The following is a 55,996-nucleotide window of genomic DNA, read 5'->3' as shown; positions in this document are numbered from 1 at the left end:
GCAGAACTCCCTCGTGGAGGAGGTCATCGTCGTCGGCTATCTGCTGCGCCGGCTGGGGCAGCTGGGATGGACGCCGATGGCCGCCCTGGTGGCGAGTTCCGTGCTGCGCGGCTCCTACCACCTGTACCAGGGGATCGGCGGTTTCGTCGGGAACATGGTCATGGGCGTCGTCTTCGTGCTGCTGTACAGGCGATGGGGGCGGGTCGGGCCGCTGGTCGTCGCGCACGCCCTGCTCGACATCGGGGCGTTCGTGGGTTACGCGCTGCTCGCGGGGAAGGTGGGCTGGCTGCCCACTCCCTGAGTGGCCTCGTGAGCCGATCCCGCCCCGTGAGCGGCCGGCCCGGCCCCCCCCAGCGCTCAGAGTCCGGCGAGCAGCTCCCCGTCGATCACCGTGACGGCGCCGCCGGTCAGCAGCGTGCGCTCACCGCGCAGCGAGGTGCGGACCAGGCCCGGGCGGGCTGAGGCCTGGAGGCCGACGAGGTCGTCGCGGCCGAACCTGGCCGACCAGAACGGCGCCAGGGCGGTGTGGGCGCTGCCGGTCACCGGGTCCTCGTCGATGCCGACCGCGGGGAAGAAGCCGCGCGAGACGAAGTCGTATCCGCCCGCGGGGTCCTCGGCCGCCGCCGTGGCGATGACACCCCGCCGGGAGCGGGAGGCGAGTGCCGGGAAGTCCGGCCTCAGAGCCCGTACGGCCGCTTCGTCGGCCAGCTCCACAAGGAGGTCGCCGACGTGCTCCCCCGTGTCATGAACGGAGACAGGTGACGCGCCGAGCGCGTCACCGAGCCCGGGCGGAGCCGTCGCGGGCGTCAGCGGTGCTGTCGGGAAGTCCAGCGTCAGGGAGCCGTCCTCGTGGGCGGTGGTGCGCAGGATGCCGGAGCGGGTGGTGTGGCGCACCGTGCCGCTCGCGACCCCCGTCGTGTGCAGCACATGGGCGGTGGCCAGTGTCGCGTGCCCGCAGAGATCGACCTCGGTGACGGGGGTGAACCAGCGCAGCGCCCAGTCGGCCTCACCGCCCGGCGGCAGGGGGTGCGCGAAGGCCGTCTCCGAGAGGTTGACCTCGGAGGCGATGCGCTGGAGGTGGTCCGCTGCGGGGAAGGCCCCGGAGTCCAGGATCACGACTCCGGCGGGGTTGCCGGCGAAGGGGCGGTCGGTGAACGCGTCGACGATGCGGATCTTCATGCAGCCGACGGTAGGCGGGGCCGTTCCGTGGGGTCCAAGGCCAATCGCGGATGCGCGGCCCGCTGGCAGTTCATCAGGGGCTTGTCATCCGATAGCTTCCGATATATCGTTGAGGCATCGCGACCGTTCAAAGAAGAGTCGCGTGACCACAATGATGAGAGGAGCGCAGTCATGCGTTCACATGGAGACGACCACGGATACGGCCCCGGGCGCCGAGGCGCCGGCAGGGGAGACTTCGGAGGCGGCCGCGCCGCGTTCGGTCCGTTCGGACCGCCCTTCGGCGGCGGACCCTTCGGCGGCGGACGCGGTGGCCGGGGAGGCGGCCGGGGGAGGGCCAGGCGCGGCGACGTACGCGCGTCCATCCTCGCGCTGCTCAAGGACCGCTCGATGCACGGTTACGAGATGATCCAGGAGATCGGCGAGCGCAGTGGAGGGGCCTGGAAGCCCAGCCCCGGCTCGGTGTACCCCACCCTCCAGCTGCTGGAGGACGAGGGGCTGATCAGCAGCGCCAGTGAGGGTGGCAAGAAGCTCTTCACCCTCACCGACCTGGGGCGCAGCGAGGCCGAATCCGGCCCCGAGGCTCCCTGGGAAGAGGCGGGGCGCGGTGTCGACTGGGAGGGCGTGAACGAGATCCGGCAGGCCGGTTTCGGTCTGATGGAGGCGTTCGGCCAGGTCTGGAAGACCGGTTCGGCCGACCAGCGGGAGAAGGCCCTCACGGTGATCAACGACGCCCGTAAGAAGCTGTACCTGATCCTCGCCGACGAGCACTGAGCCGTGCTGCACACGCAGGCGGAGAAGGGCCCCCTCGTGGGGCCCTTCTTCTTTTCGCCGTGCACTCCGCCGGCGATCGGCGCGGTGCCGTCCTGGCGCGATCTCATCCCCAAGGATGAGGAAGCTCCCGCCGGCCCCCGACTTTCGCGGGATGGCGGATGGGTCGTGCCGGGGATGTCCTCGCCTCCCGGGACTGATGGGGTGGAGAGGTGCACATCCGTACGTCAGGGATCCCCGGACAGGCCGCACCGAACCACCCGTGGGCCGGTGCCGGGCTGAGCCCCGCGATGACCGGAGTGGTGACGGGCGCGCGCAGGCGGGCGGTGCGCGACGGCGACCGTCATGTCGACACGGCCCACCTCCTGCACTCCCTCGTCGAGTCCGACCCGGAGGTCCGGGACGCCTTCGACGGCGGGCCGCAGCTGGCCAGGGTGCTCGGATACCTCGTACAGCGGAGCATCGGATACGGCCTCCGCTGGCAGGGGACGCAGGAGGACTCGGGAGCGTTCCCCGCCGTACGGGAGCCCGCGGGCGAAGGGTGGTCGCCCTCGGCGGCAGCGGCCATGGACCGCGCCGCCCACCGTGCGCTCCTGCGCGGGGAGCTCCACGCCGACGGCCTCGACCTGCTGGTGGCGCTGGTCGCGGATCCCCGGTGCCGTGCCGTCGAGGTGCTGGAGCGGGCCGGGGTCGCCGTCGAGGCGCTTCACGGCCGCGCCGCGGACCGGGCGGCCATGGAGGACCCCCAGGGGTGATCATGAACACGCGGCGGACAGGTGTGACGGGGGTGACGCTGCTGACGCCTGCTGCCATGATGTGCCGATGCACGCGACTCAGGGGAGAAGTGCCGGTCTGGGCCTGGCCCTTGCCTCGGCCTTCGCATTCGGCGGTTCAGGGGTGGCGGCCAAGCCGCTGATCGAGGCGGGGCTCGACCCGCTGCACGTGGTGTGGCTGCGGGTGACCGGCGCCGCGCTCGTCATGCTGCCGGTCGCCTGGCGGCACCGGAACCTGGTACGGGAACGGCCCGTCCTGCTGGCCGGGTTCGGGCTCTTCGCCGTGGCCGGGGTGCAGGCCTTCTACTTCGCCTCGCTCTCGCGCATCCCGGTCGGGGTCGCGCTCCTCATCGAGTACTTCGCGCCCGCACTCGTCCTCGGCTGGGTGCGGTTTGTGCAGCGCAGGCCCGTCACCCGCGCCGCCGCGGCCGGTGTCGTGCTGGCGGTCGGCGGACTCGCCTGCGTCGTCGAGGTGTGGGCCGGACTGAGCTTCGACGTGATCGGGCTGCTCCTCGCCCTCGGCGCGGCGTGCTGCCAGGTCGGCTACTTCGTCCTGTCGGACCAGGGCTCCGGCCACGGGCACACGGCGGACGCCGAACCTCCGCACCCCGTGGGCGTGATCGCGTACGGACTGCTGGCGGGAGCGGCCGTACTCACCGTGGTGGCCGGCCCCTGGGCCATGGACTGGGCGGTCCTCGGCGGGAGCGCGGAGATGGACGGGCACGACGTCCCCGCCTGGCTGCTGCTCGGCTGGATCGTGCTGATCGCGACCGTGCTCGCCTACGCCACCGGTGTGGTGTCGGTACGGCTGCTCTCGCCCGCGGTCGCGGGCGTCGTCGCCTGTCTCGAGGCGGTCATCGCGACCGTGCTCGCCTGGGTGCTGCTGGGCGAGCACCTCTCGCCGCCGCAGCTCGTGGGTGGCGGGGTGGTGCTGCTCGGCGCCCTGATCGCGCAGTCGTCCGCGCCCAAGCCGCCGTCGGGTCCGGTGGCTTCTGGCCCGGGTGCGCCGGCCGCGGAGGCACACGATGCGACCGCCACCGGAGGCGAGTTGTTCCGGCCTCCGGCCTCACCGTAAGGTGTCGATCATGCCGCAGACCGTACTTCCGCCTCCCGCCGCCTAGCGCGAGGCGGCCACTCCGGACGAAGACCGGGCTCGGGTACGCCCCGAGCGGTTCGTCGCTGCCCGCGCGCGGAGCCGAGCGACCACCACCCCCTTCTTCTGGAGAGTCACGTGTCCCACCCTGTTTCCGGCCTGCCCGTCGGGCGGAGCCTCGTCTACCTCGTCGTCGCGGGCCTTGCCTGGGGTACGGCGGGCGCCGCCGCCTCCCTGCTCTTCCGGATCAGCGATCTCGGGCCTCTCGCCCTGTCGTTCTGGCGCTGTGCCGGTGGCCTCGTCCTGCTGGCCGGGGCGCTCGCGCTGCGCCCCCGGCGCCCCCGCACCCCCACCGAGCCGCGCCGTCGCCGGCTGCTGCGCATCCTGGGGACCGGCATCGGTCTCACCGTGTTCCAGAGCGCGTACTTCGCGGCGGTCGAGGCGACCGGACTCGCCGTCGGCACCGTGGTCACCCTGGGCGCGGGGCCCGTCCTCATCGCGGTCGGCGCGCGGCTGACCATGGGCGAGCGGCTGGGCAGGGGCGGGCTCGCCGCCGTAACCGGCGCGCTCGTCGGCCTCGCCGTGCTGGTGCTCGGCGGTGAACCGGCCGAAGTGCGGCCCACCGGACTGCTGCTGGCCCTGCTGTCCGCCGCGGGGTACGCGGCGATCACGCTGCTGACCCGGTGGCTCGGCCGGGACGGCGCGGCCGGCGACTCCCTCTCCACCAGCGCGTGGGCCTTCGGCATCGGCGCCCTCGGGCTGCTGCCCATGGCGGCGGCCGAGGGCCTCGTACCGCACACCGTCGAGACGGGCCACGTGCTGTGGCTGCTCGTCTATGTGGCGGCGGTGCCGACCGCGCTCGCCTACGCGCTGTACTTCGCGGGCGCCGCGGTGGTCCGCTCGGCGACCGTGTCCGTGATCATGCTCCTCGAACCGGTGAGCGCCGCGGTCATCGCGGTGACCGTCCTGCGGGAGCGGCTCACCGCGGCCACGGTCATCGGCACGCTGCTCCTGCTGACCGCCGTGGCGGGCCTGGCGCTGGCCGAGACGCGCGGCGCGGCGGTCGCCCGCCGCCGGGCAGCCGTGGCGGCCTGACCCACCGAGGCTGCGTCAGAGCGCGGTGAGGTAGTCCGGCACCTGGATCGAGGGGTCCAGGTCGTCGGACGGCACCGGCGCCGCGTATCCGCGCGTCACCGGGACCACGCCCGCCCAGTACGGCAGCGAGAGGTCGTCGGGGTCGTCGTTCGGGCCGCCGGTACGGATCTTGGCGGAGACCTCGTCGAGGTCCAGGCGGATCACCGCGGTCGCGGCGAGCTCCTTCGCGTCGGCGGGCCGGGAGTCCTTCGACCTGCCCGGTACGACCTGGTCGACGATCGCGTCGAGCGCGATGCGGCGCTCCTCCGGATCGGTCACCGTCCGGGCGGTGCCGTGGACCACCACGGAGCGGTAGTTCATCGAGTGGTGGAAGGCGGAACGGGCCAGCACCAGGCCGTCCACATGCGTCACCGTCAGGCAGACGGAGAGTCCCGGATCCGCCGCGCGCGTGGCGCGCAGCGGGCGCGATCCGGTCGAGCCGTGCACGTACAGCCGCCGGCCGACGCGGCCGAAGAGCGTCGGGAGGACGACCGGCGCGCCGTCACGGACGAAGCCCAGATGACAGAGGTAGGCCGCGTCGAGTATCGAGTGGACCGTGGCTTCGTCGTACGAGGCACGTTCCTTCGCACGCGTCGGGACCGTGCGCTCCGTCGGCTCGTAGGCGGCGGCCTCGGGGAGGCCGGTGCTGTCGGTCGTGACGGTGTCCGGCATTGCGTACTCCATTGCACTAGTGCATAATCATGTTTGTGCTAGGAGAGTATCGGATCGGTGGGCGGCGTGCATCCGAGATCGCCGCGAGTGTGGAGCGAGGTGTCGCATCGGGCGATCTCGCGCCGGGTCATGTGCTGCCGCCCATGCGGGAGTTGGCGACTGCGCTGGGCGTCAATCCGAATACGGTGGCCGCGGCCTACCGGACCCTCCGTGAGCGCGGAGTGATCGAGACGGCGGGACGGCGGGGGAGCCGGGTCCGGCCGCGGCCCGCGAGCACCGCGCGTGGCTCGCTCCGGGTGGACGCGCCTCCGGGCGTGCGTGACCTGGGCGACGGCAACCCTGATCGCGCCCTGCTGCCGGCCCTCGGGGAGGCGCTGGTGGCGGCCGCCGAGGCGTACGCCACGGAACCCCGCCTCTACGGGGACGCGGCCGTGGCCCCCCGGCTCGCGGAGCTCGCACGCTCCGGGCTGGACGCCGACGGCGTGCCCGCGGGTCCGGTCGCGGTCACCTCCGGATCCCTCGACGCGATCGAGCGTGTGCTCACCGCGCACCTCAAGCCCGGTGACGCCGTGGCCGTCGAGGACCCCGGGTGGGGCGCCCTGCTCGACCTCGTCCCGGCGCTCGGGATGCACGTCGTCCCGGTGGCCCTGGACGAGGAGGGACCGCTGCCGGATGAGGTGGAGCGAGCCCTCCGGGCGGGCGCGAGAGCCCTGGTGGTCACCGACCGGGCGCAGAACCCGACCGGCGCGACGGTGGGCAGCCGGAGGGCCGCGGAGCTGCGGTCCGTGCTCGCCGGCCACCCCGAGGTGCTCCTGATCGAGGACGACCACGGCCATGCCATCGTCGACCTGCCCGTGCACCCCCTCGCGGGCGTGACGGAGCGCTGGGCCTTCGTGCGGTCCGTCTCCAAGGCGTACGGACCCGATCTGCGGCTCGCCGTGCTCACCGGCGACGGCCTCACCGTGGACCGGGTGACCGGGCGCCAACGGCTGGGCCCCGGATGGGTCAGCGGTCTGCTGCAGTGGACCGTGGCGCACCTGTGGGAGACGGGCGCCGTCGACACCGTGGTGGTTTCCCGCTCCTACGGGGAGCGCCGGGACGCGCTCGTGCGGGCGCTGGGGGAACGGGGGATCACGGCGTACGGGCGGACCGGGATGAACGTGTGGGTGCCCGTGAGCGACGAGACCGGGGCGGTGGCCAGGCTGCTGCACTCGGGGTGGGCCGTGGCCCCGGGGGCGCGGTTCCGGATGACCTCGCCGCAGGGGGTCCGGGTGACCGTCTCGACGCTGTCCGCCGCCGACATCGGGCCACTGGCCGACGCGGTGGCGGCAGCGGTGCCGCCCGCCCGGCCGGTCAGCTACGGCTGAGGCGCCTCGCGCGTCCGGCACGGCGGGGGAGGGCGCCCGCGGAACTCCGGGCCCGGCTCTGTGTGAGGGCGGCGCCCGCGAGGACCACCAGGGCGCCCACCGGGGTGTTCCAGCTCAACTCCTCGCCGAGCAGGGTCACTCCGGCGGCCGTGGCGATCACCGGGATGAAGTAGGTGACCATCTGGGCCGTCGTGGGGCCGACCTCCTCGACGAGGCCGTACTGGAGGAGGACGGCGAGTCCCGTGCCGAGCGCCCCCAGGGCGATCACGGCGAGCGTGGGCAGCAGGGGGAAGTGCGCTGGGGCCGAGGTGAACACCGGTACGACCAGGCCGAGTTGCACGGTGCCCAGGGAAGAGCTGGCTGCCGGTCAGCGCGAGCGTGGAGGAGCCGGTGCCCGCCAGGGTGCGACGGACGTAGATCCAGCCGACCGGATAGCTGAGCGAGGCGAGCAGGGCCATCGCCGTGCCGGTCACGTCCAGCCCCGAGAATCCCTGCCAGGCCCCCAGCACCGTCAGTACGCCGATGAATCCCAGGCCGAGCCCGGCGACGCGGCGGCGGGTGGGGCGGTCCTCGGAGAGTGCGACCAGGGAGAGCGCCATGCCCCACAGGGGTGAGGTCGCGTTGCAGATCCCCGCGAGTGTGGACGGGATGGTCAGCTCGGCGTACGCGAACAGCGAGAACGGCAGCGCGTTGAGGAGGAACGCGGCGACGAAGAGGTGACCCCAGGTCCGGCCGGAGCAGGGGAGCCGCTCGCGGCGTACGGCCATCGCGACGGCGAGGACCGCCGTGCCCGACAGCAGCCTCCCGAAGGTCACCTGGAACGGGGCGTAACCGTCGGTGCCGACCTTGATCAGCAGGAAGCTGAACCCCCAGATGAGCGACAGCGCCGCGAAGCGGACGCGCCAGTCCAGGGTCCGTCGCCCCGCCGGGGACGCGGGCGCGGACGTGGTGGAGGGAGGCCGGGTTCTCGGTGCGGCGGGTGCGCTCATGCGTCAACCATGCCGAGTAGAACCGCGTAGGACAAGTGAGACTTCATTGACCGCTTGGCGTAGCATTGCTTACATGTTGAATCTGGAGCGCTTGCGGACGCTGGACGCCCTGGCACGGCACGGCTCGGTGAGTGGCGCGGCCGACGGCCTGCACGTCACCACCTCCGCCGTCTCCCAGCAGATGTCCAAACTGGAACGCGAGGTGGGCCAGCAGCTCCTGGCCAAGAACGGACGCGGGATCCGTCTCACCGACGCGGGGCGGCTGCTCGCGGACCACGCCGCGAAGATCCTTTCGCAGGTGGAGGTCGCCCAGTCCGACATCGAGGCCCAGCGGGGACAGGTGGTGGGCGAGGTCCGGCTCGCCGCCTTCCCGACGGCCGCCAGGGGGCTGTTCCCCGCCGCCCTCACCGCACTTCGCGCGGACCACCCCGAACTCAGGCTGCGTACGACGGAGCTGGAGCCGGAGAGCGGAATCCGTGCGGTGCTCCGGGGCGATGCCGATCTCGCCGTGGTGCTCGACTGGAGCAACAAGCGCCTGCCGGTTCCCGGGGGTCTGGCCAAGGCGGAGCTCCTCGACGACGCGCCGGACATCGCGATGCCCGCCGGCCATCCGCTCGCAGCCCGTACGGAGGTGGACATCGAGGACTTCGCCGACGACGACTGGGTGTCCTGGCCGGAGGGCGAATTCTGTTACGACTGGCTGATGTTCACGCTGCGGTCCAAGGGCATCGAGCCCCGGATCGCACACCTCGCGGGTGAGCACCACACCCAACTCGCGCTGATCGCCGCGGGTTTCGGCGTCTGTGTGGCGCCCAGGCTGGGAAGGGGGCCGGTGCCGAACGGGGTGAGTCTGGTGCCCGTACGGCAGCCCATGCGACGTCATGTCCACGCGGTATGGCGCGCGGACGCGGACCGGAGGCCGTCGATCAGGGCCGCCGTGGAGGCCTTGCGCTCCGCCGGCCGGGCACTGCACGCGCCGGTACCCTGAGCCGGCCCCTCCCCGGTCGTCCCTCAGGCCAGAGTGATGGAGCCGTCCTCCACCCGGATCTGCTTCTCCGGCAGCGGCCTGGTCGCCGGGCCGCCCGTCACCTCGCCGGTCGCCGCGTCGAACGTGCTGTTGTGGCACGGGCAGGTGATGACGCCGTCGGCGATCCCCTTCACCGCGCAGCCCTGATGGGTGCACTCCGACGAGAACGCCTTGAACTCACCGGCCTGCGGCTGGGTCACCACCACCCCCTGATCGGCGAACACCACGCCGCCGCCCTCCGGGATGTCGACCGTGGCGGCCAGGGGCGCGCCACCGTTCGCACCGCCCCCCTCCCCGGCCGGTTCGACGGTGTCCGAACCGCCGGAGTCCTTCGATCCGCCCCCGCACGCGGTGAGGGCGACGACCAGCCCCGTCGCGCCGGCCGCGACGACGGCGCGACGCCCCAAGTGGACCTGGCTCTCGTGCGATGCGCTCATGCCCGCTGTCCCTTCATCGGAGTACGAGACGCCGGGTGAGGCCGACGTCAGGTGGGGATACGGATCAGCGCCGTCGGGCGTTCAGGAGCGGGACGGGTCCTGAAGTCCGGCCTCCGGGGCTTCGCCTCAGCCGTACAGGCGCACCGGCAGCTCTCGCACGCTGTTGCCCACGAAGGACGCGTGACGCGGCAGTTCCGCTTCCGGCGCGGCGAGATCGAGACCGGGGAAGCGTGCGAAGAGCTGCGCGAGCGCGACCGTGCTCTCCATCCGGGCCAGCGGGGCGCCCATGCAGTAGTGCGCGCCGTGGCCGAGGGAGAGGTGGCGGGTCCCGCTGTCACGGGTGATGTCGAAGCGGTCGGCGTCCGGGCCGTGGGCACCCTTGTCGCGGCCCGCCGCCGAGTAGCCGGCGAGCACCGGCGTCCCCTCGGGGATCACGGTGCCGTCGAGCGTCAGATCGCGGGTGGGATAGCGGAACGGGAAGTAGCTGACGGGGCTGTCCCAGCGCAGGGTCTCCTCCACGACGTCCGCCCAGCTCGCCTCGCCGGACCGGACCAGGTCGAGCTGGTCGCGGTGGGTGCACAGGGCGCGGACGGCGTTCGTGATCAGATTCAGCGTCGTCTCGTGGCCCGCGATGATCGTGAGCATCAGGGTGCCGATCAGCTCGTGCGGGCCGAGCCGGTCACCGTCCTCCTCCCGGGCCGCGATCAGGGCGCTGGTGAGGTCGTCCCCCGGAGCCTCCGTCCGGGCGGCCGCGACGGCGCCGAGCACCTCCACCATCTCGCGGTTGGCCGCCATGGACTCGGCGGGAGTGATGTCGGTGGCCACGATGCGGTTGGACAGATGGTGCAGCCGGTCGTGGTGTTCGGCGTCCACGCCCAGGAGTTCACAGATGACACCCATGGGCAACGGCAACGCGAAGTGCGTACGCAGGTCGGTGACACCGTCCCCGGCAGTGGCGGCACGGTCGAGCCCGTCCAGGAGCGACTCCGTCAACGCCTCGACACGGGGCCGCAGTTCTTCTACGCGGCGCGCGGTGAACGCCTTGCTCACCAGGGACCGCAGCCGCCGGTGGTCCGCGCCGTCGGCGGTGGTCATCCCCTGCACCGTCGCGAACGTCCTCAGCGGCCAGCCGTCGGCGATCTCGCCCGCCCGGAGCGCCGCGAAGTGCTGTGCGTCCTTGGCGACATCGGGGTGCGCCAGGAACTCCTTCAGGGCGTCGTGCCCCAGTACCGCCATGCCCTCCACCTCTCCGGGCAGGATCACCGCGGTGACGGCACCCTGGGCCAGTAGACGGGCGTTGGACGCGTGCGGGCAGCCGCCGGACGGGTCCATGCGGTGCGGGCCGCCGGGTGCGGAGTCGACCGGTGACGTGTCCAACAGGGCTCCAGACCGAAGGGCGAACGGGTGACGGAACACACCGCGGCTCCGCGGCGTCACGAGATCCGGACCCATCGAGAACGCATCCAACTGGCCTGCGGAGCAGCGGACATGGGAAGCCTAGGCCAATGGGCCCGGGACGGGGAGAGGGGCCGTGCCGGGCGTGCGGAACGACGGAGGACGCGTACGGGCGAGTGGGCCCCGTACGCGTCCCTGGCCGTCAGGTGGTTACGGGACGAGCTTGAGGAGCTTGTTGGGGGAGCCGGTGCCGACGCCCGTGAGGACGTTGGAGGTCGCGCCGTTCACGAGTGCCGAAGCCACGGCCGCCGGGGACGCGCCGGGGTGGTTCGTCAGGTAGACCGCGGCGGCGCCGGAGACGTGCGGAGCCGCGAAGGAGGTGCCGTTACCGGTGTAGGTGGCGCTGTCCGAGGTGTTCCAGCCCGCCGTGATGGCGGAACCCGGAGCGAAGATGTCCACCCTGGGGCCGTAGTTGGAGTAGCTGGCCCGGGCGTCCGTACTGGTGGTGGCGCCGACCGTGATGGCCGTGGCCACGCGGGCGGGCGAGTAGGAGGACGCGAGTGCTCCCGAATTGCCGGCCGCGATGGAGTAGGTCACCCCGGATGCGATCGACCGGCTCACCGCGTTGTCCAGCGTGGTGCTGGCTCCGCCACCGAGCGACACGTTGGCGACGGAGGAGGCGACATGGTTGGCCGTGATCCAGTCGACCCCGGCGATGACGCCTGCCGTGGTGCCGGAACCGTCGTTGCCGAGCACGCGCACGGCGACGATCTTCGCCTTCTTCGCCACGCCGTACGTGGTTCCGGCGACGGTGGTGGCGACGTGCGTACCGTGGCCGGCACCGTCCTGAGCCGTGGCGTCGTTGTCGACGAAGTCGTAGCCGTACGAGGCCCGGCCGCTGATCTCCTGGTGGGTGATGCGTACGCCCGTGTCGAGGACGTACACCGTCGTGCCGCTGCCACCCGAGTCCGGATAGGTGTACGTGCCGCTCAGCGGCAGGTTCGCCTGGTCGATCCGGTCGAGGCCCCAGGGCGCGTTGGTCTGGGTGGCGGTCGAGTGGACCTTCTGGTCCTGCTCGACCGAGGCGACCGCCGGGTCGGCGGCGAGCCTCTTGGCCTCGGTGCTGCTGAGCGTGGCCGCGTAGCCGTTCAGCGCCGCCGTGTACGTACGGCTGATCCGGCCGCCGTGGTCGGCTATCAGCTGCTTGCCGTCGGCCGCGGACGCCTTGAACCCCGCGGTCGGCTTCAGCGTGACGATGTAACTGCCGGGCACCGCCTCGGCCGATCCCGCGTGCAGGACTCTGCCTTCCGGCTGGGCCGCCTGGGCGGGTAAGGCCGCACCCGCGCCGATGGCCAGCGCCACAGTCGTCGCGGTCGCGATCGCTGCGGCGATCCGCCGCTTGGTGTTACGCACTGCTGTCATGCGGAGTTCTCCTCGAACGGCGGCGCGCCAGGTCCCGGCACGCCGGTGGATGTGGCGTACGGGGTTCGTGCGCCGCATTCGACGATGGCGCGGTGCGCTCCGGCGGAGCAAGGATCACCGGGATGATGTCATGACCGCGCCACGCAGTTCACCGTGCGTCAACATGCCGCCACAGAAGGCAATGTGGAATTCGCACAACGGGCTCGACCTCGCAGCCCCGTCAACGGCCGCGGTCACCTCCCGGGGCGTGCGCGCACAGGAGGGCCGCCCGGGCCGCCCTCCTGATCCGGCCAGAGATGAGCGGGTGACGGCTGGATACCTATCTGATGAGCCACAGAACGGAGTTGATGCGATCCGCGTGTTTCCTGGACCCGCCGGCACGGGGATACAGTCCGGCCAGTGGCGGATCGGGGACCAGGGGAGGGGCCGACATGCTGGAGATCGTGGCGCTCAGCGCACTGACCGCATTCCTCACGGCGGTGGGCAACGGCGCGGCCGGTGAGATGGGAAAGCAGCTGCTGCTGTCGACCGGCGCGCTGGCGAGAAGGACCACCGGACGGGAGACGCCGCTGCCGGCCGGCCGTGAGGGGTGGGAAGCGCTTGCCGGACATGTGCACGCCCGCCTGGGTGATGACCGGCGGCAGGCGGGCGAATGGTCGATGCTCGTCCGGAGCCTTCCGGTGAGCGCGGAGGGCGTTCCTTCCGGGAGCGGACTTCCCCCCGCCTCGCGCCACTTCACCGACCGTAAGGACGTCGTCAGGCGGTTGAGGCGGGAGGCGACCCGTCCTGCCGCAGGGCGGCCGTGCGTCGCGCTGCTGTACGGCCCCCCGGGGATCGGCACCACGGCGGTGGCGCTGCATCTGGGTGCCGCCTGCCACGAAAGGTTCCCCGACGGGCAGTTCTACGTCGACCTCCGCGACGATTCCGGGGAACTCGGGCCGGCTCCTGCGGCCGTGTTGCTGCGCCTGCTCCTGCGGATGGGAGTCGAGCCCGACCGGATTCCGCCCACCGAGGCTGGCCGCGAAGAGCTCTACCGGCGGCTCATCCTCGGCCGCCGGGCCCTGGTGGTGATCGACCACGCCTCGTCGGTGGCCCAGGTCCGCGGTCTCGTCCCCTCCACCCCGGACGTCTTCCTGCTCGTGGTCGTGTCCGGCGCCCCCTTCCTGCTGGAAGCGGAACCCGTCGAGGTGCCGCCGCTGCCCAGGCGTGACTCGCTGGAGATGATGCGGAAGGTCGCAGGCCGGGACACGATCACCCGGGCGAAGACGCAGATCCCGCACGTGCTGGCCCACTGCGCGGGCAACGCCTTCGCGCTGAAGGCCTCGGCGATGCGCCTGCTGGCCGGCGACGAGGAGCCGCACCTCCCGGCCCCGGGAGCGGAGTTGTCAGGGCAGCACCCGGTGCGCGCCACCGCCCGGACCGCTTGTGGGCGGGTCCGTCCGGAGACGGCTCGGCTCTGCAGGCTGACGGCGCTCGGCAGCTGGCCGTCCGTATCCGCCCACCTCGCCGCGGCCGCCGCGGATGTCCCCGAGGCGGAGGCCGCCCGCATGCTCGCCGAAGCGGCGGACGCCCAGCTGCTGGAACCCCTTCCCGACGACCGCTACCGGTTCCGGCCCGAGGTACGCCGCTATCTGGCGGACACGGCCGGACCGGAGCACGGGATCCCCGAGTGTTCCGCAGCGGTCGACCGGACGCTCGACGGCCTGCTGAACCGGGCGTTGCACGCGGCACACGCCGCTCTTCCGCAGAGCTGGCGGACCGAGCCGGCGCCCGCGCCGGGGGAGGCGTACCGCGAGGAGGCGGAGGGCGTGGCCGTACTGGCGGCCGAGGCGGGGAACCTGGTCCGCGCCGTGTTCGTCGCCCTGGAGTACCAGCACATCGACACCGCGCTGCGCCTGGGGCGCGCACTCTGGCCCCTTCAGCTCAAGGCCGGCCACTGGGACGAGGTGCTGCCCGCACTCCGGGTCGCGGCCCGCTGCGCCGACGAACATCAGCCGAACTCACGCATCGCCGGAGCGCTGCACTTCCAGCTCGGCCACTGCCTGGGCGAGCTCGGCCGGTGGGAGGAGGCGGAGCGTGCGGCCGGCGCCGCCGCGGCAGCCGAGCGCGAGGCGGGCCACCTACGGGGCGAGGCGTCCTCCGTGGAGCTGCGGGGGCTGCTGAGTCTCCACCGCTGGCTGTACGAAACGGCGTACGAGCGGTTCGTCGAAGCGGAAGGCATCTACCGTCGGATCGCTCCGGGCCAGGAGGGCGCGGAGGACCTGCCGCGCGCCCATGCCCTGTCCCGGCGCCACCAGGGACGGGCGCTGCGCGGAATGGGGCGGCTCGACGAGTCACGCCGTCTGCTGGAGGGCGTGACGGACTTCTTCGCGGAGCGGGGAGAGGCGTACAACCAGGCCCGTGCTCTGACGGACCTGGCCGAGACGCTTCACGACGCGGGCGCGAACACCGAGGCGCTGACGCGGATCGCGGAGGCCGAGCGCCTGCTCACCCCGGCCGCGACGCCGCATCTCGGGTACCTCGCCGCCCTACGGCTGCGCTGCGAGATCCCCGGGTAGCGCCGGGGACACCGTCACCGGATGCACGCCGCCGCCCGTGCGCATCCGCAGCACGGCCCCCTCCGCGGGAACTCTGCCGCCGGCACCCAGCCACGCTGCCAGGGAGGAGGCGTAAGCCGCCGGGTCGGCGTCCGCTCCCGGGCCTGCCGCCAGCAGGAACAAGCCGTGCTCCCGCGTACGGACGGTGCACGCGTTCGCCCCGGTGACGTACGCGGCGGCCGAACAGTGGGGGTGCCGGTGCAGCACCTCGGCGGTCCACAGCTCCGGACCGCCCAGACGGGGATCGTCCGCGAGGCCCTCCCGCACGATCACGTCGGCCGACTCCAGGCTGCCGGGGTCCAAGGTGTCCTCGTGCACGGCGAGGTGCGTGCATCCGGCGGCGTCGTACGGGTGCGCCGTGGAGCGCTCGATCGCGACCTCCGCCCCTTGGACGCGCGTCCGCACGTGCAGCGGGGCCGTGCGCCGCGGTGGATCGTACGCTGGCAGGGGGAGCGGCTCCAGCAGTGCGGGGGCGTCAGGCTCCGGGAGATCCATCAGCGCGTAGAAGTTCCGCCGCAGCAGGGCCGCCGAAGCGCCGGGAGCCGAGGTGGTGAACTCGGTCGGCCCGGCGAGCGGGCGGTGCTCGGCCAGCATCCGCTCCAACTGCTCCCGCAACGGGCCGTGAGGATCGAGCCGGGGCGCCTCCCGCACGAACGAGGCGAGCGGCGCCTCGGGATCCAGCCTGTCCTGTGCGGCGGACGCCAGCATCACGGGGGTGCCCAGAGCCGCGGCGTAGTACGAGACCGCGCCGAAGTCCCCCAGAACGACGTCCGCGGCCAGGACGGCCTGCCGCCAGGAGCGCACCGGATCGATCAGGACCAGCCCGCTGCGGCGCGCCCGGTCCAGCCATGCACGGATCTGGCCCGGGCCGTGCCCGTACCAGATGTTCGGATGCAGGACGGCTGCCAACCGGTAGTCGTCGGCCGCCAACTCCGCGGGAAGACGGGGGAGCAGACTCGGCAGGATGTCCTCCCGGCCACCGCCGTTGCCGAAGAAACCCTCGGGGTTCCAGGTGGAGTTCAGTACGAGGAGCCGCTGCCCACGGCGCACTCCCAGGGCACGACGGAACCGTTCACGGTACGGACGGGCGGCCAGCATGCGGTCAAAGCAGGGATCCCCGGCGAGTACCGCCGCATCCTCGGCCTCGGGACACGCACGGCGCAACCGCTCGAGCTGCTCCGGGTGGGACAGGACGAGCGAGTCCACGAAGGTCTCGCCCTCGGACAGCAGCCACTCCGGCGAGAGGCCGAAGGTCGGCTCCCGGCTCCCGGCTCCCGGCTCCCGGCTCCCGGCTCCCGGCTCCCGGCTCCCGGCTCCCGGCTCCCGGCTCCCGGCTCCCGGCTTGGCCAGCGTCTTAGTGTATCCAACCCCGTGGGATAGGACAACCAATTTGCCCTGAATACTGCTGAGTTGTCCTCCGAAGCTGGCGGACACGGCAAGGTCGACCGGTATCGACCGCGCCTGCCTCCACGGGAGTACGGGCAGCTCGAGCTCGGCGAACAGCTCGTCCAGCCCCGCCCGGAAGGCGGACGACCCGGTGGAGGTCACCAGCAACTGCACGCGGAAGTCGTCGTGGAACAGCGGCAGTACGTCCAGAAGGCGACCCGCCGAGGTGACGTTGTGCGCCACCAGCAGCACCTTGCGACCGGTCGACCGGCTTGCCCACAGGTGGGAGCCCTCCCCGACCGGCACCCGCACCGCCAGGGGATCGGCTGCCCCCACGTGTCACCTCCTGCTGAGCGCCCGGCGTCCTCGCTGTCGCGGGTCACCCTAGCCGTGCGGTCGCGGACGCCTGCCGGAGGCTCGGTTCGCCCCGCCGGGACCTGGGCCGCCACGAACGCGGTCACGTGGCCATGTCCTCCCGTCCGTGGCCCGTGCCGAACGGGGGGTGTGGTGGTTCCGCCGGCCCGGTGGCTGTCCTCAGGAACACCGGGCCGGCGGAAGTCCTCAGGCGGGCGGCCCGGCCGGCTCCGGGACGTGCAGCGGCGCCGCGGTGGCCGAGGCAACCTGTTCCGGCGTGACTCCGGGAGCCGTTTCGACCAGGACCGGTCCCCGTGCGGTGATGTCGATGACGGCGAGGTCGGTGATGATGCGGTGGACACACCTCCGGCCGGTCAGCGGCAGGACGCATTCCTCGACGATCTTCGGGCTGCCGTCCTTGGCGGTGTGCTCCATCAACACGATGACCCGGCGCGCGCCGTGGACGAGGTCCATCGCCCCGCCCATTCCCTTGACCATCTTGCCGGGGATCATCCAGTTGGCGAGGTCGCCGTTCGCCGAGACCTGCATGGCACCGAGGACGGCGGTGTCGATGTGGCCGCCGCGGATCATGCCGAACGACAGGGCGGAGTCGAAGAAGGCCGCGCCGGGCAGGACGGTGACGGTCTCCTTGCCGGCGTTGATCAGGTCCGGGTCGACGGCGTCGTCGGCCGGGTAGGGGCCGGTGCCCAGGATGCCGTTCTCCGACTGGAGCACCACGTGCACGCCCTCGGGTACGAAGCCGGGTACGAGGGTGGGAAGTCCGATGCCGAGGTTGACGTACTCGCCGTCGTTCAGCTCGGCGGCGGCCCGGGCAGCCATCTGGTTCCTGCTCCAGGCCATCAGCCGGTCACCGTCCTCTTCTCGATCTGCTTGTCGTTCGCCTGCTGCGGGGTCAGGGCTACGACGCGTTGGACGAACACCCCGGGCAGGTGGATGTCGTCCGGGCCCAGGGCGCCCGGCTCGACCAGTTCCTCGACCTCGGCGATGGTCACGCGGCCGGCCATGGCGGCCAGCGGATTGAAGTTGCGGGCGGACCTGTCGAAGACGAGGTTGCCGTGCCGGTCCCCGCGCGCCGCCCGTACCAGGGCGTAGTCGCAGGTGATGGCCTCCTCCAGAACGAAGTCACGGTCGTCGAAGGCGCGGGTCTCCTTGGCCGGCGAGGCAAGGGCGATGCTGCCGTCGGCGTGGTGACGCAAGGGAATCCCGCCGTCGGCGAGCGGTGTTCCGACACCCGCGGGGGTGTAGAAGGCGGGTATGCCGTGCCCTCCGGCCCGAAGGCGCTCGGCCAGGGTGCCCTGCGGCACCAGCTCGACCTCCAGCTCTCCGCTCAGGTACTGGCGGGCGAACTCCTTGTTCTCGCCGACGTACGATCCGGTCACCCGGGCGATGCGGCCCGCGCCCAGCAGGACGCCCAGGCCGTGCTCGTCGGTGCCGCAGTTGTTCGACACCACCCGCAGGTCCTTGGCGCCCTGCACGTGGAGCGCGGAGATCAGTGTGGCGGGGATGCCGCACAGGCCGAATCCGCCCACGGCCAGCGAGGCGCCGTCCCTGATGTCGGCCACGGCCTGCCCGGCTGAGGCTGCTGTCTTGTCCATGAGGTCCTTGAGGTCTTTCGGGTGGGTGTCGGATACGCCGTCCGGCGTCCGGGCCGCGCGGCAGCGGCGGCGCTGCCCGGACGCCTGGCGGTGCCAGGGGCCGGCACGTGGTGGCCCCTGACACGAGCGAGGGGACGGGTCGTGCGGTGACCCGTCCCACCGCGGTTCGCGGGCGGCCCGCGTCTACTCCACGGCGATCAGGGGCTGGGGAGCGGGACTGACCGCGCCGGAGGACGCGGGGTGGCGCAGTTGCTCGCTCAGCTGCCCGATCAGCTCGCGCAGCTCCGCTCCGGAGGAGGCGGCTCCGAAGAGGTAGAAGTCCGGGCGGACGATCGCGGCGACGTGGCCGTGCTCGCGCATGTGGGGCAGGAATCCGCCCTCCGTGTCGAGGTATCCGTCGGAGGGTGCGTGCTCGCCGTACAGGGCCACGACGGTGGCCTTGATGCCGGTGAGGAAGTCCCGTTCGGCGTCGTTGAGTGCGTCCACCGGCCGGTGGCCGTCGGTCAGGATGGTGAAGCCGCCACCGGTGAGGGTGTCCAGCAAGGCCGTTCGCCCGTGATGGGTGACCGGGTACTGGGGGGTGAGGTGGCCGACGTCCGCAGCGCGTTCTCCGTCCGCCGTCCGTCGCAGGACGCCGTCACCCAGGACCGGCGGCGGGGTTGCGGGCAGCGCGTGACGCGGGTCGGCGCCGGTGGCGATCATGCGGGCATCGCGCTCGGCGGCCTCGTCCGGGTCCAGTACGCAGATGACCTGGCCCAGGGCCATGGACATGCCTATGGCGTGCTGGACGTGGTCGCTGCGTTCGCTGGTGTAGGTGTCGAGCAGGTCGGCCCCGGCCCGGCCGTCGAGGACGAGGTCGAGCTTCCACGCGAGGTTCATCGCGTCCCGCATGCCTGAGCACATGCCCTGCCCCGCGAAGGGAGGCATCTGATGGGCGGCGTCCCCGGCCAGCAGCAGCCGTCCTTCACGCCAGCGGTCGACCCACCGTGCCTGGAAGGTGTAGACGGTGTGGCGTTCGATTGTCGTGTTCTCTTCGGTGCGCCCCCACGGCTCCAGCAGTTTCCAGGCCGTGTCGGGGGAGTTGAGTTCCTCCACGCTCTCGTGCGGCAGACGCAGGAACTCCCAGCGGCGCCGTCCGGGCCCGCCGGAGACGATGGTGGTGGGCCGGACGGGGTCGCACAGCTGCCAGTTCATCGGCGACCAGGTCGTCTGCTCGTGGGGCTGGGTGTCGACGATGAGCCAGTCGTAGAAGAAGCCAAGGTCGGTGACGGTGGTGGACATACGGGAGCGGACGAAGCTGTTCGCGCCGTCGGCGCCGATCACGTACCGGGCCCGTACCTCCCCGGGCCCGCACGGCCCGGCCGTCGTCAGGTGGACGTAGTCCTCCGCCTCCCGCAGACCGGTGACCTCGCAGCCACGGACGACGGTGACCGAGGGAAGCTCCTCGGCGGTCCTGGCCAGGACGGCTTCGAGCTCGGGCTGGGAGAAGAAGCTGGCGGTGGGCCAGCCGGAGGGGCCGGTTCCGGACCAGTCGATGCGCACCAGGGACTCGCCCTCGTGGTTGCGCCACTCGTAATGGTCGGGGACCGGGTCGGTGATGGCGCGGACTTCCTCGCCCACGCCGGCGGCCTGGAAGATCCGGCCGATCTCGTCGTCGAAGTGCACGGCCCGGGGGAGGTCATAGGGCTTGGGCCAGCGTTCGAGTGCGATGACGTCATGACCGGCACGGCCGAGCAGCAGGGCGAGCATCTGGCCGACGGGGCCGAAGCCCACGATCGCGACATCGTGCACGGGGGCCGGGGATTCGTGGTTCATGGTGCTACCTCGACTCACTGTGGGTGCCGGTCATCAGCGCGGCGAGATCTTCCGGGGCCAGGAAGGACGGCGGGGGAGGAGGCCCCCAGTTGAACAGTCCCTTGGCACCCTCCAGGACCTCGGGCGTCCACAACTGGTCGTCGACGACGCAGTCCATGTCGGAGTAGTACTCGCTGAAGTTGCCCGCAGGGTCCTTGAGGTACCAGAAGAAGTTGGAACCGGCGTGGTGGCGGCCCAGACCCCAGACATGGCGCTCGGGGTGGTCCTCCAGCATGGCGGTGGCACCGCGGCCGACCTCGTCGATGTCGTCGACCTGCCAGGAGGAGTGGTGCAGGAAGGTGACCGGAGCGGCCAGCACCAGGATGTTGTGGTGGTCGGTGGAGCAGCGCAGGAACGCCCCGTGGTCCTTGATGTAGTCGGACGCCTTGAAGCCGAGGCCGTCACGGAAGAACGCGGTCGTGGCGTCGAAGTCGGTCGTGCCGACGACGGCGTGGCCGAGCTTGCGCGGCCGGACCCGGTCGGTGCGCAGGATCCCCGGGGCGCGCCGGCCGGTCCGCTGGGCGCGGCCGGGCCCGTTGTAGACGGTGGCCGTGACCGGTTCCTGGACGAGTCGGGGAGTGACTTCGAGGACGGCCCGTACACCGGTGGGCCTGTCGTAGGCGGTCAGTGTGGTGCCCGAGATCTCGCCGGGCGTTCCGAGGCGGTGCAGACGGGCCGCCGCCGCGGCGAGGTCGTCAGGGGTGTCGGCGCCGATGCGGACCTCGACGAGGCGGCGGCGCGGGGCGAAGACGATGCGGAGCTGGCGTCCCGCGTCGCGGGAGGCGAACCAGCCGTCCCGGTCCGGGGTGAGGCCGAACTCGGTGTAGTACGCGGCGGTCTCGGCCACGTTGGGGACCCCCATGGTGATGGAGGTCAGACGGTGCAGTGCCATGAGAGCGACTCCCTTGTCCGTCGGGCCGGCGGGTCAGCCGACGAAGGTCTGACGCAGTCCGCCGATGCCCTCGACGGTGGAGACGAGTTCGTCCCCGGGGGCCAGGAAGCGCTGCGGGTCACGGCCCAGGCCAACGCCGGCGGGGGTACCGGTGAAGATCACGTCTCCGGGCAGCAGCGGCAGGACCGCGGACAGGCCGGCGATCAGGGCGGGTACGGAGAAGATCAGGTCGCGGGTGCGGCCCTTCTGGACCTCCTCGCCGTTGATCGCGCACCGCAGTTCGAGGTCATCGGGGTCGTCGAACTCGTCCGGGCTGACCAGCCACGGCCCGATGGGGGCGAAGCCCGGGTAGGACTTGCCGAGGCTGAACTGGGGGGCCGGCCCGGCGAGTTGCACGATGCGCTCGGAGATGTCCTGGCCGACGGCAAGTCCTGCGACATGACTCCAGGCGTCGGCCTCGGTGACCTTCTCGGCGCGGGCGCCGATGACGGCGACGAGTTCGACCTCCCAGTCGGTGTGGCCGCCCGGCGGCAGGGCCACCTCGGTGACCGGCCCGCTGATGCTGGTGACGTACTTGGTGAACACCGGAGGCAGGCCGTCAGGGGCGACGAAACCGGACTCCGCCGCGTGATCGCGGTAGTTCAGGCCGATCGCCAGCGTCTGGCGAGGCGCGGGAGCGGGGGACCCCAGGTCGGAGGCTTCGAAGGAGACACCGGCCGGCAGGTCGGCGCCGGCGGCCCAGGTCCGGAACTCGTCCCACCGCTCGTAGACGGCCTGGGGGTCGGCGGCGAAGACGCCTCCGCTGGCCCGTTCGACATCGATCGCACGGCCGTCGGCGATCAGGGCCAGGCGGCCGGAGAGGTTGGCGATACGCATGGAAGCACTCCTGACAAGGATGAAACGATCCCTGGACGGCTGCGGCGTCGGGGTGGCGGGACCGTCGAGCTGTCGGCCCGGACGAGCAGGGAAGCCCGCCAGCGACAACGAGCCCCTTGTCTCACCCGCCGGGTATTCAGCATGATGATTACCTTGATGTTGCGTCGGCGTAACCAGCGACGTCAAGAGTTCAGCGATAATCTCCATGATGAATATGGTGAATCAATGGGAGCAGCCTTGACGACCACACCCGACAGCGCGCCGGAGAACCGCCGGCGGGCCGCCGCCCACAGCGGTTCCGACCTGCGCTCCTACCCTCCGGCTGCTTCCGCTCCCGCGCCCCCACGGCCGGCCCGGAAGTCCGGTGGAGCCTCCCGGGCTTCCTCGACCGGCCGGGCCGAAGGGGCGGCCGAGCACGTGGCGGCGCTGGTCGGAGCGGCCGATCCCGGATCACGCCTGGGGACCAAGGAGGAGCTGCGCAGCCAGTGCGGGGTGTCGGTGGGGACTTTCAACGAGGCGCTGCGCCTGCTGCAGTCCCGTGGGCTGGTCACCGTCAAGCCGGGACCCGGCGGCGGCCTCTTCAGCGCCGAGCAGTCACCGATGGTCCGGCTCGGCAATTCCGTCCTGGCCCTGGACGCGCAGCAGAGTGATGTCGCCAACGCCGTGCGGATCCGTGACGCCCTCGACCCTCTGCTGATCGAGGACGCCCTGTGGCACGCCTCGCCCGCCGACATCTCCGGCCTCAAGGACCACATCGCGGCCATGGAAGCGGCCGTGGGCACCGCTGACCCCGTGGCGTTCGTCCACGCGAACTGGCGGCTGCACGCAGCTGTCGCGGCGATCAGCCCGAACGCGCTGCTCAGCTCGTTGTACTCCAACCTCCTGGACCTGATCGAGGCCCACACGTTGACGGTGCTGCCGGCCAGCGAGGAGCCGCTGGACCACTACATCGCCCACCGGCACGAGCTCCACCGCGATCTCGTCGACGCCCTGGAACGACGCGACCGCGAGGCGGCACTCCGCCTGATCCGTGAGCACAACACCAGTCTCCAGCCGGAGGAGCCCGCCGCGGAGCGCTGAGCAGGCACGTTCACCCGGCGCCGTACGTTGAGCCCGGTCCTGTTCCAGGACGGGGCCTTCTCTTCTCCCTGTTGAGGGACTGACAGCCGAATCCGTATCCCCCGCCCGTCGCTCCCCGCAGGTCGGAACCGCGCTCACCGGCGTCGCCACCGCCGGCCTGTTCGCGTCACCCCGCCAGGCGAACACGCCGGACGGAGGTACCGCGAAGGCCGTACAACGGCCGGCCGGCTGAGGCAGACGTGCCCCGGCGCGGTGGCTCGGGCACTCCTCGTCCGCGATCACCCTCGGTTACTATGCTCACTTCATGCCGGAGGCCGGAAGCAAGGGGCGCACCGCCGTCGACGGACTGCCCGGGGAGCGAGGAGGCCGGGAGGCCGGCCGGGCCCCACGTTCTCCCAGGCTCGTCGAACGGGTGATCACCACCGTTGCGTCCCTCCAGGGCTCACCGTGGATCGCAAGGTTGAAGAGATGGATGGCCTGGGACAGTGCTGACAGAAGTAACCGCGACCCGCTATGTCACGCCCCTGCGGGAGGGCGGCTCGCTGCCCGGGATCGTCGAGGCCGATGACCTGGGTACGTACGTCATGAAGTTCACCGGAGCCGGACAGGGCCGTAAGACGCTGGTCGCCGAGGTCATCTGCGGGGAGCTCGGCAGGCGGCTGGGGCTGCGGGTGCCGGAGCTGGTGACCATTCAGCTCGACCCCGTCATCGGCCTCGCCGAGCCGGACCAGGAGGTGCAGGAGCTCCTCAAGTCCAGCGCCGGGCTCAACCTCGGGATGGACTTTCTGCCCGGGTCGCTCGGGTTCGACCCGCTGGCCTACGAGGTCGGGGCGGCGGAGGCAGGCAGGGTCGTCTGGTTCGACGCGCTGATCAACAACGTGGACCGGTCGTGGCGGAATCCCAACATGCTCGTCTGGCACGGTGAACCGTGGCTGATCGACCACGGGGCCACCATGATCTGGCACCACAACTGGCCGGGCGCACAGGCCTCCGCGGCGAAGCCGTACAACGCCTCCGATCATGTCCTGGCGCCGTTCGGCCCGGACATCGCCGCCGCGGCCGCCGAGCTCGCCCCGCTCGTCACGGAAGAACTCCTGACCGAGGTGACCGCCGAGGTGCCGGACGAGTGGCTGGCCGGCGAACCGGGCTTCGGGACCACCGACCAGCTGCGCCGGGCGTACGTGGAACCGCTGCTCGCGCGTGCCGGGAGCATCCATGAGCGCATCCTCATGGAGGCGCCCACGAAGACCCGGCCCTCCCAGGCCCCCGGCTGGCTCACCGAGCACCTGACCCCCTGGCCGCACCCCACCAAGAAGGACCGGGACGCTCAGGCGGGTGCCGGACGGAACAGCAAGGACGGCAGCCGATGAGCGAGCGCGATGTCTTCGAGTACGCGGTTCTGCGCGTCGTCCCACGCGTGGAGCGCGGTGAGTGCTTCAACGCGGGCGTGCTGGTCTACTGCCGGGCCAAGTCCTTCGTCGCGGCCCGGACACACCTGGACGAGCACAAGCTCAAGGCGCTGGACCCGCGTGCCGACGTACTCGGTGTACGGGCCGCTCTGCGGGCGGTCGAAGGGGTCTGCGGCGGTGGTGAGGCGGCGGGTCAGGCGGCCGGTGACGACGCGGGGCGGCGCTTTCGCTGGCTGATCGCACCACGCTCCACCGTCGTCCAGCCCGGCGTCGTGCACAGCGGTCTGACCACGGACCCGGCCGCCGAGGTCGAGCGGCTGCTCGACCTGCTGGTGCGCTGATTCCGGGGACGGTGCCGGCGCCCGGAACGTACCGGGCGCGGGCACCGTCCGGTGTGACATGCGCCCGTGCCCCCGTGTGCCGTTGACACCGGGTGCCAGGGCTTCTAGCGTCTCGTCTGCTGAAGGTACTAAGCGGTTGCTCAGTTATCGGGAACTTCCTGACGTCCGCTGAGCCGCGATCCAAGGGCGAGGAGAACCAAGCATGTCCACCACCGAGCAGCGCGTCGCCATCGTGACGGGAGCGGCACGGGGCATCGGCGCCGCCACCGCCGTACGCCTGGCGGCCGAGGGCCGCGCCGTCGCCGTACTCGACCTCGACGAGGCGGCGTGCAAGGACACGGTCGAGAAGATCACCGCCGCCGGGGGCAAGGCCCTCGCCGTCGGCTGCGATGTGTCGGACAGCGCGCAGGTGGAAGCCGCCGTCGCGCGCGTGGCCGCCGAGCTGGGAGCCCCGACGATCCTCGTCAACAACGCGGGTGTGCTCCGCGACAACCTGCTCTTCAAGATGAGCGAGTCCGACTGGGACCTCGTGATGAACGTCCACCTCAAGGGTGCGTTCCTGATGGCCAAGGCCGTCCAGTCGCACATGGTGGAGGCCAAGTTCGGCCGTATCGTCTCGCTCTCGTCCTCCTCGGCGCTGGGCAACCGCGGCCAGGCCAACTACTCCGCCGTCAAGGCCGGCCTCCAGGGCTTCACCAAGACGCTCGCCAAGGAGCTCGGCAAGTTCGGTGTGACCGCCAACGCCGTCGCCCCGGGCTTCATCGTCACCGAGATGACCGCCCAGACGGCCGCGCGGGTCGGCATGGGCTTCGAGGAGTTCCAGGCCGCCGCCGCGACGCAGATCCCGGTGCAGCGCGTGGGACACCCCGAGGACATCGCCAACGCCATCGCCTTCTTCACGGGCGAGGACGCGGGCTTCGTGTCCGGGCAGGTCATGTACGTCGCCGGCGGACCGCTCAACTGACCCCGGAAGGGCAACGAACACCATGACTGTGCAGGACACTGGCAAGGTCGCGCTCATCACGGGCGCGAGCCGGGGCATCGGGTACGGCATCGCCGAGGCGCTCGTGGCCCGCGGTGACCGGGTCGTCATCACGGGCCGCGGCGAGGACGCCCTGAAGGAGGCCGTCGAGAAGCTCGGCGCCGACCGCGCGGTCGGCATCGCGGGCAAGGCGCACGACGAGGCGCACCAGGCCGCGGCCGTCGAACGTGCCATGGAGGTGTTCGGCCGGGTCGACTACCTGGTCAACAACGCCGGTACGAACCCCGTCTTCGGGCCGATGGCCGAGCTCGATCTCAACGTCGCCCGCAAGGTCTACGAGACCAATGTGATCTCGGCGCTCGGGTTCGCCCAGCAGACCTGGAAGGCATGGCAGCGGGAGAACGGCGGGGCGATCGTCAACATCGCCTCGGTCGCGGGTGTTTCCGCGTCCCCGTTCATCGGCGCCTACGGCATGAGCAAGGCCGCCATGGTCAACTTGACCCTGCAGCTGGCGCACGAGTTCGCGCCGGTCGTGCGGGTCAACGCGATCGCCCCGGCCGTGGTGAAGACCAAGTTCGCGGAGGCCCTGTACGAGGGCCGTGAGGCCGAGGCCGCGGCCGCCTACCCGCTGGGCCGGCTCGGTGTCCCGCAGGACATCGGCGGGGCGGCGGCGTTCCTCACGTCCGACCAGTCCGACTGGATCACGGGGCAGACACTCGTGGTCGACGGCGGTATTTTCCTGAATGCGGGCGTGGCCTGAGAGAGGCCTGCGCCAGTTTGGCCCTGATTGACTCAAGTGCCCCGCCGGGCCAGCGGATTGTTCCGGTGGGGCACTGCGGTATGGTCTGCCGACCCCAAGGCTGATCGAGGAGCGTGCACGTGTTCTACCGGGCCAGTCTGCAGGCCGCTGCAGCCCTTGCTTCCCTTTCTGTGCTGGCCGGCTGCGGTCTGCTGTCCGACAGCAGTTCGGAGGCGGACCAGGAGATATCGGTCGGAACGACGAGCTCGCCCTCGACCCTTGACCCGGCGGCCGCGTGGGACGGCTCCTGGGAGCTGATGAGGAACGTCTTCCAGACCCTGGTGAGCTTCCCGACCGGCAGCACCAGCCCTGAGCCGGACGCGGCGAAGGAATGCAGGTTCACCGACGCCACGAGCATGGCCTACCGGTGCACACTGCGCTCGGGTCTGAAGTTCTCCAACGGCGAGAAGATCGACGCCGAGGCCGTGAAGTACTCCATCGACCGGATCACGAAGATCAAGGTCAAGGGCGGTCCGGCCGGCCTCCTCGGGTCTCTCGACCGGGTGGAGACCAAGGGTGACGACACGGTCATCTTCCACCTCAGCAAGGCGGACGCGACTTTCCCGTTCATCCTGGCCACTCCCGCCATGTCGATCGTCGCCCCCGGCGACTATCCGGCGGACAGCATCCGCGACGACGGCAAGGTCACCGGTTCGGGGCCGTACGTCATGGATGCGTACGAGCCGGGCAAGCAGGCCGAGCTGACCAAGAACCCCAGCTACAAGGGGTTCGCCGACCGCAAGAACGACGCGGTCACGATCCGTTACTTCGACGACTCCGCTCCCATGGTGGAGGCGCTGAAGAACAAGGAGATCGACGCCACCTACCGCGGCCTGACCGCCGAGGAGGTCATCGGGCTCGAGGACAACAAGAAGGACAACAACGGCCTCCAGATCGTCGAGTCGGTCGGCGCCGACATCCGCTTCCTCGTCTTCAACCCCAAGGACCCGGCCGCGGGCAAGCTCCCCGTCCGGCGGGCCATCGCCCAGCTGGTCAACCGCGACGCGCTCGTCGCCAAGGTCTACCGCGGCACCGCCGAACCGCTCTACTCCATGATTCCCAAGGGCATCGCCGGCCACGCCACCAGCTTCTTCGACTCCTACGGCGACCCGGACGTCGCCAAGGCCCGGCAGATACTCACCGGGGCGGGCATCACCGAGCCGGTCGAGATGACCTTCTGGTACACCACGGACCGCTACGGCTCCTCCACCGCTCCCGAGTTCGCCGAGCTGAAGCGCCAGCTCGAGGCGTCCGGCCTGTTCCGGATCACGCTGAAGAGCGCGCCGTGGAAGACCTTCCAGGAGGGCTTCACCAAGGGCGAATACCCGGTCTTCGGACGTGGCTGGTTCCCCGACTTCCCGGACCCGGACAACTTCGTCGCCCCCTTCGTCGGCCAGGACAGTGTCACCGGCACCCCGTATCTGACCAACGAGATCACCCAGGACCTGCTGCCGACCTCCCGCAAGGAGAGCGACCGCGGTGCCGTGTCCGAGCAGTTCAAGCGGGCCCAGGAGATCCTCGTCAGGGATGTGCGGCTGCTGCCCCTGTGGCAGGGCAAGCTCTACGTCGCCGCGGGTGAGGACATCGGCGGTGGTGAGCGCGCGCTCGACCCGCAGACGGTCATGCAGATGTGGGAGCTGTACCGCAAGACCAGCTGGTAGGAGGGCAGGGGCGGGCTCGGCAGGTCCGTTGTCAGTGGTCCCCGGTAGGTTCTGTGGTCAAGAACCGATTGCTTACCGGAGGTTGTGGACGTGACCGACACCGACCTGCTGCCCGAATCCTGGCGCGGCGTCCTCGGCGAAGAGCTGCAGAAGCCCTACTTCAAGGAGCTCACGGATTTCGTCGAGGAGGAGCGGGCCAGGGGGCCGGTGTATCCGCCGCGTGAAGAGGTCTTCGCCGCGCTGGACGCCACGCCGTACGACCGGGTGAAGGTGCTCGTCCTCGGCCAGGACCCGTACCACGGCGAGGGCCAGGGGCACGGCCTGTGCTTCTCGGTCCGGCCGGGCGTGAAGACGCCCCCCTCGCTGCGCAACATCTACAAGGAGATGAACGAGGAGCTCGGCCTGCCGGTCCCGGACAACGGATATCTGATGCCGTGGGCCGAGCAGGGCGTCCTGCTGCTCAACGCGGTGCTGACGGTCCGCGGCGGCGAGGCCAACTCCCACAAGGGCAAGGGCTGGGAGAAGGTCACCGACGCGGTGATCCGAGCCGTGGCCGAGCGGCCCGACCCGGCCGTCTTCGTCCTCTGGGGCAACTACGCCCAGAAGAAGATCCCGCTGATCGACCAGGACCGTCATGTGGTGGTCAAGGGAGCGCACCCCTCGCCGCTCTCCGCCAAGAAGTGGTTCGGCTCCCGTCCCTTCACCCAGATCAATGAGGCCGTCGCCGCACAGGGCCACGAGCCCATCGACTGGCGGATCCCGGACCTGGGCCCCGTGACGACCCGGCCGACGGCCGCGGCCCGCGCCTGAGCGGGATTGCCGGTGGCTGCCGCTAGCGTCTGAGCGACCGGAACAGGCCGGGCGGTGATCAGGGAGACCTCTGTAGTGGAGCAGCGGGAAGTGCCGGGGGACGCCGTCATGACCAGGATCGGCCAGGCGATCATGCTGCTCCACGCGGGGGACAGGGAGGAGGCCCGTAACCGCTTCGGGATCATCTGGTCCGAGATCGGGGAGGGGGCCGCCCTGCACCGCTGCACCCTCGCCCACTACATGGCCGACACCCAGGACGATCCCGGGGACGAGCTGGCCTGGGACCTCCGCGCGCTGACGGCCGCGGAGGGCCTGACCGGGGCGGTGGGGACGGACCCGGGCGCCGAGCACCGGGACGCGACCGCCGTGCGGGCCCTCGTGCCCTCGCTGCATCTGAATCTGGCGGCCGACTACCTGAAGCTGCAGCACTTCGAGTCCGCCCGGATCCACCTGGACCGGGCCTGGGACGCCGTCGGGGTGCTGGAGGACGACGGATACGGCGGCGGGATCCGGGCCGCCATCGGGCGCATGGAACAGCGCATGCGGGGGAGCGCGGCGGGGGAGTGAGGCGAGCGGGCGCGCGGCGGGGCTTCGCGTCCCGGGCCGGTCACACGCCGGTCGCGCCGTCGATCCGTTCCCGTACGAGGTCGGCGTGGCCGTTGTGCCGGGCGTACTCCTCGATCATGTGCGTGTAGATCCAGCGGAGGCTGAAAGGCCTGCCCCGCTTGCCCGTGCCGACGGAGAGGTCGTCGAGCTCCACCTTCGCCGCGTTCGTCCGGGCCGCTTCGATCTCGGCCAGCCAAGTGGTCCTGGCCTCGTCCCAGGTGTCCGCCTCGGTGAGGTGGAACTCCCCGTCCGGGTCCTCGTCCGTCCCGTAGATCGGCGGCAGGTCCTCGCCGGCCAGTACCTCGCGGAACCAGCCGCGCTCGTTCTCGGCCAGGTGCCGTACGAGCCCGAGCAGGGTGAATTCCGACGGGGGCACGGACGCCTCTCGCAGCTGGGCGTCGGTGAGCCCCTCGCACTTCATGGCCAGCGTCGAGCGGTGGTAGTCCAGCCAGCCCTCCAGCATCTGTCGTTCGGCTGCGTCGAGCGCGGGCTGGGACCGTTCCTCAGTCGTCATGCGGGCATCCTCGCGCAGTGGGAATGCACGGCGCTAACGCTTAACCGGCCTCCGCGCCGAGCATCCCCCGCAGCAGCTCGGCACAGCCCCTGCGCAGCTCCTCCTCGGTCGGCACGGCCCGGTGGTAGGAGCCCACGGCGCACGCGAACATCATTCCCTCGGCCCAGGCCACGACGGAGAGTGCGTGGCGCTCGGGTTCGGCCGATCCCGCCGCGGCCATCAGGGCCACCAGCGGTTCGCGGAACCGCCGGCCCGCGTCGTCGTAGAACGCCCGGAGGTCCGGGCGCCGGGTGGCCTCCAGGGCCAGTTCGTAGCGGCACACCAGGAGATCGGTGGAGCCGGCCAGATAGCGGTGCAGGGCGCGTGCCAGGCCCGCGGCCGCCCCGGCCGGATCGCTGCTCGTGAGCAGCTCCCCCGGCGCGAGCACCCGCGCCTCCAGCTCGGCGAGCCGGCGGACGGCGGCTTCCAGCAGGGCCTGCCGGGTGCGGGCGTGGTTGGACGTCGACCCCTGGGGGAGTCCGGCCCGCTCGTCCACGGCCCGATGGGTGAGGCCCCTCATGCCGCGCTCGGCGAGCAGGGAGAGCGCGGCGTCGGCGATCAGCACGGCGCGTGACGGCGCGGAAGGCGCAGAAGGCGGGGATGGCGCGGACGGCCGGGCGGCGTCGGCGGGGGCGGACCGTGCGGGCGTGGGACGTGTGGGCATGCGGCCAATCTACCGCTGCAACTACACCTGTAGTACGGTGAAGCACACGTACTACAGGTGTAGTTCCGAGGAGGGGTCAGTCATGACGTCGTCCCGAGCGGTGGTCATCGGCAGCGGCATCGGCGGCCTCACCGCCGCAGCGGCGCTCCACCGGAGCGGCTGGCAGGTCACCGTCCTCGAGCGTGCCGCCTCGCTGGAACCCGTCGGCGCGGGCATCAGCCTCGCCCCGAACTCCCAGCGCGCCCTCGACGTCATCGGGCTCGGTGACGAGGTCAGGTCCCTCGCCGCCTGGCAGGGCGACGGTGGCATGCGCACACCGTCCGGGCGCTGGCTCGCCCGCACGGACAGTGCCGCCGCCGCCGAGCGGTTCGGCGGGCCGCTCGTCCTGTTGTACCGCTCGGTGCTCATCGACCTGCTCCGCGCCCGGCTCCCCGAGGATGCCGTGCGCACCGGCGCTGCGGCCCGGCTCGTGGATCCCGGCCGCGCGGGCGGGCGCCCGGCCCTCGTCGGGACGGACACGGGCGACATCGAGGCCGATCTGGTGATCGGTGCCGACGGCATCGGATCGGCCGTACGCACCGCACTGTTCCCGCAGCACCCCGGCCCCACCTACAGCGGCTTCACCACCTGGCGCGTCCTCGCCCCGGGCGTGGGCCACGCCTTCAGCTCGCACGAGACCTGGGGACGGGGTGCGCTCTGGGGAAGCCATCCGCTGAAGGACGGCGGGATCTACGCCTACGCCGCGGCCCTCGCCCCGGCCGGAGCCCGGGCCGCCGACGACGAGAAGGCGGAACTGGTGCGCCGGTACGGCGACTGGCATGACCCGGTCCCCGCGATCATCGACGCCGTGGCGCCGGACCAGGTCCTGCGCCACGACGTGTACCAGCTGGCCGATCCGCTGCCGGCCTTCCACCGGGGCCGCACCGTGCTCGTCGGTGACTCCGCGCACGCCATGGTGCCCTTCCTCGGCCAGGGCGGGAACCAGGCCATCGAGGACGCCGTCGTGCTCGCCCACCACGTCACGCCGGACGGCGACCTGGGAGCGGGCGTGGCCGCCTACAGCGCGGCCAGGCATCCCCGTACGACCGCCATGGTCCGCAAGGCGGCTCAGGTCTCCCGGATGACCGGGCTGTCCAGCGCTCCGGCCGTCGCCCTCCGGAACGGGCTGATGTCCGCGGTGTCCCGCCTCGGCCCCGGGCTCGTCCTGCGTACGTTCGACGGCATCTGCGACTGGCAGCCGCCGCAGCGCACGTATGCTGCCGGGACCAGGGGAGGACAGAGGACGCAACCGTGACCCGCCCCTGGTCAAAGCGACAGGGAGAACCTCGTGAAGGTCGGCTGCATCGGGCTCGGCGACATCGCGCAGAAGGCGTATCTGCCGGTACTGACGACCCTGCCCGGCGTCGAACTGCATCTGCAGACCCGGACCCCGGCCACCCTGGCGGCCGTCGCCGGGACCCACCACATCCCCGCCCGGCAGTGCCACGAGGATCTCGACGGGCTGCTCGCCCAGGGACTGGACGCCGGCTTCGTGCACGCGCCGACCGCGGCGCACGCGGAGATCGTGGGGCGGCTGCTCGAAGCGGGCGTCCCCACGTACGTCGACAAGCCCCTCTCGTACGAACTCGCCGAGTCCGAGCGGCTGGTGGACCTCGCCGAGGAGCGCGGGGTGGCCCTCGCGGTCGGGTTCAACCGCAGGCTCGCCCCCTCGTACGCGCAGTGCGCCGAGCACCCGCGCGAGCTGATCCTCCTGCAGAAGAACCGGGTGGGACTGCCCGAGGACCCGCGCAGCATGGTGCTGGACGACTTCATCCACGTCGTCGACACCCTGCGCTTCCTGGCCCCCGGCCCCGTGTCCAACGTCGTCGTGCGGGCGCGGATCGTGGACGGGCTCATGCACCACGTGGTGCTCCAGCTGTCCGGCGACGGGTTCACCGCCATCGGCATGATGAACCGGCTCAACGGATCGACGGAGGAGATCCTCGAGGTGTCGGGGCAGGACACCAAGCGCCAGGTCCTCAACCTCGCGGACGTCGTCGACCACAAGGGCCAGCCGACGCTGCGGCGGCGCGGCGACTGGGTGCCGGTCGCCCGCCAGCGCGGCATCGAGCAGAGCGTGCTGTCGTTCCTGGACGCGGTGCGGGCCGGAGAGGTGCTCAGCGCCCGGGACGCCCTGGAGACCCACCGGCTGTGCGAGCGGGTGGTCCGGGACGCTTCGGAGCAGGCGTCCTGAGGGACCGCAGCCCCGCCGCTCCGAAGAGGACGGCCAGCACCGCCAGCGCGCCGTACACGGGCCAGGCGCCCAGCCGGACGTAGAGGGTGGTGCCCCGGGCGAGCGGTACGTCGTACACGGCGGCCTCGCTCGCGTCCGTGCCGAGCTGCGCTCCCACCCGCTCGCCCCGCGGGCCGTACACCGCGCTCACACCCGTGAGCGTCGCGTGCACCATCGGGCGGCCCGTCTCGGCCGCCCGCAGCGCCGCGAGCGAGGCGTGCTGGGCGGGCGCCCAGCTGTGCTGGAACGTCGAGGTGGACGACTGGGCGACCAGGAGCTGGGCACCGTCCTTCGCCAGCTGCCGGCTCATGTCGGGGAACGCCGTCTCGAAGCAGACCAGCGGGCCCACCCGCAGCCCGTCCGCCAGCTCCATCACCACGGGGCCGCTGCCCCGCAGCCGGTCCTCGCCCGCCGCCTTGCCCACGGAGGTCGCCCAGCCGAGCAGTGCGCGGGCGGGGACGTACTCACCGAACGGCACCAGGCGCATCTTGTCGTAGCGGTCCCCGGTCGGGCCGTCCGGGCCCACCAGCACCGCCGACTTGAAGATCCCCGCACGCTCGGGGCCGTCCGTGCGCCGGGCGTCCATGTTCACCAGCACATCGGCTCCGGTCAGACGCGACAGCGCCGCGACGCGGTCGGTCATCTCCGGGCTCCGGTTCAGATTGACGCCCACACTGCTCTCGCCCCACACCACCAGGTCCACGTCCTGGCCCGCCAGGCCACGGGTCAGTTCCTCACCGCGCGCGAAGCGGCGCTCGACACTGCCGGGGCCCTCGACGACACCCGGCTGCACGACGGCGACCCGGACCGTGCCGGTCTCCTCGGGGCGTGGCGCCCAGAGCGCCGTCGCGCCCACGCCCAGCGCCCCCGCCACCAGGCACGCGGCCCCCGCCGTGCGGGCCGCGGGGACGGCGATCAGGACGGTGACTGCCGTGTTCGCGGCCACGACGCCCAGACTGACCAGCCACACACCCCCCACCGAGGCGACGCGCAGCGCCGACGGGACGTCCCACTGGCTGGCGCCCAGCAGACCCCAGGGGCCGCCGAGCCCCTCCCAGGAGCGCACCAGTTCGATCATCAGCCACCCGGATGGGACCACGGCCACGGCGGCCACCGAACGGCGGACCGATGGAGAGCCGGCGAGCAGCCGGGCCACGAGCAGGCCCCAGGGAGCCCACAGCAGTCCCAGCAGCGCGGCGAGCACCAGGATGAACACATGCAGGCTCGGCATCAGCCAGTGGTGCACGGCGAGCATGAAGCCCGTACCGCCGAGCCAGCCGTCGACCGCCGCACGGCGCCCCGTGTCCGCCGACCGGATCAGCAGCAGCCAGGGCACCAGGGCGACGTAGGCGAACCACCAGAGCGAGGGCGCGGGAAACGCCAGGGCGGGCAGGGCTCCCGCGCACAGAGCCGCGGCTCCGCGGCCCGTACGGGAGCGCACCAGCCGCTCGTACGGCCGTGCACCCTCCTCACCGGCCGGCCCGTCGGGGGATCGTCCGCGCCGCATCGGCATGCCTGCCCTCCTCGCCGGTCGTGCGCCTGATCCCAGTGTGGTGCAGAAGATCAGCAGCGCACAGGGGGCGTGCCGCGGCCACCGCCACGGACGTGCCTCACCAGCGGCCGCGGATCAGCCGTTCGCCGCCCCGGGTACGAACCGCCACTTCCGGTGCGCGGTGACGGTCCTGATCCGCCAGCCCGGTTCCGTACGCCGCAGCTCGAAGACGTAACGACCGCCGGTGACCAGGGCCGGAGCCCTCTCGCCGTCCCAGGCTTCCGGGCCCGTCGGGCTGAGGTAGTCGGCCCGCACCTGTGCCCGGTCACCGGGATATCCGCCCAGATCCTGGAGATCCAGGCGCCTGTTGACGATCAGGTGCTGGCGGGCGGGGAAGGGCCGCAGGCTCTCCGCGAGCCACCGCACGGCCTCGGCGGCCGGCCCCTCGGTACCTCCCGCACCGCGGTAGTCGGCGCGCCCGTCCGGTGTGAACAGGGCGCCGTAGTCGTCCCACGCGCCGTCGTCCACCGCCACGGCGTAATCGGTGATCACTGCATCGATGGAGAGCCGGTCCATCACCGTCGCGAGAGCCACGCGCTGTGTCATCGCCCAAGTCTCGGCCGTCGGGCGCCGCACGCCAAGGGGCGCGCACGGCCCGTGGACCTGGCCGGGCCGGTGTCAGGCGGGGACGACGGCCACCGGGCCGAGGGCGTGCGTCACCGTCGTCTGCGCGACGGGGGAGAGGCCCAGCCCGAGGGCCTCGCCGCCCCTGCGCCGCCCGACCACGGTCAGCGCGGCGGTGGCCGATGCCGTGACCAGGGTGCGGGACGCCGAGCCCCGGACGGGTTCGCGCACGGCGTCCACCTGCGGGTACTCCTCCAGCCGCCCCGCGGTGAGCTCGGCGAGCGCCCGCGCCGCCGAGGCCGCCGCAGCCTCGCTGTCGAACACCGGGCCGCCGGACAGCATCGACGAGAACATCGTCCACCCGTGCACGATCCGCAGCCGTGCGCCCGGCCTGGACGCGGCGGCCTCGAAGGCGAAATCCAGGACCGCGCCGCTGCTCTCGTCGGCGGCGACCCCCGCGACGACGTCCGGGAAGGCCTCCGACGGCTCCGCCCCGCCCTCGCGCGACCCGCCGGTGTGGGCGACGACGACCGGACACTGCGCCATCGAGGCGGTGGCCAGACTGTTGGATCCGATCATCAGCGAACGGAAGCCGCCGAGACCACGGGATCCGACGACCACCATCGAGGCGTCACGGCTGAGCGAGGTCAGCGCCGCCGACGGGAAGTCCAGCGGGGCCAGCGTCGAGGTCGCCAGCTCCGGCGCGAGCCGGGAGGTCCGCAGCACCGCCTGGGCGAGCAGCTCCTCGGCCTCCCGCAGCCCTCTCTCCTCCTCCGTACGCCGGCCCGGCATCCGGACGTGCACGATCAGCAGCGGCAGCCCCGCGCGCACCGCTTCGTCGGCGGCCCAGTCGAGCGCCTTTCAGCTGTGCTCGGAACCGTCCACCGCGGCGATCACGGGAAGGTCGTCGGCGGTCATGCGAGCCTCCATGCGGTCTTCCGGGGGCGGCCGGAGCGCTTCCGGGGCGGGGCGGAGCGCTTCCGGGGCGGGGCGGGACAGCCCCGGAACCGTGATTATGACCCGTTTGTGCGCCGGGAGCCCGGTGGGCCTCACCGGCGTACGGGGGCGACTGTGCAGCGGACGTAACCACGCTTGATCGTCCGGCGTGACACCCGGGAAACGGACGTTTCGTACCGTCGCACCACCAGCGTCCCCCATGAAAGGCCGTCCATGACCGCGCCGAATCCGCAGCCGGACACTCCCGCCCAGGTGCGGACGGTCTGCTCGTACTGCGGTGTCGGCTGCGGGATGGTCCTCGACATCGGCAGGGGTCCCGACGGCCGGCGTACGGTCCTGAAGGCCACGGGGGACAAGGCGCACCCGACGAACGGCGGGCGGCTCTGCACCAAGGGGGCGACGAGTGCGGACATGCTGGCCGCCCCCGGGAGGCTGACGACGGCCCTGGTGCGGGCGGACCGCAGCGAGGAGCCCGCGCCGCTGCCCATGGACGCCGCGGTCAAGGAGACCGCGCGGCGGCTGCGCGCGGTCGTCGACGAGCACGGGCCCGACGCGCTCGCCCTCTACGTCTCCGGGCAGATGACGCTGGAGGCGCAGTACCTCGCCAACAAGCTGGCGAAGGGCTTCGTCCGCACGAGCTGGATCGAGTCCAACTCGAGGCTCTGCATGGCCAGCGCGGGCAGCGGCTACAAGCTCTCGCTGGGCGCCGACGGACCGCCGGGCTCCTACGAGGACTTCGAGCACGCCGACACGTTCCTCGTCATCGGCTCCAACATGGCGGACTGCCATCCCATCCTCTTCCTCCGCCTCATGGAGCGGGTGAAGGCCGGCGCGAAACTCATCGTCGTCGACCCCCGGCGCAACGCCACCGCGGACAAGGCCGATCTGTTCCTGCAGATACGCCCCGGCACGGACCTGGCCCTGCTCAACGGCCTCCTGCACCTCCTCGTCGAGAACGGCCACACCGACCCGGAGTTCATCGCCGACCACACCGAGGGCTGGGAGGCGATGCCCGGCTTCCTGCGGGACTACGCGCCCGCCGCGGTCGCGGAGATCACCGGCATCCCGGAGGCGGACATCCGCCTCGCCGCCCGCCGGATCGGCGAGGCCGGTGAGTGGATGAGCTGCTGGACCATGGGCCTCAACCAGAGCACCCACGGCACCTGGAACACCAACGCCCTGATCAATCTGCATCTCGCCACCGGCGCCGTCTGCCGCCCCGGCAGCGGCCCCTTCTCGCTCACCGGCCAGCCCAACGCCATGGGCGGCCGCGAGATGGGCTACATGGGCCCTGGCCTGCCCGGCCAGCGCGGCCTGCAGTCCGACGAGGACCGCGCCGAGGTCGAGGAGCTGTGGGGGATCGCACCGGGAACCCTCCGTACGGATGCCGCGGGCATCGGGACGATCGACATGTTCCGGCGCATGTCGGAGGGCGCGATCAAGGCCTGCTGGATCATCTGCACCAACCCGGTGGCCTCCGTGGCCAACCGCAGGACCGTCATCGAGGGGCTGGAGGCGGCGGAGTTCGTCGTCACCCAGGACGTGTTCGCCGACACCGAGACCAACGCGTACGCCGATGTCGCCCTGCCCGCCGCACTGTGGGGCGAAGCCGAAGGCGTCATGATCAACTCCGAGCGGAACCTCACGCTCGCCCGGCAGGCCGCCGACCCGCCGGGGGAGGCCTGGCCGGACTGGCGGATCATCGCGCGGATCGCCTGCGAGATGGGGTACGAGGACGCCTTCTCCTACAGCAGCGCCGAGGAGATCTTCGAGGAGATCAAGCGGGCCCACAACCCGAGGACCGGGTACGACCTGCGCGGAGTCAGCTACGAACGGCTGCGCCGGACCCCCGTCCAGTGGCCCAGCGCCACCCCGGACGGCCCGGCGCGCAACCCGGTCCGCTACCTCAACGACGGCGTCAGCCGGACCCAGGTCGTGCGCCCCGACGGGAGCGTGCCACGGCTGGCGTTCCCCACCACGAGCGGCCGCGCGGTGTTCTTCGCCCGCCCGCACATGCCGGCGGCCGAGATGCCCGACGACGACTTCCCCTTCGTGCTCAACACCGGCCGCCTGCAGCACCAGTGGCACACCCTCACGAAGACCGGGAAGGTCGCCAAGCTCAACAAGCTGAACCCCGGCCCCTTCGTGGAGATCAACCCGCAGGACGCGGTGGCCCTCTCGATCGCGGAGGGTGACTCGGTCGAGGTCGCCTCGCGGCGCGGCCGGGCCGTGCTGCCGGCCGTCGTGACCGACCGGGTGCGGCCCGGGGACTGCTTCGCGCCGTTCCACTGGAACGATCTCTTCGGCGAGTACCTCAGCGTCAACGCGGTCACCAACGACGCCGTCGACCCGGTGTCCTTCCAGCCCGAGTTCAAGGTCTGCGCCGTGACACTGGTGAAGGTCGCCGCCGTCGTACCGGCCACCACGGACGTGGCCGTTCCGGCGTCCCCGGACGTCGTCGTCCCGGCCCCCGTGGACGCCCCCGTCGCCGCGCTCGCGGGCGTGTTCGGCATCACGGACGTGGCGCCGCCTGTCCTGTCCGCGCAGGAGCGGCGCTATCTGTCCGGGTTCCTCGCGGGGCTCGGGCCGCGCTCCGCGGGGACGCCCGTACTCCCGGCGCACGCGCCGTTCCGGCCCGACCACGCCCTCTGGGTCAACGGGGTGCTGGCCGGCATGTACTCCCGTACGCCCGGCGACGCCTCGCCGGAACCGGTGCCCGCCGGGGCGGCGCAGGCACCCGGTGAAGCGCCCGGCCGGCAGATTGTGGTCCTGTGGGCGTCGCAGACCGGGAACGCCGAGGAGTTCGCCTCGGTGGCGGCCCAGCGGCTCGCCGAGGAAGGGCGCGCGGCGACCCTCCGGGGGATGGACGACGGCCCCCTGGACACCCTCCCGCGCACGGCCGACCTGCTGGTCGTCACCAGTACGTTCGGCGACGGCGACGCCCCTGACAACGGCTCCGGATTCTGGGAGTCGCTCAACGCGCCCGACACACCCCGGCTGGAAGGGGTCCGCTACGCCGTACTCGCCCTCGGGGACTCCTCGTACGACGACTTCTGCGGGCACGGCAGGCGGCTCGACGAACGGTTCGGTGAACTGGGCGCCGTACGGCTCGTACCCCGTACGGACTGCGAGCCGGACTACGAGGAGCCGGCCGGGCAGTGGCTCGACGACGTGTTCGCCGCACTGGGCGCCCCGGCCGCCGCACCTGAACCCACTGTCCCCGCTGTCCCCGTCGCCCCTGCCGCCCCGGCCCGCACCAACAGGACGGCGACCGGGCGCCTCGTGGGCAACGAGCTGCTCAGCCTCCCCGGCGCCACCAAGGAAGTACGCCGGTTCACCTTCGACACGCAGGACAGCCCCGTCCCGCTCGTCTACGAGGCCGGCGACGCACTCGGCGTGGAGGCGGTCAACTGCCCCGGACTGGTGGCGGAATGGCTGGCCGTCACCGGACTCGACCCGGCGGCCCCGGTCGACGTGTCAGGCGTCGGATCCGTACCCCTCGGCGAGGCGCTCCACCGCCACCTGGACATCGCCCGGATTACCCCCGGGCTGCTGCGCCTGGTCGCCGAACGCACCCACGACCGCACCCTGAAGAAGCTCCTGCGCCCGGACAACAAGGGCGAACTCGCCCAGTGGACCTGGGGCCGGCAGGCCGTAGACGTCATCGCCGAGCACTCCGCCCGCGCCACCGCGGCCGAGTGGACCGGGGCCCTCACTCGTCTCCGTCCCAGGCTCTACTCCATATCCTCCAGCCCGCTCACCGACCCCGCCCGTGTGAGCCTCACCGTCTCCGTCGTCCGTTACGAGAACAGGCACGGCGCCGTCCGCAAGGGCGTGGCCTCCACCTTCCTCGCCGATGCGGAGGAGGGCAGCCCCGTACCCGTCTTCGTCCAGCGCGCCCCGCACTTCCGCCCGCCGGCCGACCCCGCCACCCCGATGGTGATGGTCGGACCCGGCACCGGAGTCGCCCCCTTCGTCGGTTTCCTCGACGAACGGCGTGCCCTCGGCCACCGGGCCCCCAACTGGCTGTTCTTCGGCGAACAGCGCTGGGCCACCGACTTCTACTACCGCGACGAACTCGACTCCCTGCGCGGCGACGGCACCCTGACCCGGTTGGACACGGCCTTCTCCCGCGACCAGCGGGCCAAGATCTACGTCCAGGACCGGATGCGCGAGCACGGCGCCCAGCTGTGGTCATGGCTCCAGGAGGGCGCCCACTTCTACGTCTGCGGGGACGCCTCCCGGATGGCGAAGGACGTGGACAGGGCGCTGCGGGACATCGCCGTGGCCCACGGAGGACTCCAGGAGGACGCGGCCGCCGCATACGTCAAGCAGCTCTCCGCCGACAAACGGTACGTGCGCGACGTGTACTGAGCCGGGCCGGCCGAGCACGGCCTCCGCTCATCCCGCGAGCGAGCCCAGGACGTCCCAGGTCCGGAGGCGGTCGGCGTCCCCGGCGATCTCCGTGCCCGAGAACACCACCTCCGTCGCCCCGGCGTCTCGGTAGCGCCGTACTTCCTCGGCGATCCGCCGCTCGTCCCCGATCACGGCCACGTCGGCGGCCCGCCGGCCGCCGGACAGCTCGATCACGCGGGCGTAGGAGGGGATCTGCTCGTAGAACGCGAGCTTCTCGGTCACCTTCTCGCGTACGGCGTCGATGTCGTCGGTGACCACCCCGTTCACCAGGGCGACGATGCGGGGCGCCGGCCGGCCGGCGGCCTGGGCGGCCGCGGTGACCGCCGGAACGATGTGCTCGGCGAGGGCGCGCGGGCCGGCGAGGTAGGGCAGGATCCCGTCGGCCAGTTCACCACTGACACGCAGGGCCTGAGGCCCCATCGCCGCGACGAGCAGCGGGACGCCCGCGTCCGCACCGGGCACCCGGGCCGGCACGGGCGTGCCGACGGTGAGCAGCTCGCCGTGGAAGTCGGCGGCGCCCGTCGTGGTCAACTGCCGCAGGGCGGTGAGGAACTCCCGCAGACGGGCGATGGGCCGCTCGAAGGGAATACCGAACCCGCCCTCCGTCAGCAGCTTCGTCCCGAGGGCCAGCCCGAGGTGGTAGCGGCCGTGCGTGGCCGCCTGAGCCGTCTGGGCCTGGCTGGAGACCACCAGGGGATGGCGGCCGAACACCGGGATGGCGGACGTACCCACCTGAAGGCCGGGGACCTCCCGCCCGACGATCGCCGCGAGCTGCGGTGAGTCGGCCCCGAAGGTCTGCCCGAACCAGGCCGACCGCAGCCCGGCGTCCGAGGCCTCGCGTGCGAGCCGCACGCTCGCGTCGACCTGGTTCTCCGTGTCGTTCGCCTGAAGCGTCACGCCTGTAGTCATGTCATCGAGAACGGACGCCGTCCACCCGCGCATTCCGTCCCCGCGTGACAGTCGTCTGTCAGCCGTGTGAACAGACCCGTAGCCGGCACCGCCGTGGCGGGTATCGCCACCGCCTGCCTACGGGCAGCTCTCCTCGAACTTCACCGCGGTGAATGCGACGGGCTGACCTGTCAGCTCGGCGCCAGGGGCAGGGGACTGGGTGCACACCTGCCAATTGCTCTCCAGCAGGACCATGCGACTTTGCGCCGCATCGGTTTGTCCCCCGGAGAGCGGTTCGTGGAGGCATGACCGTAGCCGTGCGGTATGCGAGAGGGGAGCGAGATGTTCCGGTAGTGACGGAGTTGTGACCAAGAGGTGGAGGAAGGGTAGCGTGGTCAGCCATCCACCACGGGACAAACCCGGCGACATCGGCGATCACTCCCGGGATACTGATCGCCCATGGATGAGGTCGAAGTAGTCGTCGCCCATTCCGAGCGCGCGACGTTGCGCGTCGGCGACGTGTTCCTGAAGGTGGATGCCGATCAGGCGCGCATCGACGTCGAGGTGGAGGCGATGTCCCTCGCCCCGGTCCCGACCCCGGGGGTCCTGTGGCGCAAGCCGCCGGTGCTCGCGATCGCCGCGGTCCCCGGGGCGACGCTCGGGCGCCTCGGTGGGCCGTCGACCGGGTCACCGGCGGCGGGGGCCGCGGCGGGCGCCGCAATCCGAAAGCTGCACGACGCGCCGCTGCCGCCCCGGCCCGGCGGGGCCGGCCGGAGCATCGTCGCGCTGGCGGCGGAACTCGACGACGAGTGCGAGCTGCTCGTGACGAACGGTGTCCTGTCCGCTGATCTGGTCACCCGTAACCGCCGGGTCGCCGAGGCCGCGCTCCGGCCGTGGACTCCGGCGTTCACGCACGGCGACCTGCAGATCGCGCACGTCTTCGTCGACGGCGACGAGGTGACGGGCATCATCGACTGGTCCGAGGCGGGCCGGGGTGATGCCCTGCACGACCTCGCCACCTTCACGCTCGGACACGAGGAGCACCTCGACGACGTCGTCGCCGGCTACGGGAGCGACATCGACCTCGACGTGATCCGCGCTTGGTGGTCGTTGCGAAGCCTGCTGGCAGTTCGCTGGCTGACCGAGCACGGCTTCGACCCGTTCGCGCCGGGCTGTGAGGTCGACGTGCTGAGATCGCGGGTGTGAGGCGGTGCGAACCCGACCGGTGGTGCTTGATGCTGTCCGAACGGCGGCATCACGAACCTTGCGCTGAAGCCGCACTGACGGAACCTTGTCATCACCAAGCTGTGGCCGAACATGACTGCGCCCCCGCAGCCACCGGGGCTCACGGGGGCGCTACCGCGATCGGTCAGGACACGTCGCCGCGAACGCTGTCGCCGATCAGCCCGTCGGTGTACGTCACGTACTTGGCGTCGAACGCACCCTTGCCAGTGATGGTCCCGGTGACGTTCTCACCGGGGGCGAGGTTCACCGTGTCCAGCTGGTTTTCGTCGACCCCGAGCTCGGCGGTGTGCTTGCTGCCGTCGGTATCGGTGATCGTCACGTAAAGCGGGTTGACGTCGATGTCGTCCTTGCTGTTGTTCGTGATGGTCACCTTGACACTGGTGTAGTCGTCACCCTGGGCGAGGATCGACTTCTTGAAGTCGGTCTTCTTCGCGGTGACGGTCACCGGTTCCTTCTTCGCCGGTTCTTCCTTCGGCTGGTCCTGCTTGGTGCTGCCCTGGGTGGCTGCCGGCTTGGTGGTGGACGCCGAGTCGTTGTCGTCACCACCGCTGGCGACTGCCGCGATGATCGCGATGAGGACGAACAGGCCGACGATCCCGAGACACCCAAAGCCGATGATCTTCCCGGTCTTCTTCTTCGGGGCAGGCGGCTGCGGGCCCCAGCCGGGCTGCTGCGGCTGACCGGGCTGCGGGTACTGATACGACATGTGTCCCCCTGAGGCGGTTCGTGGAGGCATGACCGTAGCGCGCGGAATGCGGCAGGGGAGTCACATGCTCCGGTAGTGACGGAGTTGTGACCAAGTTGTGTAGGACTAGAGGGGAGGGTTATCCAACTCTCGTGCCAAGAGCCACGCTTCCTGCTCACGTCTGCAGAGCAGCCCCAGTCATCCCGAGGGCCACGGTCTTGCGATCGCTGAGAAGAACCTCGACCTGGTACGCAGCATGAAGCATGCGAAGGCAGGGGAGTTGGGCATGCGCCGATTCTGCGGGCGACGACCGCCAACCCGTGGTCTCGTAGGATGCCCGCATGATTCGCGCAGTGGTGTTCGACGTCGGTGAGTGCCTCGTAGACGAGACCCGGGAGTACGGCACCTGGGCCGACTGGCTAGGGGTCCCACGGCACACGTTCGCCGCGATGTTCGGTGCCGTCATCGCCCAAGGCCGCGACTACCGCGAAGTGTTCCAGGCGTTCCAGCCAGGCTTTGACCTGACCGAGCAGCGCCAGGCCCGCGCCGAGGCAGGCCAGCCCGAGCACTTCGACGAGTCGGACCTCTACCCAGATGTCCGCGACTCGCTGAAGGCCCTGCGCGCGGACGGCCTGTGGCTCGGCATCGCAGGCAACCAGACGGTGCGCGCCGGCAGCATCCTCCGCGGCCTGTTCACCAACGATGTCGATTTGATCGGCACCTCGGACGACTGGGGTGCCAGCAAGCCCGACCCTGAGTTCTTCGTCCGCGTCGCCGACGTCGTCCCGGCCGACCCCGGGGAGATCCTGTATGTCGGCGATCGCGTCGACAACGACCTCCGCCCCGCGGTCGCAGCGGGCATGTACACCGCGCTTGTCCACCGCGGGCCGTGGGCGACGATCCAGTGGAACACCGAGGAAGCGGAGAAGCTGCCCACCTTCCGGGTGGAGAGCCTCCTCGAGCTGTCACCCCTGATCAAGCAGTTCAACGAGCAAGCGCACTGACGGTCGTCGACCATCCGTAAAGTCGCTCGTCGAGGTCCCGCACGTACTGCTGGTTCTGGTGCGGGGCCAGCTGGCGGCGAACCTCCCGAACCCGGTCCATGCCCATCGCGTACCACGTGGCCTCAAGCTGGTCGAGCGCCTCGCGCGCGTACCCGCACGCCGCTTCCGGGTTTCCGGCCGTGGCTTCAACGGCGGCCAGGTCGCCCAGAATTACGCTCCGCTGCTTGTCCTCGACCACGGGGAGCTGCTCCAGGACACCGCGAAGAGTGACCCGGGCCTGCGGCAGATGCCCGGCCTTCAGCTGGGTGTTCCCCTTGAACGCGGCCAAGCGGACGGGGCTGAACCAGTCCAGCCAGGCCGGCGACTCGTGCTCGCCGCCCGCCGTGAGGATGTCCTCGCTGTGGCCAAGCAGATGCAGAGCCGTCGTGGTGTTCCCGGACCGGGTCTCGCACTCCGCTTCGACTGCATCGAGCCACGCCAGCAGCAGGGGCGAGGCCCGGCCGCGGCGGGCGTAGGTGCGGGCGGCGACCATGCGCTCCACCGCATCGTCGCGACGCCCCGCCCAAGCTGGGATGAACGCGGTGTGCGCGAGAATCGCGGCGCCGAGGAGCGAGTCGTCGGCTTCGCCCGCTGCCTGCAGCGCCCGGAGCCAGGTCGTGCTTGCCTGCTCTGCTTCTTGCAGGTCGAAGAACTCGATGCGCCCCGCGAGGAGCCACGTCTCCGCGAGCGCGGTGGCCACGGACTGCCGGGTACGCCCTGCGGTCTCCTGTAGGAGTGCACAGCCGAGGGTGGCGTGGGCGACGGCAGCCGGGTGCAGGGTGGCCGGGGCCACGGACCAGTAGAGGCGCCGGTGCGACCGGGTCACCGCCTCGAAGTCCGCGGCCACCGATGCTGGTTGCATGGCAGCGGCCGTCTGCGAAGGGACTGCGGCCAAGCCGACCGCGGCGACGGTCGCTCCGAGGAGACCTCGACGGACGGGGTCGGGGCAGCTGGCGTGCTGCACGAATCCGAGCGCTTCAAGGTCTTGCCCAAGCACGCGGATGAGAGCCTGCTGCAACTCGGGGTGCGGCCACGGCGGAGCTTCGGATTCCCACCGGCGGACTTGGCGGACACCGACGTTGAGGGCGTCGGCAAGGGCTTGCTGGGAGTGGTAGCCCGCAGCGAGGCGGGCGGACTTGAGTCGGGTGTTGCTGGGTTTCGGCGGCACGCTGGTCCTCCATCACGACATGTCAGGCCAGTGTCACAGCACGCCCTCATGCTGGCCAGTCATCACTCGAAAGGCCGGACAAAAGTCCTCTTCGGTGACAGTGAGAGTCCTCTGTAAGTCCTCGGAATCCCATGACTCAAGGGCGACGCTTGGGGCACTGACCGCAACGTCGCCGTGAGGAGTCGCCAGCATGCCCGACCCCAGCATCCGCACCATACGGGACTGCCGCATCGCCGGGGCCGGAGGAGACTGGGACGCCGTCCGGGTGCCCCGCAGCGTCGGCCTGGACGTCCTCGCCATCCTCTGCAGCCGTTCCGGCGCTGTCCTCGAGGACCCGCTCGCCGCGGCCCTGTCCTGGTTCATCCCGCCGAGCGCCGCCGGTGACTGGGACGTCCCCGGTACGCGGATCCTGGGAGAGGGCGCGCACCTTGTCATCCCGCCACCCCGCCGCACCCGAGGGCCCGGACCGCACTGGCGGAGCTGCCCCGGAGAGGACGCGTGGGTGACGGATCCGGCAGCGTTACGGGCCGCCCTTGAGGACGCTGCGCGCCCGCGCGGGATGGAGCCCACCTCATGACCCGCTGCGTGTCGAGCGGTCGTAGTCATGACTTCCCGTTCGAGGACTCGGTGCAGGCGCACTGCCCGGAGCACGGGGTACGGATCGTGTGGAAGCTTCCGTTCGGGGAGGAGCCTGCCGAGTTCCTGCCATCGCTCGAGGATCCTACGAGGGGGCTGGCGGCCGGATGACTCCCGCCCGTGGCTGACGCTGATCGGCCACGGGCGGGCTCTGGGCAAGGGCTGCGCGAGCGGGTGACCATGGGTGTCACTGACAACTCTTGCCATTGTTCGGCAGGGCGCAACTGCGTGAACTTGAGCTGCATGTGTTGCACGCGCATGTGATCGCCCGTCGGGCGTCGAGGATCCACTGTTCTATGGGCGGCACATCCGCAACACTCCGCTGAAGATTTGCGGCGGTTTTTGATCTTGGTCGTGCCTGGGGTGTGGCCCACCTCACGGTCACCAGCTCGCTTGATCGAGATGCGGGTCACGGCCCCTGTGCGGCCGCCAGCCCGGCCCTTTGATCTCGGTGGCGCGACGGCGTCGCAGGGGGCTTTCGCCGCGTACCTCTTTAGCAGCGGGCGGAAGGCTCTGCTTATCGAGTGGGCGACTCAACCCACTCGAATGTGTGACCTTATATCTGCATTCCACGCCATGCGGGCACGCGTTGGGCAGTCCGACCGGGGCAAGGCTCTTTTCCGCCCTCCAGGTGGTGGCCTTGCCCCGGTTCTTTCATGTCCGGACTGTGACGCTTCCGATGGGGAAGATGAACGGGGAGGAAAACGCGAGACGACCCGCTTCAGGGGCCTCGAAAGGACTCCAATTCCCTCCGGTGACCTCCAGCTTGCAGCTAGAGGTATCCCTGCGGGAGCGCCCGTCAGCCCGCCGATTCACCCGCGTGCGGGCTCAGCACGCCCATCCCGATCAGGACGAACAGCAGGATGCCCAGGAGTACGCGGTAGATGACGAACGGCATGAAGCTCTTCGTCGTAATGAACTTCATGAACCAGGCAATTACGGCATATCCGACAACGAAGGCGATGATCGTCGCGAAGATCGTCGGCCCCCAGGAGACATGCCCCTCGCCCGCGTCCTTCAGCTCGAAGACGCCTGAGGCCAGCACCGCGGGGATTGCCAGCAGGAAGGAGTAGCGGGCGGCGGCCTCGCGGGTGTAGCCCATGAGCAGACCGCCGCTGATCGTCGCGCCCGAGCGGGAGACGCCCGGGACCAGGGCCATCGCCTGGCAGAAGCCGAAGATCAGGCCGTCCCTGACCCCCAGCTCCTTCAGCGACTTGCGCTCCTTGATGGCCCGGTGCTTGCCGCCGGTCTCGTCGCGGGCGGCGAGCCGGTCCGCGATGCCGAGGATGATGCCCAGCACGATCAGCGTCGTCGCGATCAGACGCAGGTCGCGGAACGGCCCCTCGATCTGGTCCTTGAACGTCACGCCGAGCACACCGATGGGGATGGAGCCGATGATGACCAGCCATCCCATCTGGGCATCGTGGTCGCTGCGCATCGAGGAGTTGGTCAGGGACCTGAACCAGGCCGAGATGATCCGGGCGATGTCCTTGCGGAAGTAGATGAGGACCGCGGCCTCCGTGCCGATCTGCGTGATCGCGGTGAACGCGGCTCCCGGGTCGTGCCAGCCCGCGAAGGCCGCGGTCAGCCGCAGGTGCGCGCTGGAGGAGATCGGCAGGAACTCGGTCAGTCCCTGAACGAGGCCCAGGACGAATGATTCGAACCAGCTCATGGGGCTTAGGCCATCCCGGAGGTACTCATGCAACGGCCGACGGACGCGAGGGCCGTCGGCAGCGTGCGGATGCGGTCAGAAAAGATGCGGTCAGAAAAGGGGACGGGACGCCACGGCCCCGGACATCCTCTGTCGGTTGCGCGCAGCGTATCGCCTACAGATGAACAGACTCCCGCCTGCCCCTGGCTACGCCGTGCCGCCCGCCTCCGGCGCCGCCGCGCCGCCGAGCCGGTGCCGCCTGCGCCAGGCCACCAGGGCCGCACCCGCCCCGGACAGCACGATGAACCCCATCGCCGCCAGGAACACCGGTGAGGTCGGGGAGGAGGCCGAGCTGCCCGCGATGACGTACGCGGCCGTGTTCGGGATGGATCCGAGCCCGGTGGCCAGCAGGAACGGCGGATAGCCCATACGGGAGGTCGCCGCACAGTAGTTGGCCGCGGCGAACGGCACCCCGGGGAAGAGCCGCAGCGCCAGCATGGACCTGAACCCGTGCCGGCTCAGCAGTCCGTCCGCCGCCTTCAGATACTTGCCGCGCAGGAGCGTACGGAGCGCGTCCTGGCCCAGCACTCTGCCGAGCAGGAAGGAGACTCCGGCACCCAGGACCGTTCCGGCGAGCGCCGCCGCGAGCCCGGCCTGCGCGCCGAACAGCGCCCCGGCGGCCAGGTTGAGCAGCGGGCGTGGCACGAAGGCCACGGTGCACACGCCGTACGCGAGTCCGAACAGCATCGCCGCTGCGGAACCCGTGAGTTGAGGTGGCCAGCCGGAGGCCAGTAGCCGCTGTGGTTCGAACAGCAGCATCGTGGTGGCCGCGGCCAGGAGCATGGCCACGAGCAGGGAGAACCGGGACCAGGGGGAGAGCAGCGCCCTCGTACAGCGCACTGCGAGGCCTCGGGAGGGCCGTGTTGCGGGGACGGGGTCGAACATTTGGGGAGCGTAACCGAAACATGTGTGTGATCGCCGTAATGTGCACCCCATGAGTCCACCGGCAGACCTCGCCCCCGTGGCGCCGAGGAGCGCGCTCGCCGACACCGTGCTGGACCGGCTGACCACGGTGTACCCCGCGGCGGCCGACCCTGAGCACGCGGCCGGGGCAGCCGCGTACATGAGGAACATCGCACCCTTCCTGGGCATGTCCACCCCGCGGCGCCGGATGCTCTCCAAGGAGGTGCTCGCGGGCACCGGACGGCCGGACGAGCAGGACTGCACCGCGATCGCCCTGCGCTGCTGGGAGTTGCCGGAGCGCGAGTACCAGTACTTCGCCGCCGACTACCTGCGCCGCCACGTGGCCCGCTGCTCGTCCGGATTCGTGCCCGTCCTGCGCCACCTCGTCGACACCGTGCCCTGGTGGGACACCGTCGATCTGCTCGCCGCCCACGTCGCGGGGCCGCTCGTGAGCGCCGACCCCGGGCTCGCGGTGGTGATGGACCGCTGGATCGAGGACGACAGCATCTGGGTCGCCCGTACGGCGCTGCTCCACCAACTGCGCTACAAGGAGCGGACGGACGCCGGACGGCTGTTCCGCTACTGCCTGCTGCGCGCGGACCATCCCGACTTCTTCCTGCGCAAGGCGATCGGCTGGTCCCTGCGGGAGTACGCGAAGACCGACCCGGAGGCGGTGCGCGGCTTCGTCGACGGAGCCCGGGACCGCCTGTCCCCGCTCTCGGTGCGCGAGGCGCTCAAGAACATCGGCTGAGCCCGGTGCGGGGCCACCGGAAAACCATTCGACGCCGCCGCGCCGCTCCGCCATGATCTGAGGCATGTTCCGGTACGCCTTCCTCGCAGCGCAGTCCGCAGTCGCGGACGCGCCGAAGGCTGCCGTGAGCCCTGCGGTCGCAGCCGCAGCAGCAGCAACTGACGCAGCGTTCGCCGCTGCCGCAGCGCCCTTCGGCGGCGCCCGAAGCTGACCCTCCCCCGACAGTCCGGCGGACCCCGTGAGGGGAGGGTCGGCGGGGCCTTGGGGTCTTCTCTTCTCAGCTTCGAATTCCAAGGAACGAGCATGTCCAAGACGGCATACGTACGCACCAAGCCGCACCTCAACATCGGCACCATGGGCCACGTCGACCACGGCAAGACCACCCTGACCGCCGCCATCACCAAGGTGCTCAGCGACCGCGGCACCGGCACCTTCGTGCCGTTCGACCGGATCGACCGGGCCCCCGAGGAGGCGCAGCGCGGCATCACCATCAACATCGCGCACGTCGAGTACGAGACCGACACCCGGCACTACGCGCACGTCGACATGCCCGGCCACGCCGACTACATCAAGAACATGGTCACCGGGGCGGCGCAGCTCGACGGGGCGATCCTCGTCGTCTCCGCGCTCGACGGCATCATGCCGCAGACCGCGGAGCACGTCCTGCTGGCCCGTCAGGTCGGCGTCGACCACATCGTCGTCGCCCTGAACAAGGCCGACGCGGGCGACCCCGAGCTGACCGACCTGGTCGAGCTGGAGGTCCGCGAGCTGCTCTCCGCGCACGGGTACGGCGGGGACACGGTGCCCGTCGTACGGGTGTCGGGGCTCGGCGCGCTCCAGGGCGACCCGCGCTGGACCGCGTCGATCGAGGGGCTGCTGGACGCGGTCGACACGTACGTACCGATGCCGGTGCGTTACACCGACGCGCCGTTCCTCCTGTCCGTGGAGAACGTGCTCACCATCACGGGCCGCGGCACCGTCGTCACCGGGGCCGTGGAGCGCGGCACGGTGCGGGTGGGGGACCGCGTGTCGGTGCTCGGTGCTGACATCGAGACGGTCGTCACCGGCCTGGAGACCTTCGGGAAGCCGATGGAGTCCGCGGAGGCCGGGGACAACGTCGCGCTGCTGCTGCGCGGGGTCGAGCGCGACCGGGTCTGCCGCGGGCACGTGGTGGCGGCCCCCGGCAGCGTCACCCCGAGCCGGCGTTTCACCGCGCAGGTGTACGTCCTGTCGGCCAAGGAGGGCGGCCGCACCACCCCGGTGGCCACCGGCTACCGGCCGCAGTTCTACATCCGTACGGCGGACGTCGTCGGGGACGTCGACCTCGGCGAGGCGGCGGTGGCGCGGCCCGGCGACACGGTCACCATGACCGTCGAGCTCGGCCGTGACGTGCCGCTGGAGTCCGGCCTCGGCTTCGCGATCCGCGAGGGCGGCCGCACGGTCGGCGCCGGTACGGTCACCGGTCTGCTCTGACGGCCGGGCGCGGCCCGCCCTCTCACCCCGGGGAGGCGGGCCGCGCGCGGTGCAGCAGACTGGGGGCCATGGCAGACACAGCTCTCGTACTGGGTGCCGGAGGCGTCACCGGCACCGCATGGGAAACCGGCATCCTGCACGGCCTCGCCAAGGCGGGCGTCGACCTCTCCACCGCCGATCTGATCGTGGGGAGTTCGGCGGGGGCCATCGTCGGGGCGCAGCTCGCCTCCGGACTCGTCGCGGTCGGCGACCTCTACGAGCGGCAGCTCGCCGAACCGAAGACCGAGAAGGGAGCGGCGGCCCGGCTCGGACCCGTCACCGTCCTGCGGTACGCGAGAGCGGTGCTCTCCTCCCGTACGCCCGACGAGTACGGACGCAAGCTGGGCGCCCTGGCCCGCGACAGCCGGCCCGGAGCGACCGCTGCCGAACGGCGTGAGGTGATCGCGAGCCGGCTCCCGTCGCCCGAATGGCCCGAACGGCACCTGCTGATCACCGCCGTGGACGCGACGACCGGCGCTCTGCACACCTTCGACAGGAAGGGCGAGGTCCTGCTCGCCGACGCGGTCACCGCGAGCTGCGCGGTCCCCGTGGTCTGGCCCGTCGTCAGCGCCGGAGGCGGGAGCTGGATCGACGGTGGCGTGCACTCCCCGGCCAACGCGCAGCTCGCCTCCGGCTACGAACGCGTCGTCGTGATCGCGCCCACCGCCAGTGGCAACAAGGTGATCGTCTCGCCCCGCGCGCAGGCCGCCGAACTGGAGGCCGCGGGCGCCCGGGTCGAGGTCATCACCCCGGACGCCGGGACCCGTAAGGCCATCGGCCGCAACTCCCTGGATCCCGCACGACGGGCCGCGGCGGCCAGGGCCGGACTCGCCCAGTCCGTCGCCCACACCGAGGCGGTCGCCGCCGTGTGGAACGGCTGACCGGCGGAGGAGGCGCTCCCGCCGTGGGAGGGGCTCCGTCGGGGCGCGGCCTCCGGCGGGGAGCGGTCCCGGCGCCCGTCACAATGGGGGAGTGAACGAGCCGATACCCGTCATCCGCGACACCGACTGCGGCACCGCCAGGCTGCTGCCCGATGTCGACCGTGACCGGGCCTGGCTGCTCACGGTCGACGGCGCCCCGCAGTCGTACGTCGACCTCGACGAGCCGGAGCACCTGGAATTCGAGTACGTACGGAGGCTCGGCCACGTCGTGGACCGGGCCGGTGCGCCGGGGACGCCGCTGGACGTGGTGCACCTCGGCGGTGGCGCCCTCACCCTGCCGCGCTACGTCGCGGCGACCCGCCCCGGCTCGCGGCAGGACGTGGCCGAGGCGGACCGGGGTCTCGTCGACCTGGTCCGCGAGCACCTGCCGCTGCCCGGGGGCGCCGGTATCACCGTGCACGGCACCGATGCCCGGGGCTGGCTCGAAGAGGCGCCGGAGAGTTCGGCCGACCTGCTGATCGCCGATGTCTTCGGGGGCGCACGGGTGCCCGCGCACCTGGCCTCCGTCGAGTACGCGCGGGCCGCCGGACGTGTCCTGCGGACGGGCGGCGTCTACGCGGCCAATCTGGCCGACGGCGCCCCCTTCGCCTTCCTGCGGTCGCAACTGGCGAACTTCGCAGAGGTGTTCGACGAGCTGGCCCTCATCGCCGAGCCGGCAGTCCTGCGCGGCCGCCGCTTCGGCAACGCCGTGCTGCTCGCCTCCCGCGCCCCGCTCGACATCGGGCCGCTCACCAGGCTGTGCGCCGCCGACGCGTTCCCCGCGCGGGTCGAGTACGGCGCCGGGCTGACCCGGTTCGTCCGCGGTGCGAAGCCGGTGCGGGACAGCGAGGCGGTGGCCTCACCCGAGCCTCCCGACGGCGCCTTCAGCATCGGCTGACTCCCGGGGCTGCTCCGGGACGCTGACCCTCTTCACCGCGCTGCGGCGTGTCAGATTCCGTACATCCGGGACGAACAGCACGCCCGCCGTCACCAGCACGATCAGCGCGGCACAGCCCCACAGGGCCTCGCTGCGGCCGACGAGCGTCTCCACCGGGCCGGCCGCCGCCGTGGCCAGCGGCACCATCGCGACCGAGCCGAACCAGTCGTACGCCGCGACCCGGGACAGCTTCTCCTCGGGGATCTCCTGGTGCAGGGCCGTCATCCACGAGACCCCGAACACCTCGATGGCGACCCCGGTCACGAACATCACCGCGCAGAGGCCGGCGACCGGCAGCGGGATCGCGAGCCCCGCGGACGGCAGGGCCAGCGGGAACACACAGAGCGTGCCGGCCAGCAGCAGCCGGCGGGGTTTCCACCGCATCATCAGCAGCGCCCCGCCCAGGGTGCCGACCCCGAACGCCGCGAGAGCGAACCCCCAGGGCCGGGCGCCTCCGAGCTCGTCCCGCGCCACCAGCGGTCCGTACACCGCCTCGGCGGCCCCGACGACGGCCACGACCACGGAGAACTGCAGCACGACGGCCCAGAGCCAGGGGCGCCCGACGACCTCGTGCCAGCCGTCCCGGAGATCGGCCAGCAGCCCGCCGCCCGGTGCGCGCGCGGGGATGTGGCTCACGTCCAGGAAGGCCCGGAGCACACCGGCCACCGCGAACGCCGCGGCGTCGACCGCCAGCACCCAGCCCGGGTCCATGGCCGCGATCATGGCGCCGCCGAGTGCCGCGCCGCCGATGGCCGCCCCGTGCATCGACATCCGGAAGAAGGCGAAGGCGCGAGCCGCCTGCTCACCATTGACGCTGGACATCAGCATGCCCTCGGCGGCCGGTCCGAAGAAGGCCTGCCCGGTGCCGCAGAGCGCCGTCAGCAGCATCATGTGCCACAGCTCGGCGCCGCCCGTGAGCACCAGCCAGGCGAAGACCGCCTGGGAGACACAGTTGAGCGTGTTCGCGGCCACCATCACCCGGTGACGCGGCAGCCGGTCCGCGACCGCGCCGCCGATCAGCAGGAAGAGCACCAGCGGCGCCGTACGCGCGGCGGCGACCAGGCCGACGTCGCCTCCGTCACCGCCCGACTCCAGAACCGCGAACGCCGCCGCGATCAGCGCGCCGTTGGTGCCCAGGCTCGTGATGATCGCGGCGGCGGTCAGAAGACCGAAATTGCGGCCCGCCGGCAGGGAGCGGAGGTCCGGCGAGGGGGAGGAGGCGGCGGAAGTCACCAAGGGACTATCCCCGCCCCGGCCCCCTCCCGCCAAATGGGCGGTCCCGGCCGGGTGCGCCGGAGGCTCAGGACGTGGTGTCCGCGCCGGTGTCCGCGCCCTCCGCCAGACGTACGGTGCTGAGGATCTTCTGGATGGTGGCGTCCGGGAGTTCGTCGTCGATGCCGGCGTTGGCGTAGAGGATCCAGGACGAGAACTCGTCCTTGCCGTTCTTGAAGGTGAACGCGATCGACTTGCCGTCGGTGTCGCACTTGTTCTTGTTGGCCAGTCCGGTCGCGGTGGCCGTGACGACGCTGCCCGAGAGGCCCGACTCGGTCGTGTACGGCTTGGGCTTGCCGATCTTGACCTTGTCCTTCGGGTCCTCCTGCGCATAGGCGGCCCAGACCCAGTTGGCGGCCTCGTTCGTCGCCGCCTGGTCCGAGGTCTTGGCGCCCTGCGCGCCCTTGGTGCCGACACCGGCCAGGCTGGTGTCCTCCTGCTTGCCGTCCTTGTCCGTGTCGTCGCTGCACCATTTGGTCTTGAGGTGCGCGGGTGCGGAGAAGCCGACCGCCGGCGGACCCGTGGGGTTCTTCACGTCCTCGAAGCCCGAGATCACACCGGTGCCCGAGATCTCCCAGTCGCCGGGCACGTCGAACTGCGTGCCCCACTTGGGATTGGTCACGACCTTCCAGCCCGGAATCGTGGGCGCGGCGTCCTCGCCGCCCCGCGGATTCGCGGCCGGGGAGGACGCGGACTCGGAGGCCTTCGCCGAAGGCGACGAGGACGCCTTGCCCTCGGCGACGTCCGAGCCGCCCTTGTCGTCGTCCTTGTTCATGACGACGACACCGGTGACGACCGCCGCGACGACGACCGCCGTGGCAGCGACGACGGCGATGATCGTCGTCTTCTTCTTGTCGTCCGGCTGCGGACCGCCGGGCCCGCCCGGTACGGCGTACTGCGGCACGGTGGGCTGCTGGTACGGGTTGGGCTGCGGGTAGCCCGGCTGACCCTGCTGCTGATATCCCGGCTGCTGATAGGGATTCGGCTGTTGGTACCCCGGCTGCTGGTACGGGTTCTGGTTCTGGTCCTGCGGGTTCTGCTCGCCCCCGGGCGGCTGCTGTCCTGGCCACATGGCCAGTAACCATAGAGGGGCGGGGCGTGTGCTGCTACGGGCGCCCCTGTGAGGGGATGGTCAAAGACTGCTACCCGCTAGTAACGTCGCCGCCATGAGCACTGAAGAGATGACAGTCGGCGACATCCTGTCCGCGAGCGTCCCGATGGTCCGCACCCTTGGCATCACGTACCTCGAGACGACCGCGGAGCGCGCCGTCCTCTCGCTCCCCGACCGCGCCGAATACCACAACCACCTCGGCGGACCCCACGCCGGAGCGATGTTCACGCTCGCCGAGTCGGCGAGCGGCGCGATCGTCGTCGCCGCGTTCGGCGACCAGATGGCGCGCGCCGTGCCGCTGCCCGTCACCACGGAGATGGCGTTCAAGAAGGTCGCCATGGGCGAACTCACCGCGACCGCGGTGCTGGGCCGCCCGATCGCCGAGGTCGTCGCCGAGCTGGACGAGGGCAAGCGCCCGGAGTTCCCCGTGGCCGTCGAGATCCGCCGCGCCGACGGCGCCGTCACCAGCGAGATGAGCGTCGTCTGGACGCTGCGTCCGAACCGCTGACCCGCGCCCGGCCCCGCGCGCCCCGGTCCGGGGGCCGCGGCGGCCGCTCCGGCCGTCCGGCCCGGTAGGCTGCCCGCCGTGCACCACCCGTGGTGCGCGGCCGGCAGATCTCTTACGGGAAGGACCCGCGTTGCACGTCCAGGAGTGGCTCGAGACCGTCCCCGCGGTCAGCATTTACCTCCTGGTGGGGGTCGTCATCGGACTCGAGA

Annotated in this window: 50 protein-coding genes and 2 pseudogenes (2 of these 52 only partly in view); 28 read left to right on the top strand and 24 right to left on the bottom strand. The window is 71.4% G+C overall.

Features of this window, described 5'->3' with window-relative positions:
* Positions 1 to 301, top strand: partial view of a CPBP family intramembrane glutamic endopeptidase gene (locus tag ACIRD8_RS24445; protein ID WP_403995294.1) — the end only. 479 nt of this gene lie to the left of the window's left edge; the window shows 301 of its 780 coding nt (coding positions 480–780); the start codon falls outside the window, past its left edge; it ends in the stop codon at positions 299 to 301.
* 56 nt (positions 302 to 357) lie between these two features.
* On the opposite strand, the gene ACIRD8_RS24440 is transcribed toward ACIRD8_RS24445, so the two are convergent.
* On the bottom strand, positions 358 to 1,179 hold the full coding sequence (locus tag ACIRD8_RS24440; RefSeq protein ID WP_403995291.1) for a PhzF family phenazine biosynthesis protein: 822 nt from the start codon (positions 1,177 to 1,179) through the stop codon (positions 358 to 360).
* Positions 1,180 to 1,350: 171 nt separating this feature from the next.
* Between ACIRD8_RS24440 and ACIRD8_RS24435 the strand changes: the two genes are divergently transcribed.
* From ACIRD8_RS24435 to ACIRD8_RS24420, 4 genes are all read left to right on the top strand, one after another.
* The gene (locus ACIRD8_RS24435; RefSeq protein WP_403995288.1) at positions 1,351 to 1,950 is read left to right on the top strand and encodes a PadR family transcriptional regulator; all 600 of its coding nucleotides are present in this window, start codon (positions 1,351 to 1,353) and stop codon (positions 1,948 to 1,950) included.
* Between the two features lie 209 nt (positions 1,951 to 2,159).
* Entirely contained in the window at positions 2,160 to 2,702 is a 543-nt protein-coding gene (locus tag ACIRD8_RS24430) for a Clp protease N-terminal domain-containing protein (protein WP_403995285.1), read from the top strand.
* A gap of 67 nt (positions 2,703 to 2,769) precedes the next feature.
* A complete protein-coding gene (locus ACIRD8_RS24425) occupies positions 2,770 to 3,795 on the top strand; it encodes an EamA family transporter (protein WP_403995282.1) in 1,026 nt (341 codons plus the stop codon).
* Positions 3,796 to 3,951: 156 nt separating this feature from the next.
* The gene (locus tag ACIRD8_RS24420; RefSeq protein ID WP_403995279.1) at positions 3,952 to 4,908 is read left to right on the top strand and encodes a DMT family transporter; all 957 of its coding nucleotides are present in this window, start codon (positions 3,952 to 3,954) and stop codon (positions 4,906 to 4,908) included.
* A gap of 15 nt (positions 4,909 to 4,923) precedes the next feature.
* Here ACIRD8_RS24420 and ACIRD8_RS24415 read toward each other — a convergent pair whose 3' ends face one another.
* Positions 4,924 to 5,619 (bottom strand): pyridoxamine 5'-phosphate oxidase family protein, encoded by a 696-nt coding sequence (locus ACIRD8_RS24415; RefSeq protein ID WP_403995276.1) that lies wholly within the window; start codon positions 5,617 to 5,619, stop codon positions 4,924 to 4,926.
* Between the two features lie 35 nt (positions 5,620 to 5,654).
* Between ACIRD8_RS24415 and ACIRD8_RS24410 the strand changes: the two genes are divergently transcribed.
* On the top strand, positions 5,655 to 6,986 hold the full coding sequence (locus ACIRD8_RS24410; RefSeq protein WP_403995273.1) for an aminotransferase class I/II-fold pyridoxal phosphate-dependent enzyme: 1,332 nt from the start codon (positions 5,655 to 5,657) through the stop codon (positions 6,984 to 6,986).
* On the opposite strand, the pseudogene ACIRD8_RS24405 reads toward ACIRD8_RS24410, so the two are convergent.
* Positions 6,973 to 7,975: pseudogene (locus ACIRD8_RS24405) on the bottom strand (DMT family transporter). The gene ACIRD8_RS24410 and the pseudogene ACIRD8_RS24405 sit on opposite strands and share 14 nt — an antisense overlap.
* A 73-nt stretch (positions 7,976 to 8,048) precedes the next feature.
* On the opposite strand from ACIRD8_RS24405, the gene ACIRD8_RS24400 reads away from it, so the two are divergent.
* A complete protein-coding gene (locus ACIRD8_RS24400; RefSeq protein ID WP_403995270.1) occupies positions 8,049 to 8,963 on the top strand; it encodes a LysR family transcriptional regulator in 915 nt (304 codons plus the stop codon).
* A 23-nt stretch (positions 8,964 to 8,986) separates the two neighbouring features.
* On the opposite strand, the gene ACIRD8_RS24395 is transcribed toward ACIRD8_RS24400, so the two are convergent.
* The 3 genes from ACIRD8_RS24395 to ACIRD8_RS24385 form a co-directional block, all read right to left on the bottom strand.
* Positions 8,987 to 9,439 (bottom strand): Rieske (2Fe-2S) protein, encoded by a 453-nt coding sequence (locus ACIRD8_RS24395; protein ID WP_403995267.1) that lies wholly within the window; start codon positions 9,437 to 9,439, stop codon positions 8,987 to 8,989.
* 126 nt (positions 9,440 to 9,565) lie between these two features.
* Positions 9,566 to 10,771: a cytochrome P450 gene (locus ACIRD8_RS24390; protein WP_403995344.1), complete on the bottom strand. Its 1,206-nt coding sequence runs from the start codon at positions 10,769 to 10,771 to the stop codon at positions 9,566 to 9,568.
* Between the two features lie 273 nt (positions 10,772 to 11,044).
* Entirely contained in the window at positions 11,045 to 12,256 is a 1,212-nt protein-coding gene (locus ACIRD8_RS24385; RefSeq protein ID WP_403995264.1) for a S8 family peptidase, read from the bottom strand.
* Positions 12,257 to 12,687: 431 nt separating this feature from the next.
* Between ACIRD8_RS24385 and ACIRD8_RS24380 the strand changes: the two genes are divergently transcribed.
* A complete protein-coding gene (locus ACIRD8_RS24380) occupies positions 12,688 to 14,814 on the top strand; it encodes an ATP-binding protein (protein WP_403995261.1) in 2,127 nt (708 codons plus the stop codon).
* On the opposite strand, the gene ACIRD8_RS24375 is transcribed toward ACIRD8_RS24380, so the two are convergent.
* From ACIRD8_RS24375 to ACIRD8_RS24350, 6 genes are all read right to left on the bottom strand, one after another.
* Positions 14,785 to 16,575 carry a hypothetical protein gene (locus ACIRD8_RS24375; protein ID WP_403995258.1) on the bottom strand — a complete coding sequence of 597 codons (1,791 nt, stop codon included), beginning with the start codon at positions 16,573 to 16,575 and terminating at the stop codon, positions 14,785 to 14,787. The genes ACIRD8_RS24380 and ACIRD8_RS24375 overlap by 30 nt on opposite strands.
* Before the next feature lie 225 nt (positions 16,576 to 16,800).
* Positions 16,801 to 17,454: a CoA transferase subunit B gene (locus tag ACIRD8_RS24370; protein ID WP_403995255.1), complete on the bottom strand. Its 654-nt coding sequence runs from the start codon at positions 17,452 to 17,454 to the stop codon at positions 16,801 to 16,803.
* The gene (locus ACIRD8_RS24365; RefSeq protein ID WP_403995252.1) at positions 17,454 to 18,209 is read right to left on the bottom strand and encodes a CoA transferase subunit A; all 756 of its coding nucleotides are present in this window, start codon (positions 18,207 to 18,209) and stop codon (positions 17,454 to 17,456) included. Before ACIRD8_RS24365 ends, ACIRD8_RS24370 begins: the two co-directional genes overlap by 1 nt.
* Positions 18,210 to 18,392: 183 nt before the next feature.
* A complete protein-coding gene (locus tag ACIRD8_RS24360; RefSeq protein WP_403995249.1) occupies positions 18,393 to 20,024 on the bottom strand; it encodes a bifunctional 3-(3-hydroxy-phenyl)propionate/3-hydroxycinnamic acid hydroxylase in 1,632 nt (543 codons plus the stop codon).
* A gap of 4 nt (positions 20,025 to 20,028) precedes the next feature.
* The gene (locus tag ACIRD8_RS24355) at positions 20,029 to 20,955 is read right to left on the bottom strand and encodes a VOC family protein (RefSeq protein WP_403995246.1); all 927 of its coding nucleotides are present in this window, start codon (positions 20,953 to 20,955) and stop codon (positions 20,029 to 20,031) included.
* Positions 20,956 to 20,988: 33 nt separating this feature from the next.
* The gene (locus ACIRD8_RS24350; RefSeq protein ID WP_403995243.1) at positions 20,989 to 21,831 is read right to left on the bottom strand and encodes a fumarylacetoacetate hydrolase family protein; all 843 of its coding nucleotides are present in this window, start codon (positions 21,829 to 21,831) and stop codon (positions 20,989 to 20,991) included.
* A gap of 225 nt (positions 21,832 to 22,056) precedes the next feature.
* On the opposite strand from ACIRD8_RS24350, the gene ACIRD8_RS24345 reads away from it, so the two are divergent.
* The 8 genes from ACIRD8_RS24345 to ACIRD8_RS24310 all read left to right on the top strand — a co-directional run bounded on the left by ACIRD8_RS24345 (position 22,057) and on the right by ACIRD8_RS24310 (position 29,480).
* The gene (locus ACIRD8_RS24345) at positions 22,057 to 22,911 is read left to right on the top strand and encodes a FadR/GntR family transcriptional regulator (RefSeq protein WP_403995240.1); all 855 of its coding nucleotides are present in this window, start codon (positions 22,057 to 22,059) and stop codon (positions 22,909 to 22,911) included.
* 485 nt (positions 22,912 to 23,396) lie between these two features.
* Positions 23,397 to 24,281, top strand: coding sequence for a HipA family kinase (locus tag ACIRD8_RS24340; RefSeq protein ID WP_403995237.1), 885 nt, complete (start codon positions 23,397 to 23,399; stop codon positions 24,279 to 24,281).
* Positions 24,278 to 24,661 carry a DUF3037 domain-containing protein gene (locus ACIRD8_RS24335; protein ID WP_403995234.1) on the top strand — a complete coding sequence of 128 codons (384 nt, stop codon included), beginning with the start codon at positions 24,278 to 24,280 and terminating at the stop codon, positions 24,659 to 24,661. Before ACIRD8_RS24340 ends, ACIRD8_RS24335 begins: the two co-directional genes overlap by 4 nt.
* Before the next feature lie 202 nt (positions 24,662 to 24,863).
* A complete protein-coding gene (fabG, locus tag ACIRD8_RS24330) occupies positions 24,864 to 25,625 on the top strand; it encodes a 3-oxoacyl-ACP reductase FabG (RefSeq protein ID WP_033301180.1) in 762 nt (253 codons plus the stop codon).
* 22 nt (positions 25,626 to 25,647) lie between these two features.
* Entirely contained in the window at positions 25,648 to 26,403 is a 756-nt protein-coding gene (locus ACIRD8_RS24325; protein WP_403995231.1) for an SDR family oxidoreductase, read from the top strand.
* A 119-nt stretch (positions 26,404 to 26,522) separates the two neighbouring features.
* Positions 26,523 to 28,103 (top strand): ABC transporter substrate-binding protein, encoded by a 1,581-nt coding sequence (locus ACIRD8_RS24320; RefSeq protein ID WP_403995229.1) that lies wholly within the window; start codon positions 26,523 to 26,525, stop codon positions 28,101 to 28,103.
* 90 nt (positions 28,104 to 28,193) lie between these two features.
* On the top strand, positions 28,194 to 28,913 hold the full coding sequence (locus ACIRD8_RS24315) for a uracil-DNA glycosylase (RefSeq protein ID WP_403995226.1): 720 nt from the start codon (positions 28,194 to 28,196) through the stop codon (positions 28,911 to 28,913).
* A 75-nt stretch (positions 28,914 to 28,988) separates the two neighbouring features.
* Complete coding sequence (locus ACIRD8_RS24310) at positions 28,989 to 29,480, top strand: hypothetical protein (protein WP_403995223.1); 492 nt, start codon at positions 28,989 to 28,991, stop codon at positions 29,478 to 29,480.
* Between the two features lie 40 nt (positions 29,481 to 29,520).
* Here the strand turns inward: ACIRD8_RS24310 and ACIRD8_RS24305 are convergent, their stop codons facing one another.
* Together ACIRD8_RS24305 and ACIRD8_RS24300 are read right to left on the bottom strand one after the other, a co-directional pair.
* Complete coding sequence (locus ACIRD8_RS24305; protein WP_403995220.1) at positions 29,521 to 30,033, bottom strand: DinB family protein; 513 nt, start codon at positions 30,031 to 30,033, stop codon at positions 29,521 to 29,523.
* 40 nt (positions 30,034 to 30,073) lie between these two features.
* Positions 30,074 to 30,736, bottom strand: coding sequence for a TetR/AcrR family transcriptional regulator (locus tag ACIRD8_RS24300; RefSeq protein ID WP_403995217.1), 663 nt, complete (start codon positions 30,734 to 30,736; stop codon positions 30,074 to 30,076).
* An 82-nt stretch (positions 30,737 to 30,818) separates the two neighbouring features.
* On the opposite strand from ACIRD8_RS24300, the gene ACIRD8_RS24295 reads away from it, so the two are divergent.
* Complete coding sequence (locus ACIRD8_RS24295; protein ID WP_403995214.1) at positions 30,819 to 32,030, top strand: FAD-dependent monooxygenase; 1,212 nt, start codon at positions 30,819 to 30,821, stop codon at positions 32,028 to 32,030.
* A 33-nt stretch (positions 32,031 to 32,063) separates the two neighbouring features.
* Entirely contained in the window at positions 32,064 to 32,969 is a 906-nt protein-coding gene (locus ACIRD8_RS24290) for a Gfo/Idh/MocA family protein (RefSeq protein WP_403995211.1), read from the top strand.
* Here the strand turns inward: ACIRD8_RS24290 and lnt are convergent.
* The 3 genes and pseudogenes from lnt to ACIRD8_RS24275 form a co-directional block, all read right to left on the bottom strand.
* Positions 32,893 to 34,521 carry an apolipoprotein N-acyltransferase gene (lnt, locus tag ACIRD8_RS24285; protein ID WP_403995208.1) on the bottom strand — a complete coding sequence of 543 codons (1,629 nt, stop codon included), beginning with the start codon at positions 34,519 to 34,521 and terminating at the stop codon, positions 32,893 to 32,895. The two genes, ACIRD8_RS24290 and lnt, sit on opposite strands and share 77 nt — an antisense overlap.
* Positions 34,522 to 34,635: 114 nt before the next feature.
* On the bottom strand, positions 34,636 to 35,106 hold the full coding sequence (locus ACIRD8_RS24280; protein WP_403995205.1) for a nuclear transport factor 2 family protein: 471 nt from the start codon (positions 35,104 to 35,106) through the stop codon (positions 34,636 to 34,638).
* A 72-nt stretch (positions 35,107 to 35,178) separates the two neighbouring features.
* Positions 35,179 to 36,042 (bottom strand): annotated as a pseudogene (locus tag ACIRD8_RS24275) (universal stress protein).
* A 252-nt stretch (positions 36,043 to 36,294) separates the two neighbouring features.
* On the opposite strand from ACIRD8_RS24275, the gene ACIRD8_RS24270 reads away from it, so the two are divergent.
* Complete coding sequence (locus tag ACIRD8_RS24270; protein ID WP_403995202.1) at positions 36,295 to 40,455, top strand: molybdopterin-dependent oxidoreductase; 4,161 nt, start codon at positions 36,295 to 36,297, stop codon at positions 40,453 to 40,455.
* Positions 40,456 to 40,482: 27 nt separating this feature from the next.
* Here the strand turns inward: ACIRD8_RS24270 and ACIRD8_RS24265 are convergent, their stop codons facing one another.
* Entirely contained in the window at positions 40,483 to 41,406 is a 924-nt protein-coding gene (locus tag ACIRD8_RS24265) for an LLM class F420-dependent oxidoreductase (protein WP_403995200.1), read from the bottom strand.
* Between the two features lie 438 nt (positions 41,407 to 41,844).
* On the opposite strand from ACIRD8_RS24265, the gene ACIRD8_RS24260 reads away from it, so the two are divergent.
* Entirely contained in the window at positions 41,845 to 42,591 is a 747-nt protein-coding gene (locus ACIRD8_RS24260) for a phosphotransferase family protein (protein ID WP_403995198.1), read from the top strand.
* 163 nt (positions 42,592 to 42,754) lie between these two features.
* Here ACIRD8_RS24260 and ACIRD8_RS24255 read toward each other — a convergent pair whose 3' ends face one another.
* Complete coding sequence (locus tag ACIRD8_RS24255; RefSeq protein ID WP_403995195.1) at positions 42,755 to 43,336, bottom strand: DUF4352 domain-containing protein; 582 nt, start codon at positions 43,334 to 43,336, stop codon at positions 42,755 to 42,757.
* A 320-nt stretch (positions 43,337 to 43,656) separates the two neighbouring features.
* On the opposite strand from ACIRD8_RS24255, the gene ACIRD8_RS24250 reads away from it, so the two are divergent.
* Positions 43,657 to 44,319, top strand: coding sequence for an HAD family hydrolase (locus ACIRD8_RS24250; protein WP_403995192.1), 663 nt, complete (start codon positions 43,657 to 43,659; stop codon positions 44,317 to 44,319).
* On the opposite strand, the gene ACIRD8_RS24245 is transcribed toward ACIRD8_RS24250, so the two are convergent.
* Positions 44,300 to 45,526, bottom strand: a complete 1,227-nt coding sequence (locus ACIRD8_RS24245; RefSeq protein ID WP_403995189.1) for a helix-turn-helix transcriptional regulator — start codon at positions 45,524 to 45,526, stop codon at positions 44,300 to 44,302. The two genes, ACIRD8_RS24250 and ACIRD8_RS24245, sit on opposite strands and share 20 nt — an antisense overlap.
* 190 nt (positions 45,527 to 45,716) lie before the next feature.
* Between ACIRD8_RS24245 and ACIRD8_RS24240 the strand changes: the two genes are divergently transcribed.
* A complete protein-coding gene (locus tag ACIRD8_RS24240; protein ID WP_403995186.1) occupies positions 45,717 to 46,103 on the top strand; it encodes a hypothetical protein in 387 nt (128 codons plus the stop codon).
* Positions 46,104 to 46,961: 858 nt separating this feature from the next.
* Here ACIRD8_RS24240 and ACIRD8_RS24235 read toward each other — a convergent pair.
* Together ACIRD8_RS24235 and ACIRD8_RS24230 are read right to left on the bottom strand one after the other, a co-directional pair.
* Positions 46,962 to 47,834, bottom strand: coding sequence for an undecaprenyl-diphosphate phosphatase (locus tag ACIRD8_RS24235; protein WP_403995183.1), 873 nt, complete (start codon positions 47,832 to 47,834; stop codon positions 46,962 to 46,964).
* Between the two features lie 186 nt (positions 47,835 to 48,020).
* Positions 48,021 to 48,758, bottom strand: a complete 738-nt coding sequence (locus ACIRD8_RS24230; protein ID WP_124278261.1) for a TVP38/TMEM64 family protein — start codon at positions 48,756 to 48,758, stop codon at positions 48,021 to 48,023.
* Between the two features lie 49 nt (positions 48,759 to 48,807).
* Here ACIRD8_RS24230 and ACIRD8_RS24225 point away from each other — a divergent pair, with 49 nt between their 5' ends.
* From ACIRD8_RS24225 to ACIRD8_RS24210, 4 genes are all read left to right on the top strand, one after another.
* On the top strand, positions 48,808 to 49,527 hold the full coding sequence (locus tag ACIRD8_RS24225) for a DNA alkylation repair protein (RefSeq protein ID WP_403995180.1): 720 nt from the start codon (positions 48,808 to 48,810) through the stop codon (positions 49,525 to 49,527).
* A 303-nt stretch (positions 49,528 to 49,830) separates the two neighbouring features.
* A complete protein-coding gene (tuf, locus tag ACIRD8_RS24220) occupies positions 49,831 to 51,000 on the top strand; it encodes an elongation factor Tu (RefSeq protein WP_403995178.1) in 1,170 nt (389 codons plus the stop codon).
* A gap of 68 nt (positions 51,001 to 51,068) precedes the next feature.
* Positions 51,069 to 51,920: a patatin-like phospholipase family protein gene (locus tag ACIRD8_RS24215; RefSeq protein WP_403995175.1), complete on the top strand. Its 852-nt coding sequence runs from the start codon at positions 51,069 to 51,071 to the stop codon at positions 51,918 to 51,920.
* 91 nt (positions 51,921 to 52,011) lie between these two features.
* The gene (locus tag ACIRD8_RS24210; RefSeq protein WP_403995172.1) at positions 52,012 to 52,857 is read left to right on the top strand and encodes a spermidine synthase; all 846 of its coding nucleotides are present in this window, start codon (positions 52,012 to 52,014) and stop codon (positions 52,855 to 52,857) included.
* On the opposite strand, the gene ACIRD8_RS24205 is transcribed toward ACIRD8_RS24210, so the two are convergent.
* Positions 52,819 to 54,129 carry an MFS transporter gene (locus ACIRD8_RS24205; RefSeq protein WP_403995168.1) on the bottom strand — a complete coding sequence of 437 codons (1,311 nt, stop codon included), beginning with the start codon at positions 54,127 to 54,129 and terminating at the stop codon, positions 52,819 to 52,821. The genes ACIRD8_RS24210 and ACIRD8_RS24205 overlap by 39 nt on opposite strands.
* Before the next feature lie 67 nt (positions 54,130 to 54,196).
* Positions 54,197 to 55,240: a hypothetical protein gene (locus ACIRD8_RS24200; RefSeq protein ID WP_403995165.1), complete on the bottom strand. Its 1,044-nt coding sequence runs from the start codon at positions 55,238 to 55,240 to the stop codon at positions 54,197 to 54,199.
* A 109-nt stretch (positions 55,241 to 55,349) separates the two neighbouring features.
* Between ACIRD8_RS24200 and ACIRD8_RS24195 the strand changes: the two genes are divergently transcribed.
* Positions 55,350 to 55,787, top strand: coding sequence for a DUF4442 domain-containing protein (locus ACIRD8_RS24195; protein WP_403995341.1), 438 nt, complete (start codon positions 55,350 to 55,352; stop codon positions 55,785 to 55,787).
* A gap of 130 nt (positions 55,788 to 55,917) precedes the next feature.
* Positions 55,918 to 55,996: the 5' end (the start) of a DedA family protein gene (locus ACIRD8_RS24190; protein WP_403995162.1), read on the top strand. 584 nt of this gene lie beyond the right edge of the window; 79 of the gene's 663 nt are visible here — the first part of the coding sequence; it begins with the start codon at positions 55,918 to 55,920; its stop codon lies beyond the right edge, outside the window.

Origin of the sequence: Streptomyces sp. NPDC102451 (genome assembly GCF_044765485.1) — a bacterium.
Lineage (GTDB): Bacteria > Actinomycetota > Actinomycetes > Streptomycetales > Streptomycetaceae > Streptomyces.
The sequence above is the reverse complement of the archived record's forward strand: the minus strand, read 5'-3'. Positions and strand labels throughout refer to the sequence as shown.

What these genes read in the sequence shown, in the direction of transcription:
- ACIRD8_RS24440 (WP_403995291.1), bottom strand. Translation starts at nt 1,179, where the DNA reads ATGAAGATCCGCATCGTCGACGCGTTCACCGACCGCCCCTTCGCCGGC.
- ACIRD8_RS24435 (WP_403995288.1), top strand. Translation starts at nt 1,351, where the DNA reads ATGCGTTCACATGGAGACGACCACGGATACGGCCCCGGGCGCCGAGGC.
- ACIRD8_RS24425 (WP_403995282.1), top strand. Translation starts at nt 2,770, where the DNA reads ATGCACGCGACTCAGGGGAGAAGTGCCGGTCTGGGCCTGGCCCTTGCC.
- ACIRD8_RS24415 (WP_403995276.1), bottom strand. Translation starts at nt 5,619, where the DNA reads ATGCCGGACACCGTCACGACCGACAGCACCGGCCTCCCCGAGGCCGCC.
- ACIRD8_RS24400 (WP_403995270.1), top strand. Translation starts at nt 8,049, where the DNA reads ATGTTGAATCTGGAGCGCTTGCGGACGCTGGACGCCCTGGCACGGCAC.
- ACIRD8_RS24395 (WP_403995267.1), bottom strand. Translation starts at nt 9,439, where the DNA reads ATGAGCGCATCGCACGAGAGCCAGGTCCACTTGGGGCGTCGCGCCGTC.
- ACIRD8_RS24390 (WP_403995344.1), bottom strand. Translation starts at nt 10,771, where the DNA reads ATGGACCCGTCCGGCGGCTGCCCGCACGCGTCCAACGCCCGTCTACTG.
- ACIRD8_RS24385 (WP_403995264.1), bottom strand. Translation starts at nt 12,256, where the DNA reads ATGACAGCAGTGCGTAACACCAAGCGGCGGATCGCCGCAGCGATCGCG.
- ACIRD8_RS24380 (WP_403995261.1), top strand. Translation starts at nt 12,688, where the DNA reads ATGCTGGAGATCGTGGCGCTCAGCGCACTGACCGCATTCCTCACGGCG.
- ACIRD8_RS24370 (WP_403995255.1), bottom strand. Translation starts at nt 17,454, where the DNA reads ATGGCCTGGAGCAGGAACCAGATGGCTGCCCGGGCCGCCGCCGAGCTG.
- ACIRD8_RS24365 (WP_403995252.1), bottom strand. Translation starts at nt 18,209, where the DNA reads ATGGACAAGACAGCAGCCTCAGCCGGGCAGGCCGTGGCCGACATCAGG.
- ACIRD8_RS24360 (WP_403995249.1), bottom strand. Translation starts at nt 20,024, where the DNA reads ATGAACCACGAATCCCCGGCCCCCGTGCACGATGTCGCGATCGTGGGC.
- ACIRD8_RS24355 (WP_403995246.1), bottom strand. Translation starts at nt 20,955, where the DNA reads ATGGCACTGCACCGTCTGACCTCCATCACCATGGGGGTCCCCAACGTG.
- ACIRD8_RS24350 (WP_403995243.1), bottom strand. Translation starts at nt 21,831, where the DNA reads ATGCGTATCGCCAACCTCTCCGGCCGCCTGGCCCTGATCGCCGACGGC.
- ACIRD8_RS24345 (WP_403995240.1), top strand. Translation starts at nt 22,057, where the DNA reads ATGGGAGCAGCCTTGACGACCACACCCGACAGCGCGCCGGAGAACCGC.
- ACIRD8_RS24335 (WP_403995234.1), top strand. Translation starts at nt 24,278, where the DNA reads ATGAGCGAGCGCGATGTCTTCGAGTACGCGGTTCTGCGCGTCGTCCCA.
- fabG (WP_033301180.1), top strand. Translation starts at nt 24,864, where the DNA reads ATGTCCACCACCGAGCAGCGCGTCGCCATCGTGACGGGAGCGGCACGG.
- ACIRD8_RS24325 (WP_403995231.1), top strand. Translation starts at nt 25,648, where the DNA reads ATGACTGTGCAGGACACTGGCAAGGTCGCGCTCATCACGGGCGCGAGC.
- ACIRD8_RS24305 (WP_403995220.1), bottom strand. Translation starts at nt 30,033, where the DNA reads ATGACGACTGAGGAACGGTCCCAGCCCGCGCTCGACGCAGCCGAACGA.
- ACIRD8_RS24300 (WP_403995217.1), bottom strand. Translation starts at nt 30,736, where the DNA reads ATGCCCACACGTCCCACGCCCGCACGGTCCGCCCCCGCCGACGCCGCC.
- ACIRD8_RS24295 (WP_403995214.1), top strand. Translation starts at nt 30,819, where the DNA reads ATGACGTCGTCCCGAGCGGTGGTCATCGGCAGCGGCATCGGCGGCCTC.
- lnt (WP_403995208.1), bottom strand. Translation starts at nt 34,521, where the DNA reads ATGCCGATGCGGCGCGGACGATCCCCCGACGGGCCGGCCGGTGAGGAG.
- ACIRD8_RS24280 (WP_403995205.1), bottom strand. Translation starts at nt 35,106, where the DNA reads ATGACACAGCGCGTGGCTCTCGCGACGGTGATGGACCGGCTCTCCATC.
- ACIRD8_RS24270 (WP_403995202.1), top strand. Translation starts at nt 36,295, where the DNA reads ATGACCGCGCCGAATCCGCAGCCGGACACTCCCGCCCAGGTGCGGACG.
- ACIRD8_RS24265 (WP_403995200.1), bottom strand. Translation starts at nt 41,406, where the DNA reads ATGACTACAGGCGTGACGCTTCAGGCGAACGACACGGAGAACCAGGTC.
- ACIRD8_RS24260 (WP_403995198.1), top strand. Translation starts at nt 41,845, where the DNA reads ATGGATGAGGTCGAAGTAGTCGTCGCCCATTCCGAGCGCGCGACGTTG.
- ACIRD8_RS24255 (WP_403995195.1), bottom strand. Translation starts at nt 43,336, where the DNA reads ATGTCGTATCAGTACCCGCAGCCCGGTCAGCCGCAGCAGCCCGGCTGG.
- ACIRD8_RS24250 (WP_403995192.1), top strand. Translation starts at nt 43,657, where the DNA reads ATGATTCGCGCAGTGGTGTTCGACGTCGGTGAGTGCCTCGTAGACGAG.
- ACIRD8_RS24240 (WP_403995186.1), top strand. Translation starts at nt 45,717, where the DNA reads ATGCCCGACCCCAGCATCCGCACCATACGGGACTGCCGCATCGCCGGG.
- ACIRD8_RS24235 (WP_403995183.1), bottom strand. Translation starts at nt 47,834, where the DNA reads ATGAGCTGGTTCGAATCATTCGTCCTGGGCCTCGTTCAGGGACTGACC.
- ACIRD8_RS24230 (WP_124278261.1), bottom strand. Translation starts at nt 48,758, where the DNA reads ATGTTCGACCCCGTCCCCGCAACACGGCCCTCCCGAGGCCTCGCAGTG.
- ACIRD8_RS24225 (WP_403995180.1), top strand. Translation starts at nt 48,808, where the DNA reads ATGAGTCCACCGGCAGACCTCGCCCCCGTGGCGCCGAGGAGCGCGCTC.
- tuf (WP_403995178.1), top strand. Translation starts at nt 49,831, where the DNA reads ATGTCCAAGACGGCATACGTACGCACCAAGCCGCACCTCAACATCGGC.
- ACIRD8_RS24215 (WP_403995175.1), top strand. Translation starts at nt 51,069, where the DNA reads ATGGCAGACACAGCTCTCGTACTGGGTGCCGGAGGCGTCACCGGCACC.
- ACIRD8_RS24200 (WP_403995165.1), bottom strand. Translation starts at nt 55,240, where the DNA reads ATGTGGCCAGGACAGCAGCCGCCCGGGGGCGAGCAGAACCCGCAGGAC.
- ACIRD8_RS24195 (WP_403995341.1), top strand. Translation starts at nt 55,350, where the DNA reads ATGACAGTCGGCGACATCCTGTCCGCGAGCGTCCCGATGGTCCGCACC.